The 42,228-nt window shown below is 72.3% G+C and carries 45 protein-coding genes and 1 riboswitch; of the genes, 19 read left to right on the plus strand and 26 right to left on the minus strand.

Annotated elements, in window-relative coordinates; translation table 11 throughout:
- Positions 1-10: 10 nt before the first annotated feature.
- Complete coding sequence (locus TR48_RS28900) at positions 11-763, minus strand: maleylpyruvate isomerase family mycothiol-dependent enzyme (protein ID WP_042372799.1); 753 nt, start codon at positions 761-763, stop codon at positions 11-13.
- 436 nt (positions 764-1,199) lie between these two features.
- Here TR48_RS28900 and TR48_RS28905 point away from each other — a divergent pair, with 436 nt between their 5' ends.
- From TR48_RS28905 to TR48_RS28925, 4 genes are all read left to right on the plus strand, one after another.
- Positions 1,200-1,874: a DUF4232 domain-containing protein gene (locus TR48_RS28905; protein ID WP_042372801.1), complete on the plus strand. Its 675-nt coding sequence runs from the start codon at positions 1,200-1,202 to the stop codon at positions 1,872-1,874.
- A 63-nt stretch (positions 1,875-1,937) separates the two neighbouring features.
- Entirely contained in the window at positions 1,938-2,291 is a 354-nt protein-coding gene (locus TR48_RS28910) for a hypothetical protein (RefSeq protein WP_052443143.1), read from the plus strand.
- A 323-nt stretch (positions 2,292-2,614) separates the two neighbouring features.
- Positions 2,615-2,815, plus strand: a riboswitch (cobalamin riboswitch).
- Positions 2,816-2,845: 30 nt separating this feature from the next.
- Positions 2,846-4,000: a Nickel transporter NicT gene (nicT, locus tag TR48_RS28915; RefSeq protein ID WP_042372869.1), complete on the plus strand. Its 1,155-nt coding sequence runs from the start codon at positions 2,846-2,848 to the stop codon at positions 3,998-4,000.
- Between the two features lie 581 nt (positions 4,001-4,581).
- Complete coding sequence (locus tag TR48_RS28925) at positions 4,582-6,558, plus strand: potassium transporter Kup (RefSeq protein ID WP_084729855.1); 1,977 nt, start codon at positions 4,582-4,584, stop codon at positions 6,556-6,558.
- Between the two features lie 94 nt (positions 6,559-6,652).
- On the opposite strand, the gene TR48_RS28930 is transcribed toward TR48_RS28925, so the two are convergent.
- The gene (locus TR48_RS28930; RefSeq protein ID WP_042372805.1) at positions 6,653-8,290 is read right to left on the minus strand and encodes an MFS transporter; all 1,638 of its coding nucleotides are present in this window, start codon (positions 8,288-8,290) and stop codon (positions 6,653-6,655) included.
- 169 nt (positions 8,291-8,459) lie between these two features.
- Here TR48_RS28930 and TR48_RS28935 point away from each other — a divergent pair, with 169 nt between their 5' ends.
- Both TR48_RS28935 and TR48_RS28940 read left to right on the plus strand, forming a co-directional pair.
- Positions 8,460-8,879: a DUF7144 family membrane protein gene (locus TR48_RS28935; protein ID WP_042372807.1), complete on the plus strand. Its 420-nt coding sequence runs from the start codon at positions 8,460-8,462 to the stop codon at positions 8,877-8,879.
- A gap of 78 nt (positions 8,880-8,957) precedes the next feature.
- Positions 8,958-9,794, plus strand: a complete 837-nt coding sequence (locus tag TR48_RS28940) for a class II glutamine amidotransferase (RefSeq protein ID WP_042372809.1) — start codon at positions 8,958-8,960, stop codon at positions 9,792-9,794.
- A 28-nt stretch (positions 9,795-9,822) separates the two neighbouring features.
- On the opposite strand, the gene TR48_RS28945 is transcribed toward TR48_RS28940, so the two are convergent.
- Together TR48_RS28945 and merB are read right to left on the minus strand one after the other, a co-directional pair.
- Positions 9,823-10,026, minus strand: coding sequence for a hypothetical protein (locus TR48_RS28945; protein ID WP_152628234.1), 204 nt, complete (start codon positions 10,024-10,026; stop codon positions 9,823-9,825).
- A gap of 91 nt (positions 10,027-10,117) precedes the next feature.
- Complete coding sequence (merB, locus tag TR48_RS28950; RefSeq protein WP_042372813.1) at positions 10,118-10,807, minus strand: organomercurial lyase; 690 nt, start codon at positions 10,805-10,807, stop codon at positions 10,118-10,120.
- A 195-nt stretch (positions 10,808-11,002) separates the two neighbouring features.
- Here merB and TR48_RS28955 point away from each other — a divergent pair, with 195 nt between their 5' ends.
- From TR48_RS28955 to TR48_RS28975, 5 genes are all read left to right on the plus strand, one after another.
- Positions 11,003-11,347 (plus strand): hypothetical protein, encoded by a 345-nt coding sequence (locus TR48_RS28955; RefSeq protein ID WP_236652377.1) that lies wholly within the window; start codon positions 11,003-11,005, stop codon positions 11,345-11,347.
- Positions 11,337-11,828, plus strand: coding sequence for a nucleotidyltransferase domain-containing protein (locus TR48_RS28960; protein WP_174501747.1), 492 nt, complete (start codon positions 11,337-11,339; stop codon positions 11,826-11,828). The genes TR48_RS28955 and TR48_RS28960 overlap by 11 nt, the downstream gene beginning before the upstream one ends.
- Before the next feature lie 254 nt (positions 11,829-12,082).
- Positions 12,083-12,376, plus strand: coding sequence for a hypothetical protein (locus TR48_RS28965; protein WP_152628235.1), 294 nt, complete (start codon positions 12,083-12,085; stop codon positions 12,374-12,376).
- Entirely contained in the window at positions 12,363-12,656 is a 294-nt protein-coding gene (locus TR48_RS28970) for an NAD(P)-dependent oxidoreductase (RefSeq protein WP_439654503.1), read from the plus strand. The genes TR48_RS28965 and TR48_RS28970 overlap by 14 nt, the downstream gene beginning before the upstream one ends.
- Before the next feature lie 99 nt (positions 12,657-12,755).
- Positions 12,756-12,995, plus strand: coding sequence for a hypothetical protein (locus TR48_RS28975; RefSeq protein ID WP_052443144.1), 240 nt, complete (start codon positions 12,756-12,758; stop codon positions 12,993-12,995).
- Between the two features lie 87 nt (positions 12,996-13,082).
- Here TR48_RS28975 and TR48_RS28980 read toward each other — a convergent pair whose 3' ends face one another.
- From TR48_RS28980 to TR48_RS28990, 3 genes are all read right to left on the minus strand, one after another.
- Entirely contained in the window at positions 13,083-13,433 is a 351-nt protein-coding gene (locus TR48_RS28980; protein WP_042372820.1) for a VOC family protein, read from the minus strand.
- Between the two features lie 127 nt (positions 13,434-13,560).
- On the minus strand, positions 13,561-15,141 hold the full coding sequence (locus TR48_RS28985; RefSeq protein WP_201777174.1) for a serine hydrolase domain-containing protein: 1,581 nt from the start codon (positions 15,139-15,141) through the stop codon (positions 13,561-13,563).
- Positions 15,138-16,664, minus strand: a complete 1,527-nt coding sequence (locus TR48_RS28990; protein WP_084729857.1) for an alpha/beta fold hydrolase — start codon at positions 16,662-16,664, stop codon at positions 15,138-15,140. Before TR48_RS28990 ends, TR48_RS28985 begins: the two co-directional genes overlap by 4 nt.
- A 225-nt stretch (positions 16,665-16,889) precedes the next feature.
- Between TR48_RS28990 and TR48_RS43700 the strand changes: the two genes are divergently transcribed.
- The 3 genes from TR48_RS43700 (at position 16,890) to TR48_RS29005 (ending at position 18,761) form a co-directional block, all read left to right on the plus strand.
- Positions 16,890-17,333: a MarR family winged helix-turn-helix transcriptional regulator gene (locus tag TR48_RS43700; protein ID WP_042372822.1), complete on the plus strand. Its 444-nt coding sequence runs from the start codon at positions 16,890-16,892 to the stop codon at positions 17,331-17,333.
- A gap of 14 nt (positions 17,334-17,347) precedes the next feature.
- On the plus strand, positions 17,348-17,767 hold the full coding sequence (locus tag TR48_RS29000) for an SRPBCC family protein (protein WP_042372824.1): 420 nt from the start codon (positions 17,348-17,350) through the stop codon (positions 17,765-17,767).
- Positions 17,768-17,891: 124 nt separating this feature from the next.
- Positions 17,892-18,761 (plus strand): aldo/keto reductase, encoded by an 870-nt coding sequence (locus TR48_RS29005; protein WP_042372826.1) that lies wholly within the window; start codon positions 17,892-17,894, stop codon positions 18,759-18,761.
- Between the two features lie 29 nt (positions 18,762-18,790).
- Here TR48_RS29005 and TR48_RS29010 read toward each other — a convergent pair whose 3' ends face one another.
- From TR48_RS29010 to TR48_RS29030, 5 genes are all read right to left on the minus strand, one after another.
- Entirely contained in the window at positions 18,791-19,693 is a 903-nt protein-coding gene (locus TR48_RS29010; protein ID WP_042372828.1) for an oxidoreductase, read from the minus strand.
- Between the two features lie 125 nt (positions 19,694-19,818).
- Positions 19,819-20,430, minus strand: a complete 612-nt coding sequence (locus TR48_RS29015) for a cation efflux transmembrane domain-containing protein (RefSeq protein ID WP_042372880.1) — start codon at positions 20,428-20,430, stop codon at positions 19,819-19,821.
- 88 nt (positions 20,431-20,518) lie between these two features.
- Positions 20,519-21,067 (minus strand): manganese efflux pump MntP, encoded by a 549-nt coding sequence (locus TR48_RS29020; protein WP_042372830.1) that lies wholly within the window; start codon positions 21,065-21,067, stop codon positions 20,519-20,521.
- 61 nt (positions 21,068-21,128) lie between these two features.
- On the minus strand, positions 21,129-21,542 hold the full coding sequence (locus TR48_RS29025; RefSeq protein WP_042372832.1) for a hypothetical protein: 414 nt from the start codon (positions 21,540-21,542) through the stop codon (positions 21,129-21,131).
- Positions 21,539-23,524 (minus strand): heavy metal translocating P-type ATPase, encoded by a 1,986-nt coding sequence (locus tag TR48_RS29030; RefSeq protein WP_042372834.1) that lies wholly within the window; start codon positions 23,522-23,524, stop codon positions 21,539-21,541. Before TR48_RS29030 ends, TR48_RS29025 begins: the two co-directional genes overlap by 4 nt.
- A 99-nt stretch (positions 23,525-23,623) precedes the next feature.
- Between TR48_RS29030 and TR48_RS29035 the strand changes: the two genes are divergently transcribed.
- The gene (locus TR48_RS29035) at positions 23,624-24,004 is read left to right on the plus strand and encodes an ArsR/SmtB family transcription factor (protein ID WP_042372836.1); all 381 of its coding nucleotides are present in this window, start codon (positions 23,624-23,626) and stop codon (positions 24,002-24,004) included.
- A 290-nt stretch (positions 24,005-24,294) separates the two neighbouring features.
- Here the strand turns inward: TR48_RS29035 and TR48_RS29040 are convergent, their stop codons facing one another.
- The 3 genes from TR48_RS29040 to TR48_RS29050 all read right to left on the minus strand — a co-directional run bounded on the left by TR48_RS29040 (position 24,295) and on the right by TR48_RS29050 (position 26,626).
- Entirely contained in the window at positions 24,295-24,624 is a 330-nt protein-coding gene (locus TR48_RS29040; RefSeq protein ID WP_042372839.1) for a carboxymuconolactone decarboxylase family protein, read from the minus strand.
- Between the two features lie 236 nt (positions 24,625-24,860).
- Positions 24,861-25,457: a TetR/AcrR family transcriptional regulator gene (locus TR48_RS29045; RefSeq protein ID WP_042372882.1), complete on the minus strand. Its 597-nt coding sequence runs from the start codon at positions 25,455-25,457 to the stop codon at positions 24,861-24,863.
- A 269-nt stretch (positions 25,458-25,726) separates the two neighbouring features.
- On the minus strand, positions 25,727-26,626 hold the full coding sequence (locus TR48_RS29050; protein ID WP_042372841.1) for an SDR family NAD(P)-dependent oxidoreductase: 900 nt from the start codon (positions 26,624-26,626) through the stop codon (positions 25,727-25,729).
- Between the two features lie 194 nt (positions 26,627-26,820).
- Between TR48_RS29050 and TR48_RS29055 the strand changes: the two genes are divergently transcribed.
- On the plus strand, positions 26,821-28,044 hold the full coding sequence (locus TR48_RS29055; protein WP_042372843.1) for a PP2C family protein-serine/threonine phosphatase: 1,224 nt from the start codon (positions 26,821-26,823) through the stop codon (positions 28,042-28,044).
- 40 nt (positions 28,045-28,084) lie between these two features.
- On the opposite strand, the gene TR48_RS29060 is transcribed toward TR48_RS29055, so the two are convergent.
- From TR48_RS29060 to TR48_RS29105, 10 genes are all read right to left on the minus strand, one after another.
- Positions 28,085-29,488: an acetyl-CoA carboxylase biotin carboxylase subunit gene (locus TR48_RS29060; protein ID WP_042372884.1), complete on the minus strand. Its 1,404-nt coding sequence runs from the start codon at positions 29,486-29,488 to the stop codon at positions 28,085-28,087.
- Positions 29,489-29,580: 92 nt separating this feature from the next.
- Positions 29,581-30,129 (minus strand): acetyl-CoA carboxylase biotin carboxyl carrier protein, encoded by a 549-nt coding sequence (gene accB / locus TR48_RS29065; protein WP_052443145.1) that lies wholly within the window; start codon positions 30,127-30,129, stop codon positions 29,581-29,583.
- On the minus strand, positions 30,126-31,841 hold the full coding sequence (locus tag TR48_RS29070; RefSeq protein WP_042372846.1) for an acetyl-CoA carboxylase carboxyl transferase subunit: 1,716 nt from the start codon (positions 31,839-31,841) through the stop codon (positions 30,126-30,128). The genes accB and TR48_RS29070 overlap by 4 nt, the downstream gene beginning before the upstream one ends.
- Positions 31,842-31,898: 57 nt before the next feature.
- On the minus strand, positions 31,899-32,231 hold the full coding sequence (locus tag TR48_RS29075; protein WP_042372847.1) for a TcmI family type II polyketide cyclase: 333 nt from the start codon (positions 32,229-32,231) through the stop codon (positions 31,899-31,901).
- Between the two features lie 58 nt (positions 32,232-32,289).
- Positions 32,290-32,775 (minus strand): SRPBCC family protein, encoded by a 486-nt coding sequence (locus TR48_RS29080; protein ID WP_042372850.1) that lies wholly within the window; start codon positions 32,773-32,775, stop codon positions 32,290-32,292.
- Between the two features lies 1 nt (position 32,776).
- The gene (locus TR48_RS29085; RefSeq protein WP_042372851.1) at positions 32,777-33,034 is read right to left on the minus strand and encodes a phosphopantetheine-binding protein; all 258 of its coding nucleotides are present in this window, start codon (positions 33,032-33,034) and stop codon (positions 32,777-32,779) included.
- A gap of 60 nt (positions 33,035-33,094) precedes the next feature.
- Positions 33,095-34,348 (minus strand): beta-ketoacyl synthase N-terminal-like domain-containing protein, encoded by a 1,254-nt coding sequence (locus TR48_RS29090; RefSeq protein WP_042372853.1) that lies wholly within the window; start codon positions 34,346-34,348, stop codon positions 33,095-33,097.
- Positions 34,345-35,613: a beta-ketoacyl-[acyl-carrier-protein] synthase family protein gene (locus TR48_RS29095; RefSeq protein WP_042372855.1), complete on the minus strand. Its 1,269-nt coding sequence runs from the start codon at positions 35,611-35,613 to the stop codon at positions 34,345-34,347. Before TR48_RS29095 ends, TR48_RS29090 begins: the two co-directional genes overlap by 4 nt.
- On the minus strand, positions 35,610-36,029 hold the full coding sequence (locus TR48_RS29100) for a cupin domain-containing protein (protein ID WP_042372857.1): 420 nt from the start codon (positions 36,027-36,029) through the stop codon (positions 35,610-35,612). Before TR48_RS29100 ends, TR48_RS29095 begins: the two co-directional genes overlap by 4 nt.
- Before the next feature lie 117 nt (positions 36,030-36,146).
- Positions 36,147-37,328 (minus strand): SchA/CurD-like domain-containing protein, encoded by a 1,182-nt coding sequence (locus TR48_RS29105; protein ID WP_152628239.1) that lies wholly within the window; start codon positions 37,326-37,328, stop codon positions 36,147-36,149.
- 301 nt (positions 37,329-37,629) lie between these two features.
- Between TR48_RS29105 and TR48_RS29110 the strand changes: the two genes are divergently transcribed.
- On the plus strand, positions 37,630-39,264 hold the full coding sequence (locus TR48_RS29110; RefSeq protein WP_042372860.1) for an FAD-dependent oxidoreductase: 1,635 nt from the start codon (positions 37,630-37,632) through the stop codon (positions 39,262-39,264).
- A 123-nt stretch (positions 39,265-39,387) separates the two neighbouring features.
- Here TR48_RS29110 and TR48_RS29115 read toward each other — a convergent pair whose 3' ends face one another.
- Complete coding sequence (locus TR48_RS29115; RefSeq protein ID WP_042372862.1) at positions 39,388-39,687, minus strand: hypothetical protein; 300 nt, start codon at positions 39,685-39,687, stop codon at positions 39,388-39,390.
- 244 nt (positions 39,688-39,931) lie between these two features.
- Between TR48_RS29115 and TR48_RS29120 the strand changes: the two genes are divergently transcribed.
- Positions 39,932-40,963 carry a right-handed parallel beta-helix repeat-containing protein gene (locus tag TR48_RS29120; RefSeq protein WP_236652380.1) on the plus strand — a complete coding sequence of 344 codons (1,032 nt, stop codon included), beginning with the start codon at positions 39,932-39,934 and terminating at the stop codon, positions 40,961-40,963.
- 84 nt (positions 40,964-41,047) lie between these two features.
- Positions 41,048-42,085, plus strand: coding sequence for a methyltransferase (locus TR48_RS29125; RefSeq protein WP_236652378.1), 1,038 nt, complete (start codon positions 41,048-41,050; stop codon positions 42,083-42,085).
- Positions 42,086-42,228 lie beyond the last annotated feature (143 nt).

Consider the following 42,228-nt stretch of genomic DNA (forward strand, 5'->3'; position numbering starts at 1 on the left):
GAACTGCGAGTCAGAACTGCGAGTGGGAGAACCAGTGGTCGAGCAGGCCCTGGTCGCCGGAGAGCGCGAAGGCGTCGGCGGTGCGGTCGTGGCGGCCGTAGAGGAGCAGCAGCAGGTCGCCCGCGGTGGCGGCGTGGACGGAGGCGTCGGCGGGGCCGTCGGTGTCCGGCTCGACGCCGAAGGCGTCGGGACGGAGCCGGACCACCCGGCGGCCCTCGGGGCAGCTGAACTCGATGGTGCGGTGCTCGGCGCGCAGCTCGGCCGTCCGCGGGGCGAACATGAAGGCGTTCGGCAGGTTGACCAGGAACTCGTCCACGCCGTCCAGTGCGAGCGCGGGGTCGATCTCGGGGCGCAGGCCCAGGGCAAGTTCGGCGTCGGTCCGGTGCACGAGCGTCTCGAAGAGCATCCGCCGCACCCAGAAGCGGGCGTGCTGGTCGACGCCCCAGGCCCACATCGGATCGTCGAGGTCGCCCGCCTCGATGGCGTCGGTGGCCTCGGCCAGACTGTCGGCCAGCCACTGCGGGTAACCGGCCTCGTCCTCGGGCAGCTTGAGCTCGACGTCGCGGCTGGTCGGCGGCTGCTGGATGCGCCCGCGCAGCAGCACGGCGAACCAGCGCTGGACGCTTCCGGCGTGCCGGATCAGGTCGGTCAGCGTCCACCCGGGGCAGGACGGGACGGGGGTGGACAGGTCGGCGCGCTCCACGACCTGGACGAACCGCGCGGTCTCGGCGGCGACGGCCGACCGGTGATCAACAGTGCTCATGACGTTCCTTCTCGGGTACCGGCCGTGGGCGTCCGGGCGGGGCCCGGCCCGACGTGATGATTGATGTTATCAAGCATTCTCGGCCGGAGGGTGCGTGGCCTGCCTGCGCCTCCGCGCTGCCGGCCCTCGCGCTGCCGGCCCTCGCGGTCAAGATCCCCGGGGTCACGGGTCTGTCCCAGAAGCGACGCTCGCGAACGAATGCGTGCGTCTGTGGGAAACCGCCTTCCCGCCCGGCGGCAGGCGCAATCGGGGCGGTGTGACCGGTCCGTGTGCGCACTGTGCCGGGTGGTCTGTGTAACGGCGCTGTATCGAGCGCCAGTTGGGCGGAACGGATCACCCGTGCCCGGCGGTCATGACCACCACAAGCGCCCGCTCGGACCGAAACGGAGCGAGCCCCGGGCGCCGGCTCCGCCATCTGACACGAGGAAGAAACACCATGCGCGTTCACAAGCTCACCCTCGCAGCCCTGGCCGTCCTCGCGGGGGTCTCGCTCACGGCCTGCCAAAGCGGCGGAGCCGCGAACACCGGGCAGAGCCAGCCGTCGTCCGTGGCGTCCGGGTCCACCGCCTCGTCCCCGGCCGGGGGTTCGACCACGGGCGCCTCGGGTCAGAACGGTGGGACGGCGACGGGCGGTCAGGGCACGGGCGGTCAGACCACGGCTGCCGGGACCACTGCCGCCGGAACGACCAAGGCAGCCGAGTGCCGCACCGAGGCGCTGGGCATCACGGCCGTGGACCGCACCATCACCGGCGACACCGGCGGCACCGTCGTGGTGGAGCTGAAGAACCGCAGCGGCAGGGCCTGCACGATAGGCGGGTACGCGGGAGTCGACCTGCAGACCAGCGCGGGAGCGCTGTCCGCGCAGCGCTCCGGCGAGCCGGTCGTCCGGGCCGTCCTCAAGAGCGGGGCGTCGACGTACTTCGGGATCAGCTACCCGACGAACACCTCCGGCGGCTCCGGCGTCCGCATCACCGGACTGGTGGTGACCCCGCCGGACGAGCCTCACTCGGTCACCCTGCGCTGGCCGGGAGCCGGCTCGCTGCCGGTCACGGACGGCTCCGGCACCCCGGTGAAGGTCGGCCCGATCGGCAGCGCGGGCCAGGGCGACTGACCCAAGGGCGACTGACCCTCACCGATTCCGTCCTCCCGCGACCGAACGAATTCGAGGTGGTCCATGCTCACGCGCGCGGAGGTGCGCCGGATAAGCCGGATGGACCGCTGGCTGGGGATCATCGGGCCGAGGCTGGTCCGACACCTGGTCAGCGGCTGTGCGGCACAGCCCCGTTGGCTGCCGCGCCGCTGGCTGACCCTGGTGTCGGGCGACGTCGACCGGGACGCGGGGGTCGGTGCGATGTGGCTCGTCTGGCGTCCCGGGTCGGCGAAGGCGGAGACGCACACCGCGTTGTTCGAGCGCTGCGGCGAGACGTGGCAGCACTTCGGCGGAGGCGGCAGGTTCCTCGTGGTCTGGAAGTCGCCGTCCACGGCCCGCGGGGGGAGTGCGACCACTCATCGTGGCTGTGGGGCGTGACGGCTCGGAGCTCTCCACGATCGGCCCCCGCGACATCATGGACAGCTACACCTGGGCGGCGCTGAACGCCTAGCGGGGTCGGCCAGAGCACCACGCCGCTGCTGGTCTTCGACGCCTGGGAGCACGCTGTGGTCCGTCGTCAACTGGGCGGACGTGGCGGCCCGTTGCGCCGAGGTCACCGCTGCGAGCTGACGTCGGGCGCGTCTGCCGCGGCGGACGCGTTGGGGGGCTGGGATCTGCAGACGGATCATCCCGCCTCTGTCTTGAGGTGATCTGCAACACCTGCGCACCTGCGCAGCCTTGTGGAGCTCTGTCGCGGGGCCCTAGGGTGGTCGGGCCGTGGTGTTCGGGAAGACCGGTTCAAGTCCGGAGCGGCCCTCGCCACTGTGATCGGGAAGTCCCTGCTCGTTCCCGCGATCGACGAGATCGCGGGAGGCCACTGGGCGCGTCAGCGCCTGGGAAGGCCAGAGGCTGGGGCGGCAGCACCCGTCAGCCAGGAGACCGGCCACGGCACGCACGAGACCATCCACGAGGTGCTGGAGAGGCTGCCTTCCATGATCCTGCCCGAAAACCCTGCTGCGACAAGCACGGCGGCGACCGCCGCCCGGCCGGGCGCCATTCCCGCGACCCCGGTCATCCGCTGGGAGAGAAGGGACTGGTGGCGCAGCGCCGGTCTGTTGGGGGTCATCGTGGCCCTGCACGTGGTCGCCTTCGGGATCCTCGCGGCGCTGGTCGCGCCGCACCACTACAAGGTCGGCACCCAGGTCTTCGGCCTGGGCCTCGGGGTCACCGCGTACACCCTGGGCATGCGGCACGCATTCGACGCCGACCACATCGCGGCGATCGACAACACCACGCGCAAGCTGATGGCCGACGGCAAGCGGCCCATCTCGGTGGGGTTCTGGTTCGCCCTGGGCCACTCCACCATCGTGATCCTGCTGGCCGGCGGCATCGCGGCCGGCATGCGGATGGCGACGAACCTGACGAACGACAACTCGAGCGCACGTCAGAATCTGGGAACCGTGAGCACGTTGGCTTCCGGCAGCTTCCTGTACCTGATCGCCGCGCTCAACCTGGTGGCGCTGATGGGCATCTGGAAGGTCTTCAAGGCGATGCGCGCCGGCCAGTTCGACGAGCACGAGCTGGAGAAGCACCTGGACAACCGCGGCTTCATGAACCGCATCCTGGGCCGGCTGACGAAGTCCATCACCCGGCCGGGCCAGATGTACCCCGTCGGCGTGCTGTTCGGGATCGGGTTCGACACCGCGACCGAGGTGACGCTGATGGTGATGGCCGGCTCAGGCGCGGCGGCCGGTCTGCCCTGGTACGCCATCGTCTGCCTGCCGCTGCTGTTCGCTGCCGGTATGAGCCTGTTCGACACGCTCGACGGCACGTTCATGAACTTCGCCTACCACTGGGCGTTCTCGAACCCGGTCCGGAAGGTCTACTACAACCTCACCATCACCGGGCTCTCCATCGCCGTCGCCTTCCTGATCGGCACGATCGAGCTGGTCGGCATCCTGCACGACCAGCTGAACCTCACCGACCCGGTGACGAACTGGATCTCCAACATCGACCTCAACAACGTCGGCTTCGTCATCGTCGGCCTGTTCGTCGTCGTGTGGGTTTGCGCCATCGGCTACTGGCGGTTCGCCAAGGTCGAGCACCGCTGGGTCCGTGGCGGCACGAAGCAGGCAGGCGCCGCCTGACGCCGTATCGCGCGGATCCGCGTCGTGGCGAGGGTGTGGGACTGCTCGCGGCGACACCGAGAAAGGGCGGGAAGCGCGGTGTGCGGCAACCCGGCCGCCCGGCGGCCCGGGCCACCCGACCGCTCAGCGGCTCAGGCCGAGGCCGACGTCCCTGCAGCAGCAGCCATGGCGAGCAGCAGCTCGGCGGCCGCCGCCGCGCCGTCCGTGCGAACGGCGTCGGCCACGGACCTCGCCCGCGCCCGGTCTCCGGAGTCGGCGACGCGCCGAGCGCGGCCGCGAGGGACTCGACGGCGGGAGCGGCGGTGTCGACCGCCGCGCCGATGCCCAGATCGGCCGCCCGGCCGGCCCCGTACGGCTGGTCGGGCGCCTGGGGGACGACCACGCGGGGCGCGCCCGCCCGGGCGAGCGACGAGTCTGCGGCACGGCGGGGGCCTTGCCGCAAGGCTCCCACCCCGTTGCATGTTGACCACGGCGAGGCAGGCTGTGTCCCCGGTCATCTCCCGGGCGAGCGCACCTTCGGGCGGGTATCGTCCGAAGAGCGCACCTGACCAGCCGCGACGCGGCCCGCTGAGGAGGCCGCCATGGCCGCTGACCCGCAGGGATCCACGTCCGGCCCTGGTGCCCCGGGGCCCGGGCCCGACCAGGACCACGGCCACGGGGCCGGGCTTGACGTCGTGCGGCTCGGGCTGGTGATCGGGGCGCTCGGCGTCGTCTTCGGCGACCTGGGCACCAGCCCGATCTACACCCTCCAGACGGTCTTCGACCCGAACGACCCGCACCCGGTCCCGGTGAGTACGCAGAACGTCTACGGCGTGGTGTCGCTGGTGTTCTGGTCGGTGGTGATCGTCGTGTGGGTCACGTACGTGCTGCTGGCGATGCACGCCGACAACGACGGCGAGGGCGGCATCATGGCGCTGATCACCCTCGTGCGGCGGGCGAGCACACAGCGCAGCCGGCGGACGGTGGCCGTGCTGGCGGGGCTGGGCATCTTCGGCGCGGCGCTGTTCCTCGGCGACAGCATGATCACCCCGGCGATCTCGGTGCTGTCGGCGGTCGAGGGGATGAAGGTCGTCCAACCGTCGCTCGGCAGCGCCGTCGTGCCGGTCACGGCCGCCATCATCGTCGTGCTGTTCCTGGTGCAGCGCCGGGGCACCGCCGCCGTCGGCCGGGCGTTCGGGCCGGTCATGGTCGCCTGGTTCGCGGCGATCGGCGCCTGCGGGATCTCCGGCATCGTCGACCACCCCGCGATCCTCCGCGCGCTCTCGCCCTCCTACGCGCTGACCTTCCTGGTCGGCCACTTCGGCACCGCCTTCTTCGCCCTGGCCGCCGTGGTCCTCGCGGTCACCGGCGCCGAGGCGCTCTACGCCGACATGGGCCACTTCGGCCGCCGCTCGATCACCCGGGCCTGGACGTTCCTCGTCTTCCCCGCCTGCGTCCTGAGCTACCTCGGCCAGGGAGCCCTGATCCTGGGGGACCCCAGCAAGATCAGCAGCCCCTTCTTCCTGCTCACGCCCGGCTGGGGACGGGTAGCGATGATCTTTCTCGCCACCGCCGCCACGGTCATCGCCTCCCAGGCGGTGATCACGGGCGCGTACTCCGTCGCCTCCCAGGCCGCCCAGCTCGGCTACCTGCCGCGCCTGCGCATCGCCCACACCTCCGAATCCACCATCGGCCAGATCTACGTGCCCTGGATCAACTGGCTGCTCATGGTCTCGGTGCTCACCCTGGTCTTCGCCTTCCGCAGCTCCACCGCGCTCGCCTTCGCCTTCGGCATGGCCGTCACCGGCACCATCACCATCACCACGCTGCTCTTCTTCTACGTCGCCCGGACCAGGTGGGGGACGCCCCGGTGGCTGGTGGTCATCGGCGCCGGCCTGCTGATGACGGTGGACCTGCTGTTCGTGGCGGCCAACATGACCAAGTTCGTCCACGGCGCGTGGCTGCCGCTGCTGATCGGCATCACCGCGTTCACGGTGATGACGACGTGGCAGCGCGGCCGTCAGATCGTCAGCGCCGAGCGGGCCCGGCGCGAGGGTCCGCTGCGCGAGTTCGTCGACCAGCTCCGCAGCGGCGAGGAGGCCACGGTCCGGATCCCCGGTTCGGCCGTCTTCCTCAACCGGGGCGCGGCCACCGCTCCGCTGGCCCTGCGGGCCAACGTCGAGCACAACCACGTCCGGCACGACCAGATCGTCATCCTCTCCATCGAGACCGAGACCGTGCCGCGCGTCCCGGCGGACGAGCGGATCGTGGTCGACCACCTGGGTTACGGCGACGACGGTATCGTCCACGTCACCGCACGGTTCGGCTACATGGAGACCCCGGACGTCCCCGGTGCGCTGGCCCTGCTCGACGCGGGCGAGACGGAGGGGCGGATTCAGCTGGAGGAGGTCTCCTACTTCCTGTCGAAGATCGAGCTGCGGCGGGGGAATGCGCCGACCATGCCCGCCTGGCGCAAGCGGCTGTTCATCGCCACCTCCTACATCACGGCGGACGCCGCCGAGTACTTCGGGCTGCCGCGCGACAGCACGGTCATCATGGGCTCGCAGATCGACGTGTGAGCCGCGACGCGCTGCTGTCCGCACGCTCAGGCGGCGGGCTCGAGTGCGGCGGTGAGCTTCTCGCTGAGCTCGAGCTGTCGCGCACGGGCGGGCGTCAGTCCGCGGAGCGGTGCGCCGACCCGGGTTGGGTCGTCGGGATGCGCTGCACGAAGAAGAGCCCGACGAGCCCGGTCAGGGCCAGGATCGCCAGGGCCACCTTGAGACCGTCGATCCGGGCCTCGGCGTTGGCGTCGAGGGCCGCCTGGGCGGCCTCGGAGTTCACGCCGTACTTGTCGAGCGCGGCCTGGAGCTGGGCGTCCGACACGAACGGGACGCCGGCCGAGAGCTGTACGGAGGCCTGGTTCTTGACGTCGGCTGGGATCGCCGGGCTCTGCTCCACGTTGCTCAGGAAGGACGAGGTGAGCACCGCGATCATGACGGATCCGGCGAGCGCGGTGCCGATCGAGGCGCCGAGGTTGGTGACGGTGTTCTGCACGCCTCCGACGTCGGCGCTCATCTCGTCCGGTACCGCGGAGACGGTCACTGACCCCAGCTGGGAGGCGAGCGCCCCCATGCCGAGACCGACGAGCAGCAGCGGCACCGTGGTGACCTCCGCTCCCGAGCTGGTGTCCAGCGTCGCCATCAGGGCCACGGCGCCGGCGATCATCGCCAGCAGACCGATCCGGACGACGGCCCGCGGGGACACGTCCGGGAGCAGCCGGGGGATGCCGACCGCCGCCGCGAGCAGGGTCAGCGACAGCGGCAGGATGCGGACCCCGGTCTCGAGCGCGGAGAGGCCGAGCGCGACGGACAGGAACAGCGGGACGACGAAGAACACGCCCATCTGGATGAGGTACTGGAAGAAGAACATCGTCAGGCCGCCCGAGAGCTGACGGTTGTGCAGCAGGGCGGGGTCCACCAGGGGTTCCTTGCCCTGCTTCGACAGGCGGTGCTCCCAGCGGAAGAACAGCCAGATCACGAACAGGCCCGCCAGCAACAGCCAGACGACCGGCGAGAACCCGAACCAGGACGGCTTGCCCGGCTTCGGGTTGAACCAGCCCCACTCGTCCGAGCGCAGCACACCGTAGACGAAGCCGCCGAGCCCGAGAGCCGACAGCACCGCGCCCACGACGTCGATCTTCGGATGCCGGTCCGGCGGCGCGTCGGCGACGCGACGCGCGAGCGCCAGGATGCCGAGGACCATCACGACCTCCCCGGCGAACACCCAGCGCCACGAGAAGTACGTGGTCGCGACGCCCCCGATGAGCGGCCCGAGCCCGATCGCGACCGCCCCGGCGGCCGCGACCAGCCCGTAGGCGGCCGGACGCTGCCGCTCCCCGAAGTTCCCGGCGACCAGCGCGACGATCGCCGGCAGGATCAGGGCCGCGCCGACGCCCTCCAGGAACGACCAGCCCAGCAGGAGGACCGGCAGGTTCGGCGCGATGGCCGTGGTGAAGGAGCCGCAGCCGTACACCAGGCACCCGATCATGAAGGCCCGCTTGCGGCCGATGATGGCGCCGACCTTGCCGCCGGGAATCATGAGCACGGCCATCACCAGGGTGTAGGCCGTGATCGCGCCCTGAATCCCGGTCACCGAGGTGCCCACGTCCTCCGCGACGGTCGCGATGGACACGTTCATCACGGAGCTGTCCAGGGCCATCAGGAACTGCCCGAGCGCGAGGGTCAGAAGGACGAGCCTCGCCGCCCCTGCCATCTCGGACGAACCGTTCGCCCCGCCGTCTCTCTCAGCCATGCCGCATTGTCTCCGCCACGGCCACCCGACTTACGGCCGCCCATCCGGATCACGGCGGCGGCTTCGCCCGATTGGGCTACCCGTCGAGCTGAGCCGACCGCCGGTGCCTAGCGTTTCGATCAACGGATGGCCGCGTGCGAGCCGGCCCTGCCACGAAAGCGAGCGCGTCATGGCTGTGCCTTCCCGATCGGTCCCCGCGGTGACGCCTTCCCCCGTCAAGGGGGGCATGCGGTTCGCGGCGGTGCTCCTGCTGGTCGTCGGCGTCCTGGCGGTCCTGCAGGGCATCGCCGCCGTCCACGGGGACTCGATCTACGCGAGCGTCGGGACGTACGCCTACAAGTTCAACCTCACGGCCTGGGGCTGGATCCACATGACCATCGGCGTGCTGTCGGTGGCCGCCGGATTCGGCGTGCTCAGGGACGCCTCCTGGGGGCGGACGCTGGGGATCTCGGTGGCGAGCCTGAGCATCGTCGCCAGCTTCCTGTTCCTGGTCTACCTTCCGGTCTGGAGCCTGGTGATCATCGCGATCGACGTCTTCATCGTGTGGGCGCTGGTCAGCTACGCGGGCAGCCCGGAGAGCATGGCCTGAAGCCCTCGCTCTGCACCCTCCCCGAAGATGATCAATAATCTGTGTAGTGAATTCGGTACCGACCAAGGGAGGTCGACCATGTGCCGATGGCTTGCCTACTGGGGTTCTCCCGTCCGGCTGACGGAGGTGCTCTACACGCCGGTCCACTCGCTCATCGACCAGAGTCTGCATTCCAAGCTCGGGGCCGAGACCACCAACGGCGACGGCTTCGGAGTCGGCTGGTACTCCGAGGCCAACGATTTGCCGGGGGTGTTCCGCAGCACCGAGCCCGCGTGGAACGACACGAACCTGCGCGAGTTGTCGGCGCACGTCACCTCGCCGCTGTTCTTCGCGCACATCCGCGCCGCCATCGGATCGTCGGTCCAGCAGACCAACTGCCACCCGTTCCGGTACCAGCGGTGGCTGTGGATGCACAACGGCTTCATCGACGGGTTCCGTGACATCAAACGCAGTCTCGCGTTCGCGGTCGACCCCACGCTCTACCTGGACATCGGCGGGACGACCGACTCCGAGCTCCTGTTCCATCTGGCGCTCACCTTCGGTCTCGAGGACGACCCGCCGGGCGCTGTCGCGCGCGCGATCGGATTCGTCGAGGAGCGCGGCCGCGAGGCCGGCCACGAGTTCCCCTTCCAGGGGACGATCGCGACCAGCGACGGCGATTCGCTGTGGGCGTTCCGGTATTCGAGCGCCGGAAAGTCCCGGTCGCTGTACTTCAACCGCAGCGTCCCGCAGCTCCGGGAGATGTATCCGGACATGCCCGTCCTGGAGAAGGTGGCCGACGACGCGCGCCTGGTGGTGTCCGAGCCGATCGGGGACCTGCCCGGCGCCTGGGTCGAGGTTCCCGAGGCCAGCTACGGCGTCGTCAGCAAGGGCCGCGAGGAGTTGCTCCCCTTCGCGCCCAGTGCTCCGGCGTGACGGGGGAGCGGCGATCTGACAAGGGCGTCTACTGCGGGACGGTGACCAGGACCCGGCCCCGGGTGCCGGCGTCGACGCGGTCGTGGACCGCGGCGACCTCCTCCACCGGGTAGCGGTCGCTCGGCGGCCGGGCCCCCTGCCGGTCGTACCGCGCGGCGAGCGTCGGGCCGTCTCCCTCCGGAACGCGGGTGCGTCGACCACGCGGCAACCACGGTCGGGGCGCCCGCGTCATCCGGCGCGCCGACGTGGTGTCAGACCGCGGCGGCAACCAGGCGCCAGTGCCGGACGCGGTACGGGCGCATGAGCGGAGCCGCTCCTGACGCTCAGTCGGCCAGCCCCCAGAACGGTCCGTGCAGACCCACCTCGGCGAAGTACGCCGCGGCGGAGGACGGGTCGCGACGGGAGTAGCCCGGCTCCGTGCGGCCCGCGTACCAGCCGCGCGCGAGCCGCCACAGCGTGCCCAGGTCCATGACGTAACCGCGCTGCCGGCCGGTCGCCCCGAGCCAGGCCTCCACGCAGCCGCCGGAGCAGAAGAGCCGCTGGTTGGCGCAGGCGTGCACGACGTCGTCCCAGATGCGGTGGACGGGGGTGAGGAAATGGGCGACCTGCTCGCCCGGCGGTGGGGCGTCCCGGCCGACCACCCACGCGTGCGGAGCGTCGCAGGCCGGGCAGCGCGTGGCGACCAGCACGTCCCGCTCCCCGTGGAGCAGCTGCGGAATCGCGAACGAGTCCCAGGCGCAGCCGCCCCACCACAGCGTGCGCGCCCCCATCACGGAGAACCCGAGCGGAACCGAGGCGAACGGATGGGCCATCAGGATCCGGTCCCGGTCGGCTGCGTCGAGCACCAGGTCACGGTGCGCGTGCAGCGCCTCCAGCGCCGGGCGTACCCGCCCGAGCGGCAGATCGGTCCGCGCGGCCAGGTCCGACGGGGACGGAGCGGCGCCGGTGGCCGCGAAGTGGGCGTAGACAGCCAGGCGGACCTGCTCCGTCCGTGCGGCCGCGTCGTCGTTCATCGCTCGGCTCCTCGGGGGTTCCGCGTCTCCCACCCGAGAAGGAGCGATGGCGGGAGCCTCAGTGGAACCAGAGTGCCCGGAAGGCACCGGTTCCGCTCGCGACTCGGGCGGAGCCTGCCGGGTATTCGGTGGCCGACCACCGGGGTGTCCGGTGACACTGCCTCGAACGTTCGGCTCGAGACAGGAGAGACGCGCATGGCGACATTCGTCCTCGTACCCGGCGGCCGGGTCGCGCGGCAGGTGCGCCCCGACGCCTGCGTGCCGGACGACGGCGACCCCCGCCGCCCGCAGCCCCTCGCCTCGTTCCTGCAGACGGTCCGGCTGACGGGCGCGCTCGCCCAGGTGCCCCACCGGGAGTTCGTCCACTGCCCGGGATGGGCGGACCGGACGCCGTTCACGGAACTCCGTACCCGGCTCATGGCCGATCCCGCGCGGCGGGTCCAACGCCTCCCGACCGGCCACGACGCCATGCACGAAACTCCGGAGGCGGACGCCGCCCTCCTCGCAACCGACCTACGGTCGTCGAGTGATCACGGCTGACGGCGTGCTCTCCGTCCTCGCGCTGCTTCAGGCGGCGGGCGCGGATGTCTGGGTCGGCGGGGGCTGGGGGATCGACGCCCTGGTCGGCCGACAGACCAGGGAGCACCGCGACCTGGACCTGATGCATCGACTCGACCAGGAGCCTGGCGTCGTCGCCGCCCTGGCGGCTGCCGGCTTCGTCGAGACCCTCGGCGCGCGCCCGGTGCGGTTCGTCGTGGCCGACCAGGCGGGGCGTGAGATCGACCTGCATCCGCTGGTCTTCGCCGAGGACGGATCCGCCGTCCAGGCCTCGCCGGACCCCGAGCGTCCCTTTCGCTATCCGGCCTCCTGCTTCGTCACCGGCGTCGTCGCCGGGGCGGTGGTCCCGTGCCTGTCGGCGGAGCAGCAGGTGTACTTCCACCAGGGCTACGAGCCGTCCGACCGCGACCGCCACGACATGGCTCAGCTGCGCCGGGCCTTCGGCGTCGCCACGCACTTCTGATCGCCGTGTCTGGATCCATGAAGGCGGCACCTCACGGACTCGAAGGCCGCACCGGGCCCCGGCAGGCGCGTGCTAGCCGCAGCCTCGTCGTCTGGGCGAGGAAGAACAGGATGTCGTGGGCCATCCCAGCATGATCGCGGCGAGGCGAACCGGCGCGGCCAGTGACAGCTGCCGCGGCCAGGTGCCACCTTTCTCGACCAGTCACGGCGAGGCTGACGTCGCCGGCGGCATCAGTCGAATCTATACTCGAATGTATGTTCGATACTCACCCCGCTCCGCATCCGTCGCTCAACCAGGACGTGCCGGACGGCTGGCCCGTGCGGCTGCGGTGCGCCGCGGCGCCGGCGGCCGCCGACCCCTGCTCCACCCGCCGCCGGGACGCGCTCGTCGCGATGGCCGACGGGACCTGGGAGGAGGCCGTCGTCTGGGCCTGGACCTGGAACGGTGAGGGCAGGCCCGTGGAGTGGCGCTGTCAGATCGAGGTCGGCGGCCACGTCCGCTGGTACCTCCACGACGAGTCCCTGATCCGGACCCTTGACCCCCGATGAGCAGGTGGGGGACGCCCACCTCCGCGCCCGTTCGCGCGGGGGCGGCCGGATGGCCGGAGGTCTCGAAGTCCTGCGCACCGGTGGCATCCACGGGGCGGCGTTGGACGTGTACGACACCGAGCCGCTGCCCGCCGACCATCCGCTGCGGAGCCTGCCGAACGCCCTTCTCACCGGCCACATCGGATTCGTGACGCGCGACCAGTACACCGTGTTCTACCAGGACGCGGTCGCCGACATCGCCGCCTTCCGGGCGGGGAATCCGATCCGGGTGGCGGACTAGGAACGGGCCTCGCCGTCCGGCCCCTGGGCCTGATCGAGCAGGCCCGGGGCCCGCGCCTCCCCGGATGCCGAGGGAGGCGCGGGGCCGCACCCTGGGAGCATGAGTGGCAGCGTTTTCTCCGCGGGCGCGGGCGGCGCGCGCATCATCGTGCACCGCCCCGCCGTGGACGCCGCAGGGCAGCCGTTCCGGCGCGTGGACCTCTTCGACCTTGAGGTCGGGCGCGCGTATTCGCCCGACGACGTCAAGGCGATCATGGCGCAGTGCGGGGTCGACCCCGCCGAGTTCGACCGTCCCGGTGTCGTCGACTGGCGCGGTGGCGGCCCTGAGGCCTGGGGATAGTCCCGGGCGGCGTCGCAACTCGGAGCCGCTCTGAGCCGCTCGGAGCGGCCGAGGGCACCCCGACCGGGGCGCCCTCCACGTCGGGATTCAGGCCGAGGGCGCGCCGCGCAGCCCGATGGTGTTGCCGTCGGCGTCCTTGAGCGTGGCGATCTGCGTGCCGCCGCCGACGTCGGTGGGCTCCTGCAGCACGCTGGCGCCGGCCGAGACCAGCGCGTCGAAGCGTGCCTTGATGTCGACGACGTCCACGTAAGGGATCGGCCCCGTCATGCCCTGCTCGAAGCCGTGCGGGTTCAGGCCGATGTTCTGCCCGTCGATGGTCCAGCCGACGTAGTACGGCGTGTCCTGGGCCGGCGGCTCGCCGAGCAGCGTGGTGAACAGGGCCTTCGCCTTCTCCAGATCCTTGGTCGGATAGATGATCGCCGAGAACTTGTCTGCCATGGGAGCCGCTCCTGAGGGTTGCGCTGCCGGTGTTTCCGGCCACGTCGTCAACCTACGGCGGGTGCGGACCGGGGTGCTTCTCCAATCCTGCTCCGGTGTCGGCCCTGCCCGGGCGCGCCGGGGCGAGTCAGTCGGTGCGCCGGTGGAGTCGTCCGTGGTTGCGCCACCACAGGACGCGTCCGTCGGGTCCGCGCAGGAAGTCGCAGCGGGTGCCGATCGGCCTGCCCGAGGGGTCGAGATCGAGTCCGAAGTCCGGGCGGTAGAAGGCCACGCCGAGTTCGTTGGTCTCGCCCTGGGTGGTCTGGGTCCCCTGCAGGCGGCCCTGGTGGGCGCGGAACTCGACGAGGGACTCCTCCCATGTGCCGTGCTCGTCGATCCGCCGGTTGAGGTAGCGGCCCTCGTAGGGCGCCAGTTCCGCGGCGCTCAGGCGCCGAGGTTCGGCAGGCAGGTTGCTGACCTGGGCGAAGCGACGCAGGGCCCAGTCGTCGGTGAAGAGGTCGTCGCGCAGGCGCGAGCCGCCCACCGAGTTGGTCAGCAGGGTCAGCGCGAAGCCGCGGTCGGGCACCATCAGGAAGCCGGAGATCTGGCCCGGCCACGTGCCTCCGTGCTGCACGATCCGGGGGCCCTGGGCCGTGGGCCGCAGCATCCAGGTGACGCCCATCCCGTCGAGCTCCACGACGAGCGTGCCGCCCGGGCCCGGCCGCGAGCGCATGCGGGTCAGCGACGCTTCGCTCAGCAGCCGGGCGCCCTTGGGGGTGGTGCCGTCGCCGAGGTGGAAGCGGGCCCAGCCGAGCTGGTCGCGCACGCTGGAGATCAGTCCGCCCGTCGGGGCCAGGCTGCGCGGCTGCGGCCAGAAGGAGGGCTCCACCACCGCCCGCCCGTCGACGACGTTGTGCGGGGCGGCGATGTTCAGCCCGATGATCTCGTCGCTGAAGAAGCGGCTGTGACGCAGCTCGAGCGGGTCCAGGAGCAGCTGGCGCACCGCGGTCTCGTAGGTGAGGCCGGTCGCGACCTCCAGGATCCGGCCGGCGACGCACAGTCCGGCGTTGTTGTAGGCGAACGTCCGCCCGGTGGGCGTGAGTTGGGGCAAGCGGGTCATCGAGTCCACGAAGCGGGTGACCGCGTCGTCGCCGCGACCGAAGTCCTGGTAGTCGTCGCCGAGCCAGCCGGAACTGTGGTTCAGGAGTTGGCGGACCGTCACCTTCCTGGAGGCCGTGCGGTCGGCCACCGCGAACTCGGGCAGGTACCGGCGGACGGGGGCGTCGAGGTCGATCCCGCCCCGGTCGACCAGTCGCATCAGCGCCGTGCCGGTGAAGGTCTTGGTGGTCGAACCGACCCGGAAGAGGGTGTCCGCGTCGACGGGCGTGGGGTGGTCGACATTGGTGACCCCGTAACCCCTGACGTAGGCGCGGTCCCCGAGCAGCACGCCCACCGCTGCTCCCGGGATCGCGTAGGCCGCCATGGCGGCCTCGATCTTGGCGTCGAGCTCCCGCAGCAACGAGGAGAACGCGCTGTCGCCGGCGCCGAAGGATCGACGGACGGCGGCGGCACGCGCGGGCGTCGGCGCGACGGACAGGGCGGCGCCGCCCGCGGCGACACGCAGCAGGTCGCGGCGTGACACCGGGCGGGCGACGCGCGGCGCGCCGGCCTCGCGGCTGTCGGAGCGGTCCGCCCGGTCGACGGCCGACGACGCTGCCACCTCGGTCACCTGGGCCACCTCGGGCCGATGACGAAGGGCACGGGCCGCACCGAGGCGACACAGCGGGTGTCGGGAGCGTCGGGACGGTCGTAGAAGGTGGTGATCACGCGTGAGCCGCAGGGATTGTCGAACACGCCGTGCGCGACGCCGGCGAGCGTCACCACGATCGAGTTCCGCAGCGTCAGCGCGGCGTAGCGCCCCCAGACCGCGCCGGTCTGCGCGTCGAAGCTCCCGGAGATGGCGAGGGTCGGGATGGCGCTGCGGGTGACCTCGCGGATCGACGGGTCCGCCACGGGGACGTCCCAGGCGCGGCAGGCCTCGCGCAGGAAGGCCAGCTGTGGCGCCTGGGCCAGGACCGAGGTGGGGAAGGTCGGGAAGGCCCGCAGGCCGGCGGTCAGCTGCTCGCGCGGAGTCTCGTAGGGGACCCACTCGCTGCACCACACGCTCAGGGAGAGGCCGTGGGCGAAGACCCCCTCGCTGCCGGGGTAGCGAGTGGAGGCCCACTGCTCGGCGACGCGCTGCGGGTCGCCGTGGGCCAGCTCGTCCACCGCCAGCGGGAAGTCGGCGGGAGTGTGGCTGGCGCGGACCATCCAGTTCACCAGCGCTCCGCCGTCGAGGACCACCTTCACCGGTCCGACCCCCGGGACGGTCACCCGGGTGGTGACGGGGTGGGCCTCCAACCGGCCCACCTCGCGGGTGAACTCGGCGGCGAGTTGCGGGTAGCGCGCGCGGCAGGCGGGCTGCGCCGCGCAGGCCCCGGTCATGTTGTCGAACGACTCCTTGACGCTGCTCCAGGTCCAGCCCGGGGTCGCCACCGACGGCGGCACCACCCCGTCGATCACGACCGATCGGATCCCCTGCGGATAACGGCGCATGTACGTCAGCGCCAACTCGGTCCCGTAGGAGTGAGAGAAGACGTTCCACTCCCTGATGCCGAGTGCCGTCCGCAGGTCCGCCAGGTCGGTCGCACTCTCGGTGGTGTTGTACGCCGCGAGGTCGACGCCCTCGCCGGCCAGCCGGTCGCGGCAGGCCGAGACCGCCTGCACGTACAGCCGCCCGGTGGAGGGGGCGTCGTAGCGCAGCCCGATCCGCCGCTGGTAGAACCGGTCGATCTCGGGGCAGGTCAGGGCTGTCGGCGAGGAGAGCGTCCCGCGCTGCGACATGACCACGAGATCGCGGTCGCGGTTCAGTCCGGTCTCGGTGATCTGCGCGATGTCGCTGACGGCGTCCTGTCCCGGTCCTCCGGGCAGGAACACGATCGGGTCCCCGTGCGGCCCGGGAGACTGCGCGGGGACGATCGCGACGGCGAGCCGAAGCTTTCGCCCGTCGGGCCGGGCCCGGTTCTCCGGTACGACCAAGTACCCGCAGTCGGCCTTCACCCCGTGCGGCAGGGTGGGCGGGCAGGGCCCCGGCACGAACCGCGACGCGTGGCCCGCCCCCACCCCGGCCCCCTCGGCCGCGGCCCCGCTCGGCACCGCGGTCAAGGTCGTAGCCAGCAGTCCGGTCAGCACCGCCAGCTTCGCGGCTCTCATCACGACACCTCACATCCTCACGCAGACACCCGGCAGACGCCGGACCGCCCTCGCGAATCCGACGCGCCATCAGGTACCCGCCCCGGCCCGCCCTCCACCGGAGATCACCGCTTAGGAGGACACGGTTTTAGCCTGTCCGGTCTGCGCCGAGGCCCGTGTCAGGCGTCCGGGCACGCTCTCCTTCGTTGTCTTGACAACACTCCTGTCGGGGTTCACCCTGGAGTGGTGACTGCGCAGACCAGCGGCCTGCACGACCACCTCGGCTACTGGCTTCGCCGCCTGTCCGACGAGGTCCACGGCCGCTTCGAGAGGCAACTCGCCGAGCACGGTGTGACCGTGGCCCAGTGGGCCGTGCTGATCACCGTCTACCGGGGCGACGCGACGACGACCCGCGAGGTGTCCCGCTACGTCGACATCGACGTCGGCGCCGTCTCGCGGCTGGTGGACCGGCTGATCGCCAAAGGCCTGATCTCCCGTGAACCCGACCCCCACTCCAAGCGCATCCTGCGGCTGACCCTCACCGACCAGGGACGCGAGCTCGCGCCCCGACTCGCCGAGATCGCCGACCGCAACGACGCCCACTTCTTCGCCGCCCTCACTCCCGATCAGCGCCGCCAACTGGAGCACTGGATAAGGGATTTGGTCGGCGCCACACCCCCAACCCCATGAAAGAGCACCCCCCCATGAGCACCGCCCCCGCCACCGCCCGCTCGGTCACGAAGACCGTCACCATCGCCCGCCCGGCCGCCGACGTGTTCGCGTTCCTCGCCGACCCGGCCAACTGGCCCGCCTGGGCGGTGGTCAACGTCAAGGCGATCGAGCCCACCGACGACCCGGCCTGGTGGCTGATGGCCACCCCGCACGGACCCGCCCGGCTGCGCATCCGCGCCAACGCCGAGCTCGGCCTCCTCGACCACGACTACGTCGAGGACCAGGCGTCCTGGCAGGTCCCCGCCCGCGTCGTCCCCAACGGCGCCGGGGCCGAGTTCATGATGACCTTCTTCCAGCCCCCGGCGTTCACCGACGCCTTCTTCGACGAGCAGATCGCCCTCGTCGACACCGAACTCGCCACCCTCAAGCGCATCCTGGAATCCGGCGCCTGACCCTCGCCGGGGCAGGACACGCCCGGCGGCGCTCGGCCGGGGAGGTGAGGGCCGGGAGCGCCGCCGCGTGGGATCTTGGCTGTGGAACGAACGTCCTCGGAAAGCCTGGAAAGAAGGAACACCCTTGGTCAGCACGTCGTCTTCCCCCGCAGCAGCCTCGGGCAGCTTCCCGATCGGCGGCGACCTGCCGGTGCACCGCCTCGGATTCGGAGCCATGCGCATCACCGGGCCCGGCGTCTGGGGTGAGCCGCAGGACCCGGACGAGGCGGTCCGGGTCCTGCGGCGGGCGGTCGAGCTCGGGGTCACGTTCATCGACACCGCCGACTCCTACGGCCCGGCCGTCAGCGAGCCGCTGATCAAGCAGGCGCTGCATCCGTACCCGGACGACCTGGTCATCGCGACCAAGGGCGGCTTCACCCGGCAGGGCCCCGACCGGTGGGTCCCCAACGGGCGACCGGACTACCTGACGCAGCAGGCGGAGCTGAGCCTGCGCTACCTCGGCGTCGAGCGGATCGACCTGTACCAGCTCCACCGCATCGACCCGAAGGTTCCGGTCGAGGAGTCCCTCGGCGCACTGACGCAGCTCCAGAGCGAGGGGAAGATCCGCCACATCGGCCTCTCCGAGGTCTCCGTCGCCGAGCTGCGGCGGGCCCGTGAGAGCGCCGAGATCGTCTCGGTCCAGAACCGCTACAACCTGGCCGACCGCAGCTCCGAGGAGGTCGTCGACTACTGCGAGGCCCAGAACCTCGCGTTCATCCCCTGGTACCCGATCGCGACGGGCACGCTTGCCGCCCCGGACGGCCCGCTGGCGAGGATGAGCGCGGACCAGGGCGCGACGCCCGGGCAGCTCGCCCTCGCCTGGCTGCTGCGCCGCTCGCCGGTGATCCTGCCGATCCCCGGGACGTCGTCGGTCGCGCACCTCGAGGAGAACGTCGCGGCCGCGTCGGTGCGGCTGACGGACGCGGAGTTCACGACCCTGACCGAGGCTGTCTGAGAGGTCCGGCGGCCCGGCGGGCCCGGACGCTACCGCCCCTCGGGCGTCGTGAACGGGAACGAGACCCCGGTCAGGCTCTCCGAGACCTCCCAGAGGCGACGGGCGCGCTCGGGGTCGCGGGCGTTGTCGCTGAGGGCGGCCGGGGCGGGGTGGCCCTTGAGTTCGCCGCGGCCGTCGGGGCCGGTGTAGCTGCCGCCGGGCAGGTTCTGAGTGGCGGCGTAGAGGACGGGCAGCGCGCCCATGCTCTCGGACTGCGCCATGAACCGGTTGGTGAACGACATGAGGATGCGTTGCACGGCGCTTCCGGTCCCGCGCTGCAGGTTGGTGGCCGCGTAGCCGGGGTGGGCCGCGTGCGCGGTGACGGGGGAGCCGACGGCGGTGAGGCGACGCTGCAGTTCCTGGATGAACAGCAGGTCGGCGAGCTTCGACTGCTGGTAGGCACGCCAGGGGCGGTACTCGCGCTCGGAGTTGAGGTCGTCGAAGTTGACGTCGACGCCGGGTCGGCGGTGCGCGTTGGACGCGACGCTGACGACCCGGCCGGTGATCTGCGGCAGCAGCAGGTTGGTGAGCGCGAACGGTCCGAGGTGGTTCGTGCCGAGCTGCATCTCGAAGCCGTCGACGGTGCGGCGCTGCGGGATCGCCATCACCCCCGCGTTGTTGATCAGGACGTCGAGCGGTCCCTCCCAGGCCCCGGCGAAGCGGCGTACCGACGCCAGGTCCGCGAGGTCGAGCTCGCGCACCTCGGCGCTGCCGCCGCAGGAGCGCGCGGCGTCCGCGCCGCGCCGGGTGTCGCGCACGGCGAGCACCACATGGGCGCCGACACGGGCCAGCTCACGCGACGTGATCAGGCCGAGGCCGCTGGTCGCCCCGGTGACCACCACCGTGGTTCCTGTCAGGTCGGGCAGGTCGGCAGCGGTCCACTTCTCACCCATACCTCGATTCTGGTCACTGCTACACACCAGGGCGAGTGGGCGGCGTCCACCCGTGGGCGGTCTCCCGGCGCGGTGTCGCGCCGGCCTCTCCGGGGCGGAGCGCTCCGGTTCCCTGTGACGGCAGGTCAGTGCTCACCGAAGAAGATCTCCCTGACCTCCCGGGCGGCGTAGTAGACCAGGACGTATCCGGCGGCCGGGTCGGCCCACCACCAGCCCTGCGTCACGTTGAGCACCAGGCCCAGCAGGACGGCGGCAGCGAGCAGGCCGTCGATGAGGGTGACCCGCCCTTCGGTTCTGAGCACGGGGTTGTCCAGCGCCGCACCCGTACGGGCTTTGCCGAAGGCGAGCAGGAACATCACCGCGGCGGTGATCGCCGTCCAGACGATGCCCAGCGTCGAGTGGTGCGGCCGGAAGCCCGTCGCCAGGACCACGGTGGACTGCACGAGAAGGTACGCGGCGAGGAGCGCGAAGCCGACGCCGATCAGCCGCAGGCCGCGCTTCTGTCGTTCTTCGCCGCTGCCCGACAGTTCCCAGATCACGACGGTGGAAGCGCCGATCTCGATGAGGGAGTCCAGCCCGAAGCCCGCCAGCGCCACGGACCGGGCGTTGATCGCGGCGACGGCCAGGACGGCGATGCCGACCACGTTCCACCCCAGCGTGGCGTACTCCAGGGCGAAGCCCCGCCGCAGCAGCGCGATCCTGGGCACCTCGACGTTGCCGTCCTCTACTCTGCGCACACGCACACAGTAGCCGTCTGGAGATCGCCTGCCTGAGGCGTCGTCCTGCGGTCACCCGGGCCGTCCGCGCCTGTGCCTGGCTTCGGGGCTACAACGCCCCTGCGGCGACGGCGATCCCGACGGCGATCAGGACGAGGGCTCCGAACAGTTCGCCGCGGCGGCCGGTCTTCTCGCCGATCCGTGCCCCGAGTTCCAGACCGATCAGGGACATGGTGATGCTGACCCCGCCGATGACGGCGGCGGCGGTGACCAGGTTGACGTCGTACGTGCCCAAGGAGAAGCCGACGGCGAGGTTGTCGATGCTCAGCGCCAGCCCGGTCAGCAGGAGCCTGCCCATGGGCTGCCCGCCGTCGGGGGTGTCTGCCTCCTCCTGCGCGGCGCGCAGACTCTGCCAGAGGGCATAGGCGCCGGTCGCGATCAGCAGCGTGGCGCCGAGCCAGCGGGCGGCGGACCCGATCTCGTCGGCCGCACTGCGGCCGAGGACCAGGCCGAGGACCGGCATGCCGGCCTCGAAGAGACCGAAGACGACGCCGACCCGCCAGCGCGTGCGGCTGTCCACGCCCGAGATGCCGATGCCGATCGCGGCGGCGAAGTTGGACAGGCCGAGCGCGAGAGCCACCAGCAGGAGTGCGATCACGTCGGCACCGTATCCCCACGCTCGCCCCGGGGAAACGGCCCCTCCGGGAGCTCGACCGCGCTCAGTCCTCGATGCCCTGCCGGACGCGGCGCGAGGGCTGGAAGGCGTACAGGTCGAGAATGCCCGGCGGGTCGGCCGGCCCAGGGCCGCCCGCTTCGACCCAGGCCGCGATGTCGGCGGTGACATCGCGGTCGTTGACCAGGCCCAGCCACACCGGGCGCCCTCCCGCCCGGCGACCCGCCGGGGAGGGCTGGACGACGATGACGTTCGCCTGCTCGCAGGCGTCCAGGCAGTCGACCACCCGTATGCTCGCGCTGTCGCCCAACGCCGTGCGCAGTTCGGCGAGCTGGGCGGTGTGGTCGACGCGGGGGATCTTCGCGGTGCCGCAGCAGCAGCCCCGGCACACGGTCACCGTCGGGCGGCCCGCCCCCGCCGAAGAAGAGACGGCAGCCTGCGCCCGGGCGCGGCGGCTCACCGGGTCGCCGTCGCGTTCGTGGCGGCACGGCGCCAGGCGGCGTCGCGCAGCAGGCGCAGGCCGTTGAGGCCGACGATGACGGTGGAGCCCTCGTGGCCCAGCACGCCCAGCGGCAGCGGCAGATGCCCGGCGAGGTCCCAGACCACCAGGCCGGTGATGAACACCGAGGCGATGACGAGGTTCTGCACGACGAGCCCGCGGGCCCGCCGGGACAGCGCGACCACCGTGGGGACGGTGGCCAGCTCGTCGCGGACGACGACCGCGTCGGCGGTCTCCAGAGCGAGGTCGGACCCCGCGCGGCCCATGGCCACGCCGGTGTGGGCGGCGGCCAGCGCCGGGGCGTCGTTGACTCCGTCGCCGATCACCATCGTGCGGCGGCCGGCCTGCTCCTGCTCGGTGACCGCGGTGACCTTGTCCTGCGGCAGCAGCCCGGCGCGTACGTCCGTGATGCCCACCTCGGCGGCCAGCCGCGCGGCGGCTCGGGGATTGTCACCGGTGACCAGGATCGGGGCCCTGCCGGTGAGTTCGCCGAGGCGGGCGACGGTCGCGGCGGCGTCGACACGGAGCCGGTCGGCGATGCCGAGCACGCCCACCGGAGTGCCGTCGCGCAGGACCAGGACGGCGGTGCGTCCGCCTTCCTCCAGTTCTGCCGTGACGAGCGCGGCGTCCGCGTCTGCCTCGCCGTGTCCCTCCAGCAGCCTGGCGGGGGCGCCGACCGCGACCTTTCGGCCCTCGACGGTGGCGGTGACGCCGACGCCGGGGGTGGAGGTGAAGTCCTCGGCCGCGCCCAGGGGCAGCCGGCGGGTGCGGGCGGCGTCGACGACGGCGCGGGCGAGCGGGTGCTCGCTGGGGTGCTCCGCGGTCGCGGCGAGCGCCAGCAGCTGGTCCTCGGTCAGGCCGACGCCGGGGAGCGGGCGCAGCTCGGTGACGCGTGGCGTGCCCTCGGTCAGGGTTCCGGTCTTGTCCAGGGCGACGGCCTGAACCTGGCCGAGCTGCTCCATCACGACAGCCGACTTGACCAGCACTCCGTGTCGTCCGGCGTTGGCGATCGAGGCCAGCAGCGGCGGCATCGTCGCGAGCACGACGGCGCACGGCGAGGCGACGATCATGAACGTCATGGCGCGCAGCAGCGAGCCGGACAGCGCCGCGCCGAAGGCCGGCGGGATCGCGAAGACCAGCAGGGTCGCGGTGACCATGCCGAGCGAGTAGCGCTGCTCGACCTTCTCGATGAACAGCTGAGTGGGGGCCTTGGTCTGCGACGCCTCCTCGACCATGGCGACGATCCGGGCGATGACGGAATCAGAGGCGTCACGCTCGACCTCCACGCGCAGCGCGCCGGTCCCGTTGAGTGTTCCGGCGAAGACCTCGTCGCCTTGCTCCTTGGCGACCGGCAGCGGCTCCCCGGTGATGGTCGCCTGGTCGACCTCGCTCGCGCCGTCGAGGACGCGGCCGTCCGCGCCGACACGTTCACCGGGGCGGACGAGAATCACGTCGCCGACCGCGAGCGCCTCGGTCGCGACCGTCTCCTCGGACCCGTCGTCCAGCAGCCGTGTCGCCGTGGAGGGGGCGAGGTCGAGCAGGCCGCGCACGGAGTCGGCGGTGCGGGCGGTGGCCAGCGCCTCCAGCGCACCGGAGGTGGCGAAGATGACGATCAGCAGCGCGCCGTCCAGCACCTGCCCGATCGCTGCCGCACCCAGCGCCGCGACGACCATCAGCAGGTCGACGTCGAGCGTCCTTTCCCGCAGGGCGGTCAGCCCGGCCCAACCCGGCTCCCAGCCGCCCGCCGCGTAGCAGAGCGCGTACAGCGGACCCCAGACCCACGCGGTGACGCCGGCGAGCTGGAGCGGCAGCGCGATCGCGAAGAGCACCAGTGCGGCGAGCGCCCAGCGCGCCTCGGCCAGCGCCAGGACGCGCGTCCTGCGTCGCGGTGCGACGGACGGCGCCGCCGGCGCGGCGGGGCGGTCGAGAAGGGTGGTCGACATGAGCGGTCGCTCTTTCAGGCGGAGGAACAGGCTTCGACTCACTCCACTATACGGGAACAAGTGAATGCATCTTCACGTGTGCTCGGTATGATGGGACGTATGGGCCACGGGATCAACCACACCGTCACCGCACGCGAACGCCTCGACGCCGTAGGCGCGGCCACGGTCGCCATGACGCTGCAGGCGCTCGCCACCCCGTCGCGGCTGCTGATCCTGGCCCAGCTGCAGGAAGGGCCCAGTGCCGTCACCGAACTCGCGGACGCCGTCGGCATGGAGCGCTCGGCCTGCTCCCACCAACTGCGCCTGCTGCGCAACCTCGGCCTGGTCAACGCCGAGCGGCGGGGCCGCTCGATCGTCTACGCGCTCTACGACGACCACGTCGCCGACCTCCTCGACCAGGCCCTCGGCCACGTCGAGCACCTCCGCCCACCGCGGGCCTCGGAGATCGGGGATGAATCCGAACGGGAAGCCGCCCACTGACTCGAACGTTGAGATCGGAAGGCCTGCCCGCCTCCTCGGCAGTCCGCTCGGCGGAGATGAACCTTCCATCCGGCTCGGGGGCTCCTGCGTCGAGGACCGATGAATGCAGGAGGCCTGACGTCAGAGCGGGGTCCGGAGCTTCCCCGGTGGTGGCTGCCGCGTCAGATCCGCTTCCCGAAGGCGCGACCCGCCTCCGGCGAACGGGTGAGCCGGGCAGGCGAAGGCCCCCGACGCTCGGGCGAAGGGGCGTCGGGGGCCTTTTTGTTGCCGCGGGTTGCTCCGGTCGAGGGTCAGGCGCCCATGTCGGGCATGCCGGCTTCGGCCACCGCGATGACGATGCCCAGCGCCTGGGAGATGTGGCCTGCCGCGGCCATGACGCGCGCGGTCCCCACGATGGGGGCGACGGCGACCAGCACGTCCTGCAATTCCTCGGGGGTCATGCCGACGTCGGCGGCCGGGCCCAGGTTGGCGAGGTAGGAGATCGCCGGGGCGTCCATCGCGGCGAGCGCCGCGATGCGGGTGAACATCATCGTCTTGGCGTCCAGGTGGCAGTGCTCGAGCGAGTCGAGCGTCATGGCCGCGAGGGTGTCGAGGACAGGGGTGTCGGATGCTGTGGTCATCAAGGGCTGCCTTCCGGGTGGCCGCCGGCACAGGCCGGATGCGGGTGCTCAAAGGCGTCGGCGGCTTGCGCTTCTGACGCTAAGCGCATTCCCGGTGGGACGCGCGGCGAGGCGGCCGACAGTGCAGCCCGGGCGGTGTGTCGCACTGGGGACGGAGGCCGGGCCCGCCTTCCCCGCGTGCAACGCCTTACGTCTTACTGAGCGAGGCGAACCGCAGGGATCGGCGACCCGGCGCGTCAGCGGGCTTCGTGTCCGGGCGGGTCGGAGACGGTGTGCACGCCCTCGAGCAGTGTGGCGAGGTAGCGGTGGGCCGTGGCGACACGTTCGGCGGGGGTGCCGCCGTGGACGTTCACGGCGTGCGCGATGCCGCACATGAGCGGGACGAGGTCGGCGGCGGCGAGGTCGCAGCGGACCGCGGCGGCGTCACGGGCCCGGTCCAGGAGCGCGGTGCCGGCCTCGGCGAGCGACCTCTTCAGCTCGGTGGTGCGGGGCAGCGCGTCCTCCGCCGCGGCGGCGACCGGGGGGAGGGCGGCGTCGGTGACCTGGGCCTCGACGACGCGGCTCAGAAAACCCTCCAAGGCGTGCCGGGGGTCTGCGTCGGCCAGCGCCGCCCGGCCGGACGCGGCCAGGGCCTCCAGGCACGGGGCGGCGACGGTCTCCAGCAGGGCCTCGGGGGTGGGGAAGTGCCGGTACACCGTGGCCACGCCGACGCCCGCACGGCGCGCGACGTCGTTGAGCTGCAAGGCGACGCCCTGGTCGACCAGGTCGCGGGCGACGGCGACGATCCGGTCCCAGTTGCGGGCGGCGTCCTTGCGCAGCTGTGGCGTCGTCATGTGCGGGCAGTCCAGGTCGCTCGGGCGGTGCGGGGCTCCGGCTCCGATCATATGCGCGGCCTCGTGGTGAGCTGCGTGCGTCCACGGTGGGCGGGCCCGGCGGCCCGCCCACCCCTGAGGTCAGGACCGGTTCCTTGGGTGACGAGTCCTGCGAACGGACGGCGATGGGTGACGAGCAGCGGGGTCGAGGAACGATTCCTCGGCGGCGGCGGCCGAGCGAGCGAGTCGAGCCGAGCGGCAGAGCGGCCGTGCCGTCGAGCGGCGGGCGATCACGCGCCCGCGGCGACCGCCAGGGGAGCGTGCGCCTCGCTGAGACGGCGCACGGCGTCGGCGAGCCGGGCGTCCGTCGCGGCGCGGAACGGGTCCACCACGTGGGCCGCAGGGCCGATCACGACGCCGCTGCGCCGGGCCAGGGCCGCGTCGGTGGCGGCCACGATCGAGGGCCTGGCCGCCACGGACGCCGGGCCGGAGGTGGAGCGTTCGAACCTGCGCCGGACCAGCGGCCAGAGCAGCCGCAGGGCCGGGGAGACGATCTTCGGGTCGGTGAGGGTGCCGTCGGTCATCGCGGTCGCGGCGCCTCCCGGGTCGGCGGCGAACACCGAGACGCCGGTGCCGTCCAGCCGGGCGGCCAGGTCGAGGGTGTAGGCCAGGTTGGCGAGCTTGGCCCGCCCGTACCAGTGGAAGCCGTAGTAGCCGCCGGGCGGCTCGACGGCGTCGAACACCGGCTTGGCGACAGCGACGGCGCCCGAGGTCACGTTCACGATCCTGCTGGGCGCCCCGGCTGTCAGCGCGGGCAGCAGCAGCTCCGTCAGCAGGTACGGCGAGAGGTGGTTGACGACGAAGGACGCCTCGACGCCGCCCAGGTCCTGCCGCCGCGCGAACATCGCCCCGACGTTGTTGACCAGCACCGTGAGCGGATCGCCCGAGGCGGCGTGGTCCGCGGCGATCGTCTCGGCGAGGGCGCGGACCTGGTCGAGCGAGGCGAGGTCGGCGGACAGGAACCGGCCGGGGCGCGCCGGGTTCGTCGCCTGGATCCGTGCGACCGCTTCGGCTCCGCGTCCGGCGTCGCGCCCGACCACCGTCACCGCGAAGCCCGCCGCGGCCAGCCCCAGTGCTGTTTCCAGGCCGATGCCGCCCGTGCCGGCCGTGACCACTGCTGTCTTCTTCATGAGCCCTCCATTCCGGTCAACCGGATGAGCTATCCGGTTAGCCGGACCGTAGCACATACGGATGAACTATCCGGTTGGAGTCTGTTGTGCGGGGGCGGGGGCAGGTCCGGCCGTCGAGCGCCGGAGCTGCGCGGACCCTACGGTGAGAAGCACAAGGACACGGCGCGCGTCGGGAGGCGAGGTTGGGTCAAGCGATGGACCACGCGGCGCTGTTCGCCGCCACGCCGAGCCCGTACCTCGTCCTCGGCCCGGATCTGGTGATCGCGGAGGTCAACCAGGCCTACCTCGACGCGACCCGGCGCACCCGAGAGGACCTGCTCGGCAAGCACGTCTTCGACGCGTTCCCGGACAACCCCGCCGACCCGGACGCCGACGGGGTGCGCAATCTGGGCGCCTCGCTGCACCGCGTCCTGGTCGGCCGGGTGGCGGACACCATGGCGCTGCAGAAGTACGACATTCCCATCGCGGGCCGGCCCGGGGCCTTCGAGGAGCGCTGGTGGTCGCCGATCAACACGCCGGTCCTCGCCGAGGACGGGAGTGTGGCGTGGATCATCCACCGGGTGGAGGACGTCACCGCGTACGTGCTCTCCCATCCGGTCGGCCGCGCTGCGGCCCGGCTGACCTCGCGCGACGCCCTGGAGGCCGAGCTGTACGCGAGGGCCAGGGAACTGCAGCGGCTGAACGACGAGCTGCGCCAGGCCCACACCCGTGAGCGGCAGGTCGCGCTCACCTTGCAGGAGGCCATGCTCACCGCGCCGGACCTGGCCCACCACCGGAACATCGCGGTGCGTTACCTGCCCGCGATCGGATCGCTGAACGTCTGCGGCGACTGGTACGACGTGGTCGACCTGCCCGACGGCCGGTTCGCGGTCGCCGTGGGGGACGTCGTGGGGCACGGTCTGGAAGCCGCCGCGGTGATGGGAATGCTCCGCAGCGCGTTGAGCGCCGCCATCCGCGCCCTGGAGCGCCCGGCCCAGGCCCTGGAGGTGCTGGGCCTCTACTCGCGCGCGGTCGACGGAGCCCTCAACACCACCGCCGTGAAGGTGATGGTCGATCCCCGCAGCCGCCTGATCATCTACAGCAACGCCGGCCACCCGCCGCCCGTCCTGCTCCACCCCGACGGCGCCTGCGAACTGCTCGACGCCGCCACCGACCCGCCCCTCGGCGCCCGGCCCGCACACGTGCCGCGTCCCCAGGCCGGCCTCAACTACAGCCCCGGGGACACCCTGGTGCTGTACACCGACGGGCTGGTGGAACGCCGGGACGAGGACATCGACTCCGGCATCGGCCGCCTCACCGACGCCCTCGCCCGCCGGGCCACCCACGCCCCGGAGCGCCTCGCGGACGCCGTCCTCGCCCACCTCGGCGTCGCGGGCGGCGGTGGTGACGACATCGCCCTCGTCGTCGTCCGGCTGTGAGCGACGGCAGCGGGGGCTCTCTGCCGTCGCCCCTACCGGCTCAGCCGCCCTGCGGGCTCGGTTCGAGGTCGGGTTGCTGCGGTTGCTGCGTGGCGTCGGGAGCGGCGGAAGCGGCCACGAGGCCGGTGGTGTGCTGTGCGGTGAGGAACAGCGGGTGGGCGAGCGTCCGGCGCAGGAAGTCGAGCGTCGTGTGCACGCCGGGGCCCGCGACCCGGAACTCGCTGAGAGCACGGTCCATGCGGGTGATGGCCTGGGACCGGTCGGGGGCCCAGGTGACGGTCTTGGCGAGCAGCGAGTCGTAGTGCGGGCCGATCCGCCAGCCGGGGTAGGCGTGGGTGTCGACGCGGACGAAGGGCCCGCCGGGCGGCGCGAACTCCACCAGCTCGCCCGGGGACGGGGCGAAGTCCCGGGCGGGGTCCTCCGCGTTGACGCGGCACTCCAGCGCCACCCCACGGCACTGGACATCGCTCTGGGCGAAGGAGAGCGGCTCTCCGGCGGCGATGGAGATCTGCTCGCGGACGATGTCGATGCCGGTGACCAGCTCGGTGACCGGGTGCTCCACCTGGAGTCGGCAGTTGATCTCCATCAGGTAGAAGGCGTGATCCTGGGTGACGACGAACTCGAAGGTCCCGGCGCCCACATAGCCCACGGCCCGCGCTCCGCGCACCGCGGCGTCCCACATCGCCTCACGCACCCGCGCGGGCAGGTTCGGCGCCGGGGACTCCTCGACCAGCTTCTGGTGTCGCCGCTGCACCGAGCAGTCGCGCTCACCGAGATGCACCACCGATCCGCTCCGGTCGCACAGCACCTGGACCTCGACGTGGCGCGCGTCGTCCACGAAGCGCTCCAGGTACAGCCGGTCGTCGCCGAAGACGGCGCGTGCGTGCGCCCGGGTCTCGTTGAAGGCGGACCGGAGCGCGGCCGGTTCCCGCACCACGGTCATGCCGCGTCCGCCTCCGCCGGAGACCGCCTTGAGGATCACCGGATAGCCGGTCTCCTCGGCCAGCTCCTGCGCCTGCGCGGCGGAGGCCAGCGCGCCCGTGCTGCCCGGCAGCACGGGCAGCCCGGCCAGGCCCATCACCCTGCGCGCCTCGGCCTTGTCGCCGAGCTGCTGCATGACGGCCGCGGGCGGCCCGATGAAGACGATGCCGCTCGCCTCGCAGATCTCGGCGAAGTCCGGGTCCTCCGAAAGGAATCCGTAGCCCGGGTGGATGGCCTGCGCACCCGTCTGCCGGGCGGCCTCGATGATGGCGGGGATGTTGAGATAGCTGTCCTTGGACGGAGCGGGGCCGATGTGGACGCTCTCGTCGGCGAAGCGGACCACGGCCGAGTCGCGGTCCGCGGAGGAGTACACCGCCACCACCCGGATGCCGAGCTCCCGGCAGGCTCGGGCGACCCGCAGCGCGATCTCTCCGCGGTTGGCGACCAGGATTGTCGAGAACAAGGGGACCACCATCTTCGTATGCGGTGCGAGAGCGGGCCGGGCCCGGCGGGAGTCCCGCAGCGGGCCCCGCCCTGGGTGAGCCCGACGTCGCGTCAGGCTTCCTGGTCCGCGGGGACCGGCGCGAGCGCGATCAGCGTCTGGTCGAACTCGACCGGCTGCGCGTTGGGGACGACCAGCTCGACGACGCGTCCGCCGACCTCCGCGGTGACCGTGTTCATCATCTTCATCGCCTCCAGCACGCCGACCGGCTGCCCCGGCTCGACCACGTCGCCGATGCGCACGAACGGCGGCGCGTCCGGGGAGCTCGCGTGGTAGAAGGTGCCGACCATGGGGGACCGGACGTAGCTGTGCGCGTCGTCCGCGGGGCCCTCCGGCACTTCCGCGAGGTCCGCGACCACCGCCGGTGCCGGCGCGGCGGCGCCGGGCAGCGGATCCGGCCACTCGATCTCGATGCTGGCCTGCCCGTCCTGGAGGCGGATCCGCCGCGGCGGTTCCGGCGCCGACCTGGCCAGTTGGGCGAGACCGCGGCACACGGCGTCGAGCAGTTCACCGGTCCCGGCCGGGCCGGCGGCCTCCGCTCGCGGCGTGCCTGCCCCGGAAAGCTCCGGGTCGTTGTGCGGTCGCTCGTCGTCGGTCCTCACTGGGCACCTTCCTTCGTCGCTCGATTCGGCTCCTCGCGGCCGAACCGGTGGAAGCGGTCACGGCGCGCGCGCACCAGCTGCTGCGGCTCCCACGGCTCCAACTCGTCGAGAGCGGCCTGCAGGGCGGCCCCGAGAAGCTCCGCCGCCCGCGCTGGATCGGTGTGGGACCCGCCCGGGGGTTCCGGGACGACGCCGTCGACGATGCCGAGACGCAGCAGCTCGGAAGCGCCGACCCGCAGGGCGGAGGCGGCTTCGGACGCGGCCTCGGGGTCCTTCCACAGGATCGCGGCGCAACCCTCCGGGCTGATCACCGAGTAGATGCCGTTCTCACAGATCAGCACCATGTCCCCGACCGCGAGAGCGAGGGCCCCGCCGCTGCCGCCCTCGCCGGTGACCACGGCGATGATCGGCACCGGCAGCCCCGCCATCAGGCGCAGGTTCTCGGCGATGGCCACCGCCTGGCCGTTGCGCTCGGCATCCGGACCGGGATACGCGCCGGGCGTGTCGATCAGGGTGATCACCGGCAGCCGGAGCTTGGCCGCCGTCCGCATCAACCGTGCCGCCTTGCGGTAGCCGGCGGGGCTCGGCATGCCGAAGCTGCGCCGTTGGCGTTCGGCGAGTTCGCTGCCGCCCTTGTGATGGCCGATCAGCATGACCGGGCGGCCGTTGAACCGGCCCGGACCGCCCACGACGGCCGCGCAGTCCCCGCTGAGCCGGTCGCCGTGCAGCTCGTGGAATCCGTCGAGCAGGTGTGCGGCGTAGTCCAAGGTCGTGGGCCGCTCGCAGTGGCGGGCCAGCTCGACGGGTCCCCACGGGTCGGCCGCCTGGACGCGGTCGGCGTGGCGCACGATCCGGTGGTCGGCGTCCTCGGGCGTGCCCTCCGGTCGTTCGCCGGCGGCGGGCGAGTCCGGACCGCCGTCCTGCAGCGCGAGCAGTTGGGCCAGCACGGTGCGCTGGGCCGCCCTGGGCACGATGTCGTCGATCAGGCCGTGCTGCAGCAGGAACTCCGCGGTCTGGAAGCCGGGCGGCAGCGTCTCACCGATCGTCTGCTCGATGACCCGCGGGCCGGCGAAGCCGAGGCGCGCCCCCGGTTCGGCGAGAATCACGTCCGCCAGCGTGGCGAACGAGGCCGCCACGCCGCCGTAGGTCGGATCGGTGATCAACGACACCACCAGGATCCCGGCCTCGTCCAGCTCCGCCAGGGCCTGCGCGGTCTTCGCCATCTGCATCAGCGACAGGGCGCCCTCCTGCATCCGGGCCCCGCCGGAGGCGGTGACCAGGAGCAGGGGCGCCCGCAGACGCAGACTGGTCCGGGCCGCCTCGGTGATCAGCGCGCCGACACTGCACCCCAGGCTGCCGCCGAGGAAGCGGAAGTCCATGGCCGCGGCCACCACGGGCAGACCCTCGACGGTGCCCCGCACACAGACCACGGCGTCGTGCAGCCCCGTCTCGGCGCGGGCGTCGAGCAGCCGCTCGGGGTAGGGGCGGGTGTCGGTGAAGTCGAGCGGGTCGTGGACGGCGTCGACGTGCGGGATCGGCTCGGCCGATCCCGGGTCGAGCAGCTGGTCGAGGCGCTGGTGGGCCGTCAGCCGGGCGTGCGTCCCGCAGTCGGGGCACACCCGGAGGGAGCGGGTGAACCGTTTGTCGTAGATGAGCCGGACACAGCTGTCGCAGCGGATCCACTCGTCACCCGGAGTTCGGACATCGACCATGGTGCTTCCTTCCTCGTGCCGCCGCAGGCCGGCGGCTGCAGCACCGAGCGGGCTGCGTCAGGTCAGGGTGGCGCGCTCCCAGCGGTAGAACTCGCGGGCCATCGCGTCCTTGGGTTCGCGCCAGGTCTGCGGGTCGTAGGCGTGGACGTAGGCGGCGAGCCGCTCGCTGATGACGCGGAACTCGGGGTGGTCCTTGTAGCGGGCCACCTGCGGGCCCGGCGGCTGGGCGGACTCGACCAGATGCAGGTACAGGTCGCCGAACTGGAAGAGGCTGCGGCCGGTGACGCCGATGAGGCCGGGCAGCTCGCCCCGGTCGGAGTCGGTGAACGCGGCGGCGATGTCCTCGGCCGACTCGGGCTTCATCCGGGCGATGATCAAAGCGCGGTGCATCGTCGGGTTCCTTGGTCTCGGTTGCTGCGGGGCTCTCGTTCGCTGCGGGCCGCGGCGCTCAGCGGGGCAGCGGCTCGGCCGGGTGCCAGCCCATCTCCTGGGCGCGGCGCTCGACCTTGGCGCGGATGACGTCCATCTGGACGCGGCTGTTGCGGTTGATGAGATCGGTCATCGCGAGGTCGTCCACCGGCGCCGTGGGCTTCATGGCGAAGTCCTGGACCCAGCGCATCGTGGTGCCGGCGGCCAGCTCCCGGTAGTGCCAGGTGATGTTCATGTGGGCGAACGGGCCCGTCTCGACCCGGTGCGCCCGCACGGTCAGGCCGGGGCGGTCCGTCTCGCGCTGGGAGACCCAGGACCACACCTGGCCGTTCTCGTCGGGGTGCATCGTCAGCCGGAAGGTCACCCGGTCGCCCACGCGCTCCAGGACGTCGACGGAGGCGTACTCGGTGAAGAGGGAGGGCCAGTTCTCCAGATCGTTGGTCACCTCCCAGGTGAGGTCCAGCGGGGCGGCGATGGCGACGGTGTTGTCGGTGTGTCCACTCATGTCAGACTCCGGTGGTGAGCTGCTCGTTGACGACGGTCAGGAACGCGCGGGGGGTCTTGCACATCTCCGGCTCGCCGCCGATGGAGCGGTCGTAGCGCTTCTCCAGCTCGGAGACGATGCCGAGCAGGCCGAGCGAGTCGAGGTCGAAGGTGGCGAACTCGGCGTCGGGTCGCTCCTCCAGAGCCGCGGCGTCGACGTCCAGCCCGGCGCGGCCCTTCATCAGGGTCGCCAGCTCTTCGTAGGTCACGGGGCCGTTCATGGGTGCTCCTTCTCTGCTGTGTGCGGTGCTCAGTTGCGTGGGGCGGTCGGATCGCGTCGGTCAGGTCCGGGGTTCCTCGGGGCGGCGCAGGACGAGGGCCGAGTTGCAGCCCATCAGGCCGCGGCTGAGGACCAGGGCGGTCCGCAGCGGCGCGGTGCGGGGCTGGCCGGTGACCACGTCGAGGTCGACGCGGACTTCGGCGATGTTCGGGGTGGGCGGGACGATGCCGTGTTCCAGCGCGAGGACGGCGGCGGCGACGTCGAGGGTCGCGGCCGCCGAGAAGGCTCGGCCGAAACCGGTCTTCGGCGCGGTCACCGGGACGACGGCGGCCCGCGCCCCGAGCGCGTCGCCGAGGGCGAGCGCCTCGGCCTGGTCGGCGGCCGGGACGCCGAGGGCGTCCGCGAACACCACGTCCACCTGCTCGGGGGAGCAGTCGGCCTCGGCGAGGGCGCCCCGGATCGCACGGGCGAGCCCCTCCCTGGAGTGCTCCCAGCCGCGGGTGCCGGTGAACGTCGAGGCGTGGCCGGCGATCCGGGCGCGGACCCGGGCGTCGCGCAGGTGGGCGGAGTCCTCCCGCTCGACGACGAACATGGCGCCGCCCTCGGCCGGCGAGAAGCCGCAGGCGTCGTCGGTGAACGGCAGGTAGGCCCGGTGCGGGTCCTGGGCCAGGCTGAGCTCGGGGTAGCCCAGCTGGCAGACCATCGAGTAAGGCGCCAGCGGGGCCTCGGTCGCGCCTGTCACGATCGCGCGGGCGCCGTTCCCGACGGCGCGGCAGGCGTGGGCGAACACGTCCAGCCCGCCGGCCTCGTCGTTGGCCAGCACCCCGCACGGGCCGCGGAAGCCGCCGCGGATCGAGATCTGGCCCGTGCTCGCGGCGTAGAACCAGGCGATCGACTGGTAGGGACCGACGAAATGCGGTCCGTGGCCCCACAGTTCCTGGAGTTCGTGCTGCCCGAACTCGCCGCCCCCGGAGCCGGCGGCAGTGGTGACGCCGACGGCGAAGGGCGCGTCCGGGTCCCCGGTGAGCCGGGCGTCGCTCAGGGCCAGATCGGCGGCGGCCATGGCGAAGTGGGTGAAGCGGTCGGTCTGCACCAGGAAGCGGTTCTCGATCAGCCGTTCGGGGTCGAAGTCGCGGACCTCGCCCGCGACGCGCAACGGGAGCTCCGTGCACCCCTCGCGGTCGACCCGGTCCAGGGCCACCACGCCTTGCAGGAGGGACTTCCAGTAGGCGTCGCAGCCGGTGCCGCCGGGCGCGATGACGCCCATCCCCGTGACGACGGCGGACGGCGGGGAGGTGTCGCCGCTGAAGGTCATGGCAGCCTCCGATCAGGATGGGTGAGCACGACGGCCGACTGGAAGCCGCCGAACCCGCTGCCCACCGACAGCACGTGGCGCAGGTTGCGGTGCCGGGCGGTGCGCGGCACGTAGTCCAGGTCGCACTCCGGGTCCGGGGTCCGGTAGTTGGCGGTCGGCGGCACCACGCCCTCGGCGATGGCCAGGGCGCAGGCCGCCAGTTCGATCGCGCCGATGGCGCCGAGGGAGTGTCCGACCATCGACTTGATGGAGCTCATCGGCACGGAGTTGGCGTGCTCGCCCAGCGAGCGCTTGACGGCGGCGGTCTCGTGCCGGTCGTTCTGGCGGGTCCCCGAGCCGTGGGCGTTGACGTAGTCCACCTCGGCGGGGGAGACCCCGGCCTGCGCCAGGGCGCGGTCGATGGCCTCGGACATCTCGCGGCCCTCGGTGGTCAGGCCGGTCATGTGGTAGGCGTTGCCGAAGGTCGCGAAACCGCTGATCTCGCAGTAGATCCTGGCCCCGCGCGCCAGGGCGTGCTCGCGCTCCTCCAGCATCAGCACCGCGGCGCCCTCGCCCAGGACGAAGCCGTCGCGGTCGGCGTCGAAGGGCCGGGAGGCGTGGGCCGGGTCGTCGTTGCGGGTCGAGGTCGCCTTGATGGCGTCGAAGCAGGCCACGGTGATGGGCGAGATCGGGGATTCCGAGGCGCCGGCGACGATGATGTCGGCCTTGCCCTCGGTGATGGTCTCGAAGGCGTGCCCGACCGCGTCCAGCCCCGAGGTGCAGCCCGTCGAGATGGTCTGCACGGGACCGTGCGCCTCGACGGACTCGGCGACCTCGGAGGCGAGCGCGCTGGGGGAGAAGGCACGGTGCAGGTGCGGGCCCGCGGCGGCCGGGTCCACGTCCCAGTGGGCGCCGTGCTCGCTGACGGCCACGTAGTCGTGTTCGAGCCGGGTGGTGCCGCCCACGGCGGTCCCGAGCGACACGCCCGTGCGCCACGGGTCCTGCCCGGCCATGTCCAGTCCGGCGTCCCGCATCGCCTCGGCGGCGGCGACGAGCGCGAACTGGATGTAGCGGTCGCACCGTTGGACGGTCTCGGAGTCCAGGCCGCAGCTGAGGGGGTCGAAGTCGCACTCCGCCGCGATGCGGGACCGGAACGGCTCCGCGTCGAAGAGGGTGATCCCGCGGGTCGCGGTGCGCCCCGCGGTCAGCAGCTCCCAGAAGGCCGGGACCCCGATGCCGCCCGGGGCGACGACGCCGAGCCCCGTCACCGCCACCCGGCGCGTCATGGGCTCGCCACCGGGGCGTCGCCGGGAGCGGGCTCGCTCTCGGTGTCCACGTGCCCGAGCTCCGGCCTCGGCGCGAGCGGCCCGAGGTGGAAGACCATGCGTGCCTGCGCGTCGCCCACGTTGCGGAAGCGGTGGCGCATGTCCCGGGGGATCAGCAGCCCCTGGTCTGGTCGCAGCGCGTGGGTCTCGCCGTCCAGGTCCACCTCGAGGTCGCCGGCGACGACGAACACGAACTCCTCGGAGTAGGGGTGGTAGTGCTCGCCGATGCGCTCGCCGGGCTCGATCAGGGCCATGCCCATGAAACCGCTGGTCGACCCGACCGTGGCGGGCGTGAGCATGGCGCGCAGGTCGCCACCGCGCCGCCGGTTGGGCGGGGTCTCGGCGAGGTTGACGATGCGGGCGGACGGAGTGGCCATTTCGGTTCTCCCGAAGTGTTCGAAGGTTGGGGCCCGAAGGGCGGGCGCGAAGGGCGGGCGCGAACAGCGGTCGGCGGTTCGGGACGCGGGTTCGGGACGCGGGTTCGGGACGCCGGTTCAGGACGCGGGCGCGACGCGGTCGGTGACCAGGCTCATCTCGCACTCGGCGAGGAAGCGCACAAGGGCGGATCCGTCGACGCCGACGGCGGGACCGGCCGGGTCGAAGAGGGGCAGCAGCCGCTCCGCGACCTGCGGGGTGATGCCCGAAGCCGGCACCGGGACGTCCTGGTAGGGGCGGCTCAGGTCGACCAGGCGCAGGAAGAGCCCGTCGCTCGTGAACATGGTGCTCTGCACCAGCGGGTTGGCCGGGTCCGTAGCGGCCTCGTGGTCCTGCTCGCCCAGGAGTCGTGCCACCGCGGCGCCTTGGCCGGGCCGCACGGGGTAGAGGAACGCGTGGCGGGTGACCTCGGCCGCGGTGTCGGCGCGCGGGTCACCGGCGTGGAACACCGCCGGGAGAGCGGCGCGGGCGAAGAACGCCCGGGCGGAGGCCGGGTCGGTCAGGTCGCGTGATTCCTCGAGGTAGGGATTGACCGCCTCCTCGACCTGCCGCACCTCGGGCTGCTGCGCGACGTGCCGTAGCGCGTTCCCCAGGTCGCCCTTGACCTCCACGGCTCGCACGACCCGGTTGCCGCGCATGAACAGCGAGGTGCGGCACAGCCGTGTCGTCGCGTCGACCCGTGCCTGCGGGGACGCGTAGTCGGCGAGAATCCGCGCGACCTTGTCCTCGCTCCCCGGCGTCACCGTGAAGGTGATCGCGTGGCGGACGAGCCCTCCGCTCGACAGCGGCGGCCTCGGCAGCGGGTCGGTGCTCGCGGGCCGCTGCGCGGGGCTCGCGTGCACGGCCGTTTGCCCGGCGGGGGCCGCGGCGACACTCCCGCCGGGCGGCGGGAGTGTCGCCGGGGTCTGGCGTTCGATGACGAACCGCAGCGACCGGGTGTCCGCGACGCAGTCGTGCATGGGCTGGACCAGCGCGCGGTGGGCGGCGCTGTCCACCCAGCTCAGGAACGGTTCGGCGCTCTCCCATTCGCTGGTGATCAGCCACTGGGAGGAGTTGCCGAGCGACTGGCACAGCTGGTCGCTGATGTGGCCCGGCACGTTGGCCACCTGATGGCAGATCTGGTCGTAGGCGGCCAGGAAGTTCTGCTCCTGGCCTTCGTGGACGTCCAGCAGCAGGACCACCCGGAGGCGCTGGTCTGCTGTTCCGGACGCGGCGGTGTGCGTGTAGTCCGTGGTCACCACAGTGGTTTCTCCCTCTCGCCCGCGGCGGTCAGGGCTCCGCGCTCACATCCACAGCGGGCGTCACCGGGGGCATTCGGTCGGGGCCTCGCGCCCTCGACTCGCCAGCGTCGGCATATGCAGACGCTGTGATACGTACACGATCGTGCGGCGTGCCCCCGGTCCGCGCACGGTGTGTGCGGCAGCCGGGTGAAAAACCGCTCGATCCGGCCCCGTCCGGGGACGGATGCAGGCGACCCGGCCGGCCCTGGGCCGCACTCCGCAGCCTCCGCGCCGCGCACCGTCCCCGAACCGGAGAGCACTGATGACGTCCGACGTCGACGAGCACGTCCCCGTCCTGATCTCGGGCGGCTCCCTTGTGGGGCTGTCCATGTCGCTGTTCCTCGGCCGCCTCGGCGTCCGGCACCTGCTGGTGGAGCGTCACGCCGCCACGTCGCACCATCCGCGCGGCCGCGGCAACAACGTACGCACGATGGAGCTCTACCGCACCGCGGGCGTCGAGCCGCGCATCCGCGCGGCCGCGTCCGTCCTCGCGGACAACCACGGCATCCTCCAGGCGGACACGCTCACCGGAGCGGAGCAGGACTGGCTGTTCCGCGAGATCGACCCCGGTGGGGGCCTGGCCCGGCTCAGCCCCGCCGGCTGGTGCCTGTGCTCGCAGAACGACCTGGAGCCGGAACTGCTGGCCGCGGCGCGGGAGCTGGGCGCGGACATCCGCTTCGGCACCGAGCTGGAATCCTTCGAACAGGACCAGGACGGCGTCACGGCCGTGGTGCGCGAGCGTGACAGCGGTCGGAGTCGGACCGTCCGGGCGCAGTACCTGGTGGCCGCGGACGGCCCGCGCAGCCCCGTCCGCGAGCGGCTCGGCATCGGCCACAGCGGCAGGGGCGACCTGTTCCAGAACGTCAGCATCACCTTCCGCGCCAAGCGCCTGGCCGACGCGGTGGGGGACCGCCGGTTCATCGTCTGCTACCTGCGCAACTCCGAGGGCTCAGGCGCGCTGTTGCCCGTCGACAACAAGGAGGCGTGGGTCTTCCACGCGCCGTGGCGCCCCGAGTCGGGGGAGACGCTCGAGGACTTCACCGACGAGCGCTGCACCGCGCTCATCCGCGCCGCCACCGGAGTCGCCGACCTGGAGGTCGAGATCACCGGCAAGGCCCCGTGGCATGCGGCCGAGCGGGTGGCGGACGGGTACGGCCGGGGGCGCGTCTTCCTGGCCGGCGACTCGGCCCACGAGATGTCGCCCACCGGCGCGTTCGGCTCCAACACCGGGATCCAGGACGCCCACAACCTCGCCTGGAAGCTGGCGGCCGTCCTCCAGGGCTGGGCCGGCCCGGGGCTGCTGGACAGCTACGAGGCCGAACGCCGCCCGGTGGCCCTCGCGACGGCCGCCCGCGCCTCGGCCCGGTCCGCGGAGCACCGGCACCCCGGATACGACGTCAGCCCGGGTACCGGCAAGCAGGCCGGGATGCTGGCGGTGGTGCTCGGCTACCGCTACCACTCCGACGCCGTCCACGGGACCGACCCCGAGGAGTCGGCTGTGCCGGAGCAGTTCAGGCCCGTGGCCGAGCCCGGCTGCCGCGCGCCGCACCTGTGGCTCAGCCGCGACGGCGTCCGCCTGTCGACGCTCGACCTCTACGAGCGCGGTCCCGTGCTGCTCACCGGGCCCGCCGGACGCGCCTGGCACGAGGCCGGGCTGAAGGCGGCCGCGACGCTCGGGGTGCCGCTGGAGTGCCACCAGATCGGCGGCGATCCCGCGGACAGCGGGGTCCTCCACCCGGACGAGGGGACGGACTGGGCCCAGATGCACGGCGTGGGCGCGGACGGCGCGGTCCTGGTGCGCCCGGACGGGTTCGTCGCCTGGCGCGCCGTCACGGCGGAGGACCGACCGGCGCGGGCCCTGACCGAGGTGCTGGAAGCCGTCCTGAGCCGGTCCTGACGCCCGCTCGGGACGGACTGTCCCCGGGCCTGACGGACGGGCCCGTCCGTCAGGCCCGGGGACAGCGGAAGCCGGGCCGGGCGAGACGATCTCGCACCGGCCCGGCTCTCCCGCTCCGTCGTGTCAGGCGGCCCCGCTCACGCCCGGCGCAACGAACCGCCGGTGCAGGGGCGAGAAGGTCACCTGCGGTTCCCCGAGGACGCCGAGCCTGCGGACGACGGGCATCAGCCGCTTCATGCTGAAGTGCTCGAACGCCGCCTCGGAATCCCAGACATCGACCACGTGCAGTCCGTCGTCCTCGAACCAGGACGCGTGGATGATGCCGCCGTCGGGAGTCCTGTCCTCCCAGTGCACCACCGTGCGGGCGGCTTCGTACTGCTCGGGCGTGACACCCGCCCAGCGCATCGACATGACGACAGCCATTGGGGTCTCCTTCGATGGGCAGTCGCTGACTCCCCCCAGCACGACGATAGATCACGGTCGTCCCGCGGGCACCAGGGAAGGGTCCTTCGTGTGCACGCGGTCACCCCGCGGCCTGCGCCCGTTCGACTCACCGGACGTGCGGTGACGCCTCGTCGTTCGTAGCTTCGACCTGAGAGGACGCACACGGCGTCCGATCCCCGGAAGGCGGTTGACCAGAATGTCGCCAGGATGGCTCTTGTTCGGCGTGCTCGGTGCCGCCGTCTCACTGCCGGTCGGCGTGCCAGCCGCCTCGGTGCCCGGGACGTCGGTCCACCTGGTCCATCCCGGACAGTCGATCCAGGCGGCGGTCGACGCCGCCGCACCGGGGGACACCGTCCTCGTGTCGGCGGGCCACTACCACGAAAGTGTGCTGCTCAGGACGGACGGGGTGACGTTGCGCGGCGCTGGTCCGCTGACCGTGCTGTCCCCGCCCGACGGCGCTGCGGACGGTGCGTGCGCCGCACTCGGCGACGGGATCTGCGTGTTCGGGACGCCCGGACACCCCGTGGCCGACGTCAGCATCGAGTCGCTCACCGTCTCCGGGTTCCGCGTCGACGGCCTCTCCGCCTCCGGCACCGACGGGCTGACGGTCCGTTCCGTGCAGGCACAGGACAACGGGCAGCAGGGCATCAGCGAGGAGAAGTCGTCCCGCAGCCGCGTGGTCGGCAACACGGCGCACGGCAACGGGCAGGCGGGCGTCTTCCTGGCCAACGTCGTGGACGGCAAGGGCGAAGGGATCGACACCGGCGGCACCCGTGTCGCCGGCAACCGCCTCTACGGCAACCGGTTCGGCGTCGTCGTCCGCCGGTTGCGGGACCTCGACGTCACGCAGAACACCGTCACCGGCAACTGCGGCGGCGTCTTCGTCGTGGGGGACGACACCCGGCCGCGCGCGGGCGACCTGACCGTCCGGGACAACCTGGTGAACGCGAACAACTCCTACTGCCCGGCGACCGACCGACTGCCCTACATCCAGGGCAGCGGCATCGTGCTGACCGGGGTCGAGCAGACCCTGGTCACCGGCAACGAGGTGGACGGCAATGCCGGAGCCTCCCCGCTGTCTGGGGGCATCGTGCTGTTCCGCAGCTACGTCGGCGGTCCGAGCACGGACAACACCGTCCGCGACAACCTCGTGCTGGACAACCGGTCCGCCGACCTGGCCGACCGGGACGGCGGGGCGCGCAACGTGTTCGTCGCGAACCTGTGCCGTGTGTCCGAGCCCTCCGGGCGGTGTTGACGAGCCGTCACGGGCGCCCGGTCGGGCCCCGGTGACTCCGATCGCCCCGCACAGACGCGGGTCAGAAACGAAGGGTTGTCGCAGGTGACCACTGACACTGTCTCCGAAGTCGAGCCGCCGACCGTGCGGTTGCGTGAGCTCGCCTTCAGCGCCGCGTGCGCCGCGGCCGTCCGGGCAGCGACGCGCTTGCGCGTCGCCGACGTCCTCGGTGACGCCCCCCTGGGCGCCGAGGAGTTGGCCGCCGCGACCGGCGCCGAACCACGGGCCCTGGCCCGGCTGCTCCGCGCGCTCTGCTGCTTCGGCATCTTCACCGAGGAGGAGGGCGGCTTCGCGCACACGGAGATGTCACGGCTGCTGCGCGAGGACGCTCCCGACAGCCTGCGCTACATCGTGTTGTGGTGCACCGAGCCGTGGACCTGGCAGGCGTGGGGGGCCCTGGACGACGCGGTCCGCTCCGGCGGGAGTGTCTTCAAGGATCTGTACGGCAAGGAGTTCTTCGACTACCTGCACGCCGAGGCCGCCGAGTCGGCCCAGGTCTTCAACCTGGCCATGACCCACTCCAGCCGGCAGTCCGCCCAGGACTTCGCCCGCGCCACCGACCTGTCGGGGGCGTCGACGGTGGTGGACATCGGCGGGGGACAGGGCCATGTGCTGGCCGAGCTGCTGGAGAAGTACCCCGCCATGCGGGGCACGCTGCTGGAGCTCCCCGACGTCGTCGAGAACGCCGACCCGCGGCTGCGCCCCGGGGGCGAGCTCGCCGACCGGACCAGCCTGCTCGCCGGCGACTGCCGCAGCGCGGTTCCCGTGCAGGCGGACGTCTACGTCATCAAGAACATCCTGGAGTGGGACGACGACAGCACGCGCCGGACCCTGGGCAACGTCGTCGGGGCCGCACGTCCCGGGGCAAGGGTCCTGGTGGTGGAGAACCTCGTGGACGACAGTCCCTCGATGCGGTTCACCACGGCGATGGACCTGATGCTGATGCTGAACGTCGGCGGGGCCAAGCACAGCCGCGCGAGCATGAGCGCGCTGATGACCGAGGCGGGCCTGGAGATCACGGACGTCCGGCCGGTCAACGGATACCTGCACGTCTTCGAGAGCCAGGTGCGGCAGAGCGGCTGACGGAACGTTTCCCCCGGTATTCCGGCCGGTGAACTCCCCTCGGGCGGCAGCTCGTTCCACGCCGTGAACACGCCGCTGAGCGCGCGGTGCCGACACCTCACGCCCTTCGGCGGCTACCGTGGCCACGTCCGCCAGGCCGCCGT

Origin of the sequence: Streptacidiphilus neutrinimicus (assembly GCF_000787815.1) — a bacterium.
Taxonomy (GTDB): domain Bacteria; phylum Actinomycetota; class Actinomycetes; order Streptomycetales; family Streptomycetaceae; genus Streptacidiphilus; species Streptacidiphilus neutrinimicus.

Bases quoted from the DNA above. Each gene is read 5' to 3' on its own strand.
- TR48_RS28940 (WP_042372809.1), top strand. From the start codon at position 8,958: ATGTGCCGATGGCTTGCCTACTGGGGTTCTCCCGTCCGGCTGACGGAG.
- TR48_RS28935 (WP_042372807.1), top strand. From the start codon at position 8,460: ATGGCTGTGCCTTCCCGATCGGTCCCCGCGGTGACGCCTTCCCCCGTC.
- TR48_RS29055 (WP_042372843.1), top strand. From the start codon at position 26,821: ATGGACCACGCGGCGCTGTTCGCCGCCACGCCGAGCCCGTACCTCGTC.
- TR48_RS28945 (WP_152628234.1), bottom strand. From the start codon at position 10,026: ATGACGCGGGCGCCCCGACCGTGGTTGCCGCGTGGTCGACGCACCCGC.
- TR48_RS29035 (WP_042372836.1), top strand. From the start codon at position 23,624: ATGGGCCACGGGATCAACCACACCGTCACCGCACGCGAACGCCTCGAC.
- TR48_RS29080 (WP_042372850.1), bottom strand. From the start codon at position 32,775: ATGAGTGGACACACCGACAACACCGTCGCCATCGCCGCCCCGCTGGAC.
- TR48_RS29085 (WP_042372851.1), bottom strand. From the start codon at position 33,034: ATGAACGGCCCCGTGACCTACGAAGAGCTGGCGACCCTGATGAAGGGC.
- TR48_RS28900 (WP_042372799.1), bottom strand. From the start codon at position 763: ATGAGCACTGTTGATCACCGGTCGGCCGTCGCCGCCGAGACCGCGCGG.
- TR48_RS28990 (WP_084729857.1), bottom strand. From the start codon at position 16,664: ATGAGAGCCGCGAAGCTGGCGGTGCTGACCGGACTGCTGGCTACGACC.
- TR48_RS28965 (WP_152628235.1), top strand. From the start codon at position 12,083: ATGTTCGATACTCACCCCGCTCCGCATCCGTCGCTCAACCAGGACGTG.
- TR48_RS29110 (WP_042372860.1), top strand. From the start codon at position 37,630: ATGACGTCCGACGTCGACGAGCACGTCCCCGTCCTGATCTCGGGCGGC.
- TR48_RS28955 (WP_236652377.1), top strand. From the start codon at position 11,003: ATGGCGACATTCGTCCTCGTACCCGGCGGCCGGGTCGCGCGGCAGGTG.
- TR48_RS28930 (WP_042372805.1), bottom strand. From the start codon at position 8,290: ATGGCTGAGAGAGACGGCGGGGCGAACGGTTCGTCCGAGATGGCAGGG.
- TR48_RS29030 (WP_042372834.1), bottom strand. From the start codon at position 23,524: ATGTCGACCACCCTTCTCGACCGCCCCGCCGCGCCGGCGGCGCCGTCC.
- TR48_RS29095 (WP_042372855.1), bottom strand. From the start codon at position 35,613: ATGACGCGCCGGGTGGCGGTGACGGGGCTCGGCGTCGTCGCCCCGGGC.
- TR48_RS28980 (WP_042372820.1), bottom strand. From the start codon at position 13,433: ATGGCAGACAAGTTCTCGGCGATCATCTATCCGACCAAGGATCTGGAG.
- TR48_RS29100 (WP_042372857.1), bottom strand. From the start codon at position 36,029: ATGGCCACTCCGTCCGCCCGCATCGTCAACCTCGCCGAGACCCCGCCC.
- TR48_RS28925 (WP_084729855.1), top strand. From the start codon at position 4,582: ATGGCCGCTGACCCGCAGGGATCCACGTCCGGCCCTGGTGCCCCGGGG.
- TR48_RS29115 (WP_042372862.1), bottom strand. From the start codon at position 39,687: ATGGCTGTCGTCATGTCGATGCGCTGGGCGGGTGTCACGCCCGAGCAG.
- TR48_RS29045 (WP_042372882.1), bottom strand. From the start codon at position 25,457: ATGACGACGCCACAGCTGCGCAAGGACGCCGCCCGCAACTGGGACCGG.
- TR48_RS28905 (WP_042372801.1), top strand. From the start codon at position 1,200: ATGCGCGTTCACAAGCTCACCCTCGCAGCCCTGGCCGTCCTCGCGGGG.
- TR48_RS28975 (WP_052443144.1), top strand. From the start codon at position 12,756: ATGAGTGGCAGCGTTTTCTCCGCGGGCGCGGGCGGCGCGCGCATCATC.
- TR48_RS28910 (WP_052443143.1), top strand. From the start codon at position 1,938: ATGCTCACGCGCGCGGAGGTGCGCCGGATAAGCCGGATGGACCGCTGG.
- TR48_RS29000 (WP_042372824.1), top strand. From the start codon at position 17,348: ATGAGCACCGCCCCCGCCACCGCCCGCTCGGTCACGAAGACCGTCACC.
- TR48_RS29040 (WP_042372839.1), bottom strand. From the start codon at position 24,624: ATGACCACAGCATCCGACACCCCTGTCCTCGACACCCTCGCGGCCATG.
- TR48_RS29070 (WP_042372846.1), bottom strand. From the start codon at position 31,841: ATGGTCGATGTCCGAACTCCGGGTGACGAGTGGATCCGCTGCGACAGC.
- TR48_RS29050 (WP_042372841.1), bottom strand. From the start codon at position 26,626: ATGAAGAAGACAGCAGTGGTCACGGCCGGCACGGGCGGCATCGGCCTG.
- TR48_RS29090 (WP_042372853.1), bottom strand. From the start codon at position 34,348: ATGACCTTCAGCGGCGACACCTCCCCGCCGTCCGCCGTCGTCACGGGG.
- nicT (WP_042372869.1), top strand. From the start codon at position 2,846: ATGATCCTGCCCGAAAACCCTGCTGCGACAAGCACGGCGGCGACCGCC.
- TR48_RS29075 (WP_042372847.1), bottom strand. From the start codon at position 32,231: ATGCACCGCGCTTTGATCATCGCCCGGATGAAGCCCGAGTCGGCCGAG.
- TR48_RS29010 (WP_042372828.1), bottom strand. From the start codon at position 19,693: ATGGGTGAGAAGTGGACCGCTGCCGACCTGCCCGACCTGACAGGAACC.
- merB (WP_042372813.1), bottom strand. From the start codon at position 10,807: ATGAACGACGACGCGGCCGCACGGACGGAGCAGGTCCGCCTGGCTGTC.